The organism is Burkholderia sp. BCC0506, from assembly GCF_902833145.1.
Lineage (GTDB): Bacteria > Pseudomonadota > Gammaproteobacteria > Burkholderiales > Burkholderiaceae > Burkholderia.
Window position 1 is genome coordinate 56,683 of sequence record NZ_CADFEN010000015.1, and the last position, 56,233, is coordinate 112,915.

Below are 56,233 nucleotides of genomic sequence, written 5' to 3' on the forward strand. Positions count from 1 at the left end.
GCGAACCCTTCAGTGGGATGGGCAAACTTCCCTCCGGAAAAAGCGGACGGCCGTGTGGCGGTCCGCTTGATCAAGCGATTAGGGGTAGCGGCGCGAGGTGCGCCGGCTACCGACTTGATTTGGCGCGCGAGGCCGGGTGGTCACGCGCGCCATACCGTATTCATTAGCGTAAGCGCGCGGTATCTGCGTACGCCGATGAATAGCCCGCTTCGAAGCGCACGTCCTGAACAGCGTCCGCGGGAAGCGGGTTTTGACGAAGGGTGTAGTTTGAACTGACTCTCATCTGAACCTGAAGGAGAACAACATGGCTACTGCCAAGAAGAAACCGGCTGCTAAGAAGGTTGCTGCCAAGAAGACCGTTGCGAAGAAGGCTGCTGCTCCGGCGAAGAAGGCTGCAGTGAAGAAGGTTGCTGCGAAGAAGGTCGCGGTGAAGAAGGTTGCCGCGAAGAAGGCAGCACCGGCGAAGAAGGCCGCTGCAAAGAAGGTCGCAGCCAAGAAGGTCGCAACGAAGAAGGTTGCAGCGAAGAAAGTCGCGGTGAAGAAGGTTGCCGCGAAGAAGGCAGCACCGGCTAAGAAGGCCGCCGCGAAGAAGGTTGCAGCCAAGAAAGTCGCAGTGAAGAAGGTTGCTGCGAAGAAGACCGCACCGGCGAAGAAGGCTGCTGCGAAGAAGGCCGCGCCGGCGAAGAAGGCTGCTGCGAAGAAGGCCGCGCCTGCGAAGAAGGCTGCCGCGAAGAAGGCCGCGCCCGCCAAGAAGGCTGCCCCTGCGAAGAAGGCTGCCGCACCGGCGAAGAAGGCTGCTGCGCCGAAGAAGGCCGTCGTGAAGAAGGCTGCACCGGCAACGACCGCGTCGACCGCATCGGTTGCGCCGGCATCGGGCGTGAAGACCGCGCTCAACCCGGCAGCGGCATGGCCGTTCCCGACCGGCAGCCGTCCGTAATCGCGGCTGAGCAGCATCACCCGGACACTCACGTGGTGTCCGTGGGTTGAGTAGCGCTACTCAATCAATCCCGCCATCTGGCTCAGGTGGCGGGATTTTTTTCGTTCGTATGTCTGTCCGTGTGGGGCGTCGACCGGCTGGCCGACGCGAGCGTAAGCGAAAACCGGCGGACGAAAAAAAACGCATGTGCGGCTTCGCACATGCGTTCGACCGCGGCTTGCGCCGCGTGCTGAGGATACCGGTCAGTGCGTGACGCGCGTGACGCCGCCGCTCGACAGCAGGCGTACGCGTTCGCCGGCGCGGAACGCTTCGCCGCTGGCTGCCTGCGTGATCGAGCGCAGATCGCCGTTGTCGAGGCGCACGGTGATCTCGACACCATTCGCGGTGCTGAGGTTTTCACCGACGGCGTTACCCGCGACCGCACCGACGAGGCCGCCGGCGATGGCCGTCAGGATCGAGCCCTTGCCGCCGCCGATCGCGCTGCCCGCGACCGCACCGAGTGCGCCGCCGCCGAGCGTGCCGATCGCGCTGCCGCCGCCGTCGGACTGGATGCGCACCGCACGGACGCTTTCGACCGTGCCCATGCGGACCGTTTGTTCGCGCTGCGCCTGCCCGACGCTATAGACATCCGCCGAACCGGGTGCCGTGAAGCAGCCGGCGAGAGTCAGCGTGGCCGTCAGCATGGCCGCGAGCGTGAGGGTTTTTTTCGTCAACATCTTTGCTCTCCCACAATATTCATTTGAGACTGTAACCGAATGCAGTCTCGAAGCGTGCGTCGATTTCGGCTCGCGTCAGTACGTAAGTCTGGGGCCCTTGATGGGCGATCTTGAGCGAGCCCATCAGGCTCGCGAGGCGACCCGTGGTTGCCCAGTCGAGGCCATGCTCGATGCCGTACAGCAGGCCGCCCCGGAAGGCGTCGCCGCAGCCGGTCGGATCGGCGATGCGCTCGGCCGGCACGACCGGAATCTGCTCCGTGCCCTGCTTGTGGCGGATGATCGCGCCGTGCTCGCCCCGCGTGATGACGAGCGCGTCGACCCGGCTGGCGATTTCATCTTCGGACCATCCCGTCTTGTCGCTCACCAGCTTGGCCTCGTAGTCGTTGACCGCGACATACGTCGCAAGTTCAATGCTGCGGCGCAGCGTCGCACCGTCGAACAGCGGCAGCCCCTGACCCGGATCGAACACGAACGGCACCCCGGCCCTGGCGAGCTCTTCCACGTGCTGCACCATCCCGTCGAAGCCATCCGGGCCGACGATCGCGAGCTTGATGTCCGGCGCGTCGCCCGCGTGGTTCAGGTGCGACTGCATCATCGCGCCCGGGTGGAACGCCGCGATCTGGTTGTTGTCGAGATCGGTCGTGATCATCGCCTGCGCGGTGTACGTATCGGGCAGCACGCGAACGTGGTCGCGGCGCAGGCCGAGCTGGTCGAGCCGGTCGAGATACGGCTGCGCATCCAGCGCGCCCATCGTGCCCATGATGCGCGCATCGCCGCCGAGCAGGTGCAGCGCATACCCGATGTTGCCCGCGCAGCCGCCGAATTCGCGACGCATCGTCGGCACGAGGAAGCTCAGGTTGATGAGGTGCACCTGGTCGGGCAGGATGTGCTCGCGGAACCGCCCTTCGAAGGTCATGATGGAGTCGTAGGCGATCGAGCCGCAAATCAGCGTAGCCAAGGTGTGCGTTCCTGTAGAAATGAGGGGCCCCGCGCGACAACGCCGCGCGAAGGGCGCGGCGCAGCAGGGGAAAGCGGAAGAAAGCTTACTTCAGAGCGGCGAGCGCTGCATCGTAGTTCGGCTCGTCCTTGATTTCGCCGACGAGTTCCGCGTGGATCACCTTGTCCTGCGCGTCGAGCACGACCACCGCGCGGGCCGTCAGGCCGTTCAGCGGGCCGCTCGTCACGTCGACGCCGTATGCGTTCGCGAACGCGCGGCCGGTGCGGAACGTCGATGCCGTCACGACGTTCGCGAGGCCTTCGGTCGTGCAGAAACGCGTGGCGGCGAACGGCAGGTCGGCGGACACGACGATCACGACCGTGTTGTCGAGCGACGACGCGGCTTCGTTGAACTTGCGGGTCGACGTCGCGCAGGTCGGCGTGTCGAGGCTCGGCACGATGTTCAGAACCTTGCGCTTGCCGGCGAAGCTGGCGAGCGTCAGATCGGCGAGATCCTTGCCGACCAGCTTGAAGTCGGCGGCTTGCGAGCCGACGGCCGGGAACGTGCCGGCGAGATCGATCGGGTTGCCACCCAGCGTAACTTTGCTCATGTTCGTGCTCCGAAATAGCGCGCCGCTCGGGCGCGCGGGTTGAGACGGGCGCGCAAGCGCGCCGCGGTGCGTCACGGATAGAAGATCTGGACGCGGAAATTCGACGCCGGCGTGCCGTTCGTTTCGAGGCGGACGATCATCGTCTGCGTCGTGCCGGGCGGCAGCCCGGCGTCGATCGGCGTGCCCGGGCGCACGTAGTCGCGCGGCGCGAGCACGCGGCGCACGGTGACGTGATTGGTGTCGTCGAGCAGCGTGAGTTCGAGCGACGGGTACGCGAGCGCGACGCGGTAGCGGTTCGTCAGCGGCACCTTCAGTTCGAGCTCGCGCGGGCCGTCGAGCTGGCGCAGGTCGGTCGCGTCGAGCCGCAGCCCGTCGATCGCGCGCGGCGGCGTGACCGTGCAGCCGAGCGGCGCGCACGCCTGCCGGAACCAGCCCTGCGTGGCGGGCCAGTAGATCATCAGCGTTTCGCGCTGCCACCACGCCAGTTGCGCGACGAGCAGCCCGACCAGTGCAACGGCGACGAGGCCGCCGAAAAAGCCGCCGAGCATTCCACGTCGCTGCGGCGCGCGCGTCTCGCGCGTGACGGCGAAGTGCGGACGATCGTCGTCGGTCAGTGCGGCGGGGAACGGGGCGACCGGCTGGGCGACCGGCGGGGCGACCGGCTCATCGGCCGCTGCTGTTGTCGGCGTCTCGTCGTGCCGCGCGACGGTGCCGGGTTCCGACGCGATTTCGGTTTCGGTGACGGCCCGTGCGGGCGTGAACGCAAAACGCGGTTCGCGCGGCGCGCGTGCGTCGTCGGGCGCGGTGAAGTGCGCGGGGCCGACGGGTTCGGCGGCATCGGCGGCAGTTTCCGTTTCCGACGGAAAATGGGCGACGAAGCGCGGCTCGTGCGGATCGCGCGCGAACGGCGCGGGCGACGGTGCGGCTTCTTCGGCTTCGTGCGGGTCGTGCCGCGTTGGCGGCGAATGCGGTTCGGCCGGCTGCTCGACGGCGGCCGACGGATCGAGTTCGGCTGGAGAGGACGCGAACGGCGCGGGCGTACCCGACAGATGGACGACGCCGGTTTCCGTGGACGGCAGCGCGAGCGGTATCAGCGGCTCCGTGCGCACGGTTTCGACGCTGTGCTGCAACGACGGATCGACACCGGCGTCGAGCCACGGCGCCCACATGTCCCAGCCTTCCGGCCTGTAATTGGCGCCGGCCGGCAGGCCGGCCGGCGCGTCGGCGGCGAACAGCCGGGCCGGCGCGGCCTGCGGATGCGCATCGCCGCCGTCCGGCGCGGCAGCCGGTTCGGTCAATGCCGGCTCGGGCTGCGGCGCATACTCGGGAACGAGCGATTCGGAAGCGTTGAAGACTTCGTGGCAATGCCCGCAGCGCACGAGCCCCTGATGCAGCGAGAGCTGTTCCTGCTGCAGCCGGAAGACGGTTTCGCAATGAGGGCAGCGCGTCGCAAGAAGCATGTCGAGCCGGGCGGCCTGCTGGCCAGAGTGAAGGACAGCGCTATTCTAATGGCTTTCGCGGCGGGTTCCGGCAAGGCATACCCAACCTTCGTGTTCGCGCCAGACCGAGATGTCGACATAGCGCGCATAGACGGCCGCGACTTCGTCCGCCTGGCGCGCGAGCACGCCCGACAGCGCGATGCGCCCGCCGGGCTTGACCTTCGACGCGAGCATCGACGCCATCAGCTTCAGCGGGTTCGACAGGATGTTCGCGACGACGATGTCGAATTCGCCGTCCGGGCAGGCATCGGGCAGCCCGTACGTGACGTCCGCCCGATTGCGCTCGCTGTTCTGGCGCGCCGATTCGACCGCCTGCGGATCGATGTCGATGCCGATCACGGGGTTGGCCCCGCATTTCTTCGCGAGGATCGCGAGGATGCCCGAGCCGCAGCCGTAGTCGAGCACCGACTGGCCCGGCTTCACCGACTCCTCGAGCCACTCCATGCACAGACGGGTGGTGGGATGGCTGCCGGTGCCGAACGCGAGGCCGGGGTCGAGCTCGAGGACGAGCGCATCGGGATCGGGCGCATCGTGCCACGACGGCACGACCCAGATCCGTTCGCCGATCGGGATCGGCTCGAACTGCGACTGCGTGAGCCGCACCCAGTCCTGCTCCTCGACTTCGCGCACGACGAACTTCGGCGTCTCGGCAATACCGATCTCGTTCGCGGCCGCCGCGAGCAGCACGGCCGGCTCATGATCGGCCGATAGCAGCGCGACCACGCGCGAGTGCTGCCACGCGGTGCGATCGGGCACGAGGCCCGGCTCGCCGAAGAGCGGCTGTTCGTCGGGCGTGTCGGCGTCGGCGTCCTCGACGGACACCGACAGCGCGCCGAGATCGAGCAGCGCGTCGGACAGGGCCTCCGCATGCTCGCGGGCCAGTTCGACGACGAGTTCGCGATAACTCATGCTTACGCTTCTTCCGGTGCGACCTGCTGCTTCTGCGCGAGCCGGTTTTCGAGGTAATGGATGCTGGTGCCGCCTTCGACGAACTTCGAGTCGATCATCAGCTCGCGGTGCAGCGGGATGTTGGTCTGGATGCCTTCGACGACCATTTCCGACAGCGCGATGCGCATCCGGCGGATCGCCTGTTCGCGCGTCGCGCCGTAGGTGATCAGCTTGCCGATCATCGAATCATAGTTCGGCGGCACGAAATAGCCATTGTAGGCGTGCGAATCGACGCGCACGCCGGGGCCGCCCGGCGTATGCCACGACGTGATCCGGCCCGGCGACGGCGTGAACTTGAACGGATCTTCGGCGTTGATCCGGCATTCGATCGCATGTCCGCGGAACTGGATGTCGCGCTGGCGCAGCGCGAGCTTCTCGCCGGCCGCGATGCGGATCTGTTCCTGCACGATGTCGACGCCCGTGATCAGCTCCGATACCGGGTGCTCGACCTGCACGCGCGTGTTCATCTCGATGAAGTAGAACTCGCCGTTTTCGTACAGGAATTCGAACGTGCCCGCACCGAGGTAGCCCATCTTCTTGCACGCGTCCGCGCAGCGGTCGCCGATGCGGTCGATCAGGCGGCGCGGAATGCCCGGCGCCGGCGCTTCCTCGATCACCTTCTGGTGGCGGCGCTGCATCGAGCAGTCGCGTTCGCCGAGCCAGATCGCGTTCTTGTGCGCGTCCGACAGCACCTGGATCTCGATGTGGCGCGGGTTCTCGAGGAACTTCTCCATGTACACCTGCGGGTTGCCGAACGCACGGCCGGCTTCCTCGCGGGTCATGTTGACCGCGTTGACGAGCGCGGCTTCGGTGTGCACGACGCGCATCCCGCGCCCGCCGCCGCCGCCGGCCGCCTTGATGATGACCGGATAGCCGATCGCGCGCGCAATCTTGACGATCTCCTTCGGATCTTCCGGCAACGCGCCTTCCGAGCCCGGCACGCACGGCACGCCGGTCTTGATCATCGTCTGCTTCGCGGTGACCTTGTCGCCCATCAGGCGGATCGTTTCCGGACGCGGGCCGATGAACGTGAAGCCCGACTGCTCGACGCGCTCCGCGAAATCGGCGTTCTCCGACAGGAAGCCGTAGCCGGGGTGGATCGCCTCGGCATCGGTGACTTCCGCGGCGCTGATCAGCGCCGGCATGTTCAGGTAGCTCAGGTTCGACGGGGCCGGGCCGATACAGACGGCTTCGTCCGCGAGGCGCACGTACTTGGCTTCCTTGTCGGCTTCCGAGTAGACGACCACCGTCTTGACGCCGAGTTCGCGGCACGCGCGCTGGATGCGCAGCGCGATTTCACCGCGGTTGGCAATGAGGATTTTTTCAAACATAGCGAGTATTCGTCTCTTCGAGGGGCGCGCGAACGGCGCCTGGCGAGCATCGGCGGCGCGCGGCCGGCAAGGCCGCGCGGCGGGCTTAGCCGATCACGAAAAGCGGCTGGCCGTATTCGACGGCCTGGCCGTTCTCGACGAGGATTTCCTTGATCACGCCGGCCTTGTCCGACTCGATCTCGTTGAGCAGCTTCATCGCTTCGATGATGCAGATCGTCTGGCCTTCCTTGACCGTGTCGCCGGCCTGCACGAACGGGTCGGCGCCCGGCGACGGTGCGCGATAGAGCGTGCCGACCATCGGCGACGTCACGACGTGGCCCTGCGGGGCGGCCGGTGCGGGTGCGGCGCCGGCGGCCGGCGCGGCGGCGCCTTCGGTCGGCAGCGCGACCGACGGAGCGGGCGCGCTGACTTGCGGGGCAAACCCAGCCGTCGGCTGCACGTAGACCGGCGGCGCGTTCTTGACGATACGCACCTTGCCTTCGCCTTCCGTCACTTCCAGCTCGGAGATGCCGGATTCGGAAACGAGGTCGATCAGAGTTTTCAGCTTACGAAGATCCATCGGGAATTCCCCTTTTCAATACGTGAAAGCGCCGGTTAGCGGCCGGCGCTGAATCTAGATCGCGAAATCAGCCGCGCGACGTGCCTTGCAGCTTGTCCAGCGCGTACTCGAGCGCGTACAGATAACCTTTCCAGCCAAGCCCGCAGATCACGCCTTCGGCCTGGTCGGAAAAATAGGAGTGGTGCCTGAACGCTTCGCGGCGATGCACGTTCGACAGGTGAACCTCGACGAACGGGATGCCAACACCGGCGATCGCGTCCCGGATCGCAACGCTCGTATGCGTATACGCGGCCGGATTGATCAGGATGAAATCGGTCTGTTCCTCCCGCGCGGCCTGGATGCGGTCGACCAGCGCGCCCTCATGGTTGCTCTGGAACGACGACAGTTCCGCGCCGGCTTCCCGGGCGCGCGCGGCAAGCGCCTGATCGATCTGCGCGAGCGTGACGCGGCCGTACACCTCCGGTTCCCGGGTGCCGAGAAGGTTCAGGTTGGGGCCGTGCAACACCAGCAATCGTGTCATGGTCGCTTCTATTTCTGCGGAATTGCGCGAACTTTAGCGCTATTTAGAGAAATTTGTCTAGTTTTGCCGAACGGCCAGGCGCGCTGGACCTGCAAGAATTACCGGTGTGGATCGAAAGTACCGGCGAATTCACGCGAAATTGCGGCGATTGACCCGCAAATCGCCGCCAACGCGCAGGTTGCCGTTCGGGCGGATTACAGCGCGTCGAGCGTCTTTTTCAGCTCGGCCGGCTGGATTTGTCCCAATTTTGTCTCGCGGATCTTGCCGGTTGCGTCGATGACGACGGTAAACGGCAGCGCACCGGCGGTATTTCCGAAATTACGGGCCAGATCGGCGCCCGCATAGCCGCTGACGAAGACCGGGTAGTCGACCTTCACCTTCTGCAGGAAGTTCTTCACGTTCTGCTCGGAATCGACGCCGATCCCGACGAAACGGATGCCCTTCTGCTTGTACTGGTGCGACAGCGCGACGAGCTCGGGCATCTCCTCCACGCATGGGCCGCACCACGACGCCCAGAAGTTGACGACAACCTTCTGACCCTTGAAGGCGGCCAGCGTGGCCGGCTTGCCGTCGACGCCGGTGAGCGACGACGCCCACAGCTGGTCGACCGGGTTGCCGTGGGCGGCCGGCGCGGCGACGGCGACGCCGTCGTCGGCCGTGCCGCGGAACCAGTGACCGGCGGCGATCCCGCCGGCGACGGCGGCGGCCGCGACCACCGCAAGCGCCAACATGCGTTTCATCATCAGAATTTGCTCCGAGAAACCCCGCCAATGATGGCGGGAAGGAAAGGAGTGGGGTTGACAGGCAGCTTCTTCCACGGGTTAGGATCACCTTCGCCACACTTTCGATCGGCGAGAAGCTGCCCAATGACCCGTTCGGTCGACGAGCGGCGGAAAAGCTGGCGAAGGCGCAGCGTGCGCACAAGCACAAGCGGCATAGCGCGAAGTTGCACGCCAAAGTGACGAACGCCCGTGCCGATTTCCAACACAAGCTCGCGCTCGACCTGGTGCGGCGTTTCGATTACATCGCGGTTGGCAACGTATCTGCCGTCAAACTTGCCAGAACCAGGATGGCGAAGAGCGTCTACGACGCATCCTGGTCGTCCTTCCGAAACAAGCTCCGCTACAAGGCGATCGCGCACGGGGCCACGTTCGAGGAAGTCGACGAAAGCGGTTCGACCCAGTCCTGTTCGTCGTGCGGGTCGAAAGACAGCACGACGCGGCCGAAAGGTATCGCGGGACTGCGAATAAGAGAGTGGGCCTGCAGTGACTGTGGTGTCGAGCATGATCGAGATACCAACGCTGCGTTGAACATTCTCCGATGCGGACGTGCATCGCCAGGTGTGGGAATCCTCTGCCTTTAGGCGGAGGAGGACGTCAATCCGGTTCGGAAGGGGCCTGGCTCGCCTCGACGAGCGCGCGCAGCGCGGCGGCGTCCGCGCGGGCGACGCGGCCGCGCGCGTCGGCCTTCACCGCGCCGCGCAGGTCGTCGCTCGCATACAGCGCGAGATGGATGCCGATCGCGTCCACGTCGCGCCGCGGGCGCCACAGGAAACTGAGCGTCTCGACGTCGCCGCGGCCCGCGAAATGCCGCGTCTCGGACACGTCGTACTGGACGTTCTGGTTCAGCAGGTAGATCGCGACATCCTTCGGGTTGTCGGTGAATGCCTGCAAATGGATGTCCGAATGCGCGTTCGCGGTGCCGTTCAGCACGGCGCCCGTCACATAAGGATGGAACTCGGCGAGCCGGCGCATCCAGTCGAGCGCGATCTCGCGCAGGCGGCGCAGTTCGTCCGGCTGCGTGTCGCTCTGGAACAGCGCGAGGTACTCGCGCAGTTCTTCCTCGATCTGGTCGTTATCTGGCAGCCATTCGCCGGCAACGCGCGAATCGCCCAGCAACTGGCGCGCGGCCTTGCGTTTCGCGCCGGCGTAGTCCAGGCCGTCCTCCGCGATCAGGCGAGCGGCGGACTGGGCGATTTCCTCGCGGACGCGCCGCGGGTCGACAAGAGGTTTGCGAGACATGATCCGGCAATCATACTCGATCGTCGCGGCGCCCGAGCACGGGGGCGGCGGCCTGCCGCCCGAGGGCGCCGGCACCGCCGGCGCGCATCGTTCGGGGCGCCGGGCATCGCGGGCCGTCAGTTACAATAGTGCTCTTTGTGTCGCGGCAAAGTCGTCGGCCGGGCACCGGCCGCACGGCCCGTCCGGCGCGACACACACGCATCCTTTCCGAATCGACGGCGCCCGGCGGCGCGAAAGCATTCATCTATGCACATCCATATTCTTGGCATCTGCGGCACCTTCATGGGCGGTCTCGCCGTACTCGCGCGCGAGGCGGGCCACACGGTGACGGGGTGCGACGCGGGCGTCTATCCGCCGATGAGCACGCAGCTCGAGGCGCAGGGCATCACGCTGATCGAGGGCTACGGCGCCGAGCAGATCGACCTGAAGCCGGACCTGTTCGTGATCGGCAACGTCGTCACGCGCGGCAACCCGCTGATGGAGGCGATCCTCGATCGCGGCCTGCCTTACGTGTCGGGCCCGCAGTGGCTCGGCGAGCACGTGCTGGCCGGCAAATGGGTGCTCGCGGTCGCGGGCACGCACGGCAAGACGACCACGTCCTCGATGCTCGCGTGGCTGCTGGAGGACGCCGGGCTGAACCCTGGCTTCCTGATCGGCGGCGTGCCGCTGAACTTCGGCGTGTCCGCGCGGCTCACCGATTCGAGCTTCTTCGTGATCGAGGCCGACGAGTACGACACGGCATTCTTCGACAAGCGCTCGAAGTTCGTGCACTACCGGCCGCGCACCGCGGTACTGAACAACCTCGAATTCGATCACGCCGACATCTTCCCCGATCTCGCCGCGATCGAGACGCAATTCCATCATCTGGTACGCACGGTGCCCGGCGTCGGGCGGCTCGTCACGAACGGCCGCTCGGAGGCGCTCGAGCGCGTGCTCGCGCGCGGCTGCTGGAGCGAGGTCGAGCGTTTCGGCGTCGACGGCGGCTGGCAGGCGCTGCCGGCCGAGGACGGCGTGCCGGTCGACGAACGCTTCGCGGTGTATTCGCAGGCTGAGCGTGTCGGCGAAGTCGCCTGGCAGGTGCAGGGCGATCACAACCGGATGAACGCGCTCGCGGCGATCGCCGCCGCGCGCCACGTCGGCGTACCGCCCGCGCAGGCAGCCGTTTCGCTTGCATCGTTCCGCAACGTGAAGCGCCGCATGGAAGTGCGCGGCAGCGTGGACGGCGTGACCGTCTATGACGATTTCGCGCACCATCAGACCGCGATCGACACCACGATCGCCGGCCTTCGTGCGCGCATCGGTCGCCAGAATGCCCGCATTCTCGCCGTGCTCGAGCCGCGCTCGAACACGATGAAGCTCGGCGTGATGAAGTCGCAACTGCCGGCGAGCCTCGCCGATGCCGATCTCGTGTTCGGCTACGGCGCGCCGACCGGGCGCGACGCGCTCGGCTGGAATCTCGCCGAAGCGCTCGCGCCGCTCGGCGAGCGCGCACGCGCATTCGACGATCTGCATCTGCTGGTGAAGGCGGTGGTCGAGGCCGCGCGGCCGGGCGACCACGTGCTCGTGATGAGCAACGGCGGCTTCGGCGGCGTGCACCAGAAGCTGCTCGACGCGCTCGGGAGCCGCACGTGATCCTGTATCTGCACGGCTTCCGGTCGTCGCCGGAATCGCAGAAATCGCGGCTGCTCGCCGCGCGCATGGCCGAACTCGGCCGCACCGGCGACTGGCGGTGCCCGTCGCTGTCGGTGTCGCCGCTCGAGGCGATCGCCGTCGCGGAAGCCGAAGTGGCGGGCGCACGCGAGGTCACCGTGATCGGCAGCTCGCTCGGCGGTTATTACGCGACGTGGCTCGCCGAAAAGCATGGCTGGAAGGCCGTGCTGCTGAATCCGGCGATCGTGCCGCAGCGCGATCTCGAACAGCATCTGGGCGAGCAGCCGCTATGGCACGGCGGCGGGACGATCGTCGTCGAGCGCCGTCACCTGCACGAGCTCGATGCGCTGCACGTGCCGGCGATCACCCGCGCCGACCGCTACTATCTGTTCGCGGCGACCGGCGACGAAGTGCTCGATTATCGCGAGATGCTCGCCCATTACCCGGGCGCGAAAACCCGCGTGATCGAGGGCAGCGATCACGGAATCAGCGAATTTGCCGACTATGTCGACGACGTTCTCGCGTTTTGCGACGGAAAGACGTCATAAACCGGCCGCGGGCCGATCGAATCCCCATCATCATGCGGCGCCGCCGATGCGGCGCCCGGCAGTCTGAACGAGAGTACTGAGTGAACGTTTTCTTCGAGGAATCGGGCAGTTTCAAGGCGGGCAGCGTGCTGTCGCGCCAGGGCGACGCATTTCAGGTCGAGTTGCCCGGCGGGCGGCGCGCGAAGGTGCGCGCGAAAGACGTGCTGATCGAGTTCGACAAGCCGGCCGCGAGCGAACTGATGCAGGCGGCCGACACGGCCGCGCAGCAGATCGATCTGGACTTCCTGTGGGAATGCGCGCCGGCCGACGAGTTCGCGTACACGGCGCTCGCCGCCGAGTACTTCGGCGCGACGTACGGCCCGGTCGAGCGCGCCGCGCTCGTGCTGCGGCTGCACGGCTCGCCCGTCTACTTCCGTCGCAAAGGGCGCGGCCAGTACCAGCGCGCGCCGGAAGAGCAGCTCAAGATGGCGCTCGCGTCGCTCGAGCGCAAGCGCCAGCAGGCGCTCGTGCAGGCGCAGTACGAAGAAGAGCTGAAGGCCGGCAAGCTGCCGGAAGCGTTCGCGGGCAAGGTGCTCGGGTTGCTGACGCGGCCGGACAAGAATTCGATCGAATACAAGGCGATGGAAGCGGCGGCCGGCGCGCGCGGCGTATCGCCGGCGCGACTGATGCTCGATTGCGGCGGCATCGAGTCGCCGCGTGCGCTGCACGAAGCGCGCTTCCTCGCGGAATTCTTCCCGCACGGCACGGGCTTTCCGCCCGTCACGGTCGGCCCGCTGCCGGACGACCTGCCGCGCGCCGACGTCGAGGCGTTCTCGATCGACGACATCACGACGACCGAAATCGACGACGCGTTCTCGGTCGAACACCTGTCCGACGGCCGCGTGCGGGTCGGCGTGCACATCGCGGCGCCGGCGCTCGGCATCGTGCGCGGCGACCCGGTCGACGCGATCGCGCGCGCGCGCCTGTCGACCGTCTACATGCCGGGCGACAAGATCACGATGCTGCCGGACGACGTCGTCGACGTGTTCACGCTGAAGGAGGGCGACTATCGCCCGGCGCTGTCGCTGTACATCATCGTGAACCGCGACACGCAGGAGATCGTCGCGAACGAGACGCGCGCCGAGCTCGTGTTCGTGAAGCACAACCTGCGCCACAACACGCTCGACGAGCTCGTCACCGAAGAGACGCTCGCGGCCGGCACCGGCGACTACCCGCACAAGGACGACATCGCGGTGCTGTGGCCGCTCGCGCAGGCGCTGTTCGAGAAGCGCCAGGTCGCGCGCGCGGGCTACGGCCTGAAGCGCGAGGTGCAGCGCAACACCGACTACAACTTCTACGTCGAGGGCGAGCACGTGAAGATCACGCCGCGCCGCCGCGGCTCGCCGCTCGACCTGATCGTGTCGGAGCTCGCGATCCTCGCGAACTCGACCTGGGGCGCGTTCCTGCACGACCACACGGTGCCGGGCATCTACCGGTCGCAGCGCGGCTTCGGCGCGCCGGGCCCGAAGCGCACGCGGATGCAGACGACGGCTGCGCCGCACGAAGGCCTCGGCGTCGCGCAGTACGCGTGGAGCACGTCGCCGCTGCGCCGCTACGTCGACCTCGTGAACCAGTGGCAACTGCTCGCGTGCGTGCAGCACGGCGTCACCGCGAAGCTCGCCGCGCCGTTCAAGCCGAAGGACGCCGACCTGTACGCGGTCGTGCAGGGCTTCGACGATACGTACACGGCCTACGCCGACTACCAGCGCCGGATGGAGTATTTCTGGTGTCTGCGCTGGCTCGCGCAGGAGCAGAAGAAGCAGGTCGTCGCGAGCGTCGTGAAGGGCGATCTCGTGCGTCTCGAGGAAATCCCGCTGCTGCTCCACGTGCCGGGGCTCGGCGTGCATGCGCGCGGCACGCGCGTGCTGCTCGACGTGATGTCGCTCGACGAACTGACGATCGAGGCGTCGGTGCGCCTCTTGAACGTGCTCGACGCGCCGACCGTGACGAGCGGCGACGCGGCCGACGAAGAGGAGGACGCCGAAGGCGGCGACGACACGCTGGTCGACGCGGAAGACGCGTCGGCGCAAACCGAGGCCGAGGCGCTGGCCGAGGCCGACGATGCATCGGCGCAGGCCGGTGCCGAAGCCGCGAACGGCGACGACGGCGAAGAGGGGCGCGCATCATGAACGCAGCTGCGTCGGCGCGCGGCATCGACCGCTATGTCGTGTTCGGCAACCCGGTGGCGCACAGCAAGTCGCCGTTCATCCACGCGCAGTTCGCCGCGCAGACCGGCGAGCCGATCGAGTACACGCACCGGCTCGCGCCGGTCGACGGGTTCGACGCGGCCGTGCGCGCGTTCGTCGCCGAAGGCGGTCGCGGCGCGAACGTGACGGTGCCGTTCAAGCTCGACGCGCATGCGCTCGCCGACACGCTGTCGCCGCGCGCGGCGGCGGCCGGCGCGGTGAACACGCTGCGGATCGACGCCGACGGCCGCATCCATGGCGACAACACCGACGGCGTCGGCCTCGTGCGCGACATCGAGGCGAATCTCGGCGTGTCGCTCGCGGGGGCGCGCATCCTGCTGCTCGGCGCGGGTGGCGCGGCGCGCGGCGTCGTGCTGCCGCTGCTCGACCGCGCACCGCTGTCGATTGCGATCGTGAACCGCACCGCGAGCAAGGCCGAAGCGCTCGTCGGCCAGTTCATGCAGGCCGCGCACGACGCGGGCTGCACGCTCGCGGGCGGCGGCCCGGGTGTCGTGCGGGCCGAGCCGTACGACGTGGTGATCAATGCGACGGCCGGCAGCCTCGATGCCGCGCTGCCCGAGTGCGACGCGGCGGCGTTCGGCGCGGGCACGCTCGCATACGACATGATGTACGGCGCGCAGCCGACCGTGTTCATGCAGCACGCGGCGTCGCTCGGCGCGCGCACGGCCGACGGCCTCGGGATGCTGGTCGAGCAGGCGGCCGAATCGTTCTTCATCTGGCGCGGCGTGCGGCCCGACGGCGCACCGGTGCTGGCCGCGCTGCGCCAGGCGCTCGCGGCGAGCTGAGCGGAGCGCGGCACGTGGTGGCGGTGAGCGGCACGCAGCGCACGCGCTCGGTGAGCGTCGCTCGCTGGGTCGTCTACGCGGGATCGGTGTTCGCGGGCGCATGGTTCGCGACGCAACTGTTCTATCTCGCGCAGATCGCGCTGTGGTCGTTCGTGAACCCGGGCTCGACCGCGTTCATGCGCACCGACGCGTGGTGGCTGTCGCGCGACACGCCGCCCGCGCAGATCCGGCACCAGTGGGTGCCGTACGACCAGATCTCGCGCAACCTGAAGCGGGCGCTGATCGCTTCCGAAGATGCGACCTTCGCGACCAACAACGGCTACGACGTCGACGCGATCCTGCAGGCGTGGGAGAAGAACAAGGCGCGCGGCCGGATCGTCGCGGGCGGCTCGACGATCACGCAGCAGCTCGCCCGCAACCTGTTCCTGTCGCGCGAGAAGAGCTACATCCGCAAGGGGCAGGAGCTGATCATCACGTGGATGCTCGAAACGGTGCTCGACAAGGAGCGCATCTTCGAGATCTACCTGAATTCGGTCGAATGGGGGCGCGGCGTGTACGGCGCCGAAGCGGCCGCACGCTATTACTACAGGATTCCCGCGAGCCGGCTCGGCGCGTGGCAGTCGGCGCGCCTCGCGGTGATGCTGCCGAAGCCGCGCTGGTTCGATGCGCATCGCGGCTCGGCCTACCAGGCGCAGCGGGCGGCGATCATCGCGCGCCGGATGGGCGCGGCTGAACTGCCGCAATCGGAGTGAGCGGCAGCGCCGCTGTATTGTCCGTTCCGCCGTCGACGCAGGATTGGTGCGCTGCAGCGCATTCATGTCGGGCGCATGGCGGGTCACATCCTTTAGACGAATTCGTCTATTTCGTTTTGCCGAGCAATGCCGGCGTCCGCGCAATTTTGTTGGCCGACATTGCACGAAATTCCGACGTTTTCAGTCATCGCGGCGCAACGCGAAAGTCGATGAAAGCCATGCGAAATGCAACGTTTCGCGAATCGAAGCATTCCTGAAAGGTGTGCACTGCACCGTCTGCGGGCCGAATATTTCAAAATTTTTCAAAGCTGACCGGCTCGCGTATATTGGCCAGCGCCTCGGCTTATCGGCCCCAATCGAGGCGGGGGGTGGCTTATCCGGCTGCTCGACATAAAAAACATCCGAGAGAAGGAACGCAACGATGCCAGCGAGCAAAGCGAAGCTGTTGTTGGGAGTGGTGTGTTCTTCGCTGATTCTGACGGCCTGCAACGACGACGTGACGTCGCCTGTTGCTACTAGCGCCGCGAATTCAGCCGATCCTGCCGGTCAGGTCGACCGCGCGTACAACGATCCGAACAGTTATTCGTCAAGTGCGAACGCGTCGCTCGACGCCTCCGCCGCGGTCGAGAAGGCGGCCGTCACGCATCACCAGATCACGCTGAACGGCAAGACGATCAGGTACACGGCCACCGCCGGCCACCTCGTCGCACGCAATCCGCAGACGGGCGCGCCCGAAGCATCGTTCTTCTATGTCGCCTACACGGCCGACAACCAGCCCGCGGCGAAGCGGCCCGTCACGTTCCTGTACAACGGCGGCCCGGGTTCGGCCTCGGTGTGGCTGCACCTCGGCTCCTTCGGCCCGCGCCGGATCCAGACCGGCGACCCGAACGCGAACACGTCGACGTTCCCGTTCGTCGACAACCAGGAAACCCTGCTCGACACGACCGACCTCGTGTTCGTGGATGCGATCGGCACCGGCTTCTCGGAGGCGATCGCGCCGAATACGAACCAGACGTTCTGGGGCGTCGACCAGGACGCTGGCGCGTTCCGCGATTTCGTCACGCGCTACCTGAGCGTGAACCAGCGCAACGATTCGCCGAAATATCTGTTCGGCGAGTCGTACGGCACGCCGCGCACCGACGTGCTCGCGAACCTGCTCGAGACGGCCGGCGTGAAGCTCGACGGCATCGTGCTGCAGTCGTCGATCCTGAACTACAACACGAACTGCGACATGGCGAGCGACTATGTCGGCAACTCGAACAGGGGCGCGAGCCCGGTGAGCTGCGCGGGCTTCGTGCCGTCGTACGGCACGGTCGGCGCGTACTATCAGCTCGACAACCCGAACCCGTCGAACCTGCCGCAGTATGCGGACCAGATGCGCCTGCTGACGGCCGGCAGCTACGCGCCCGCCGTGAACGCGTACCTCGCGAGCCACACGCCGCCGCCGCCGAATCTCGTCACGACGATGGCGAATTCGACCGGCGTGAAGCAGGCGTTGTGGAATGCGGACTTCAACGTGGTCCCGACCTTCTTCGACAACAGCTTCCAGCTGTCGCTGATTCCGGGCACGCTGATCGGCCGCTACGACGCACGCGTGAACGTGCCCGTGTCGAGCCCGCTCGCGGCCGACGGCGATCCGTCCAGCTCGTTCATCACGAAGCCGTTCACCGATACGATCGGCAGCTACCTGCCGAACGAGCTGAAGTACACCGCGCAGTCGGCCTACTCGGTGAGCAGCAATGCGATCAACACGTGGGACTGGACGCACGACGGCCTCGCGATGCCGGACACGATCCCCGATCTGGCCGCGGCGCTGACACTGAATCCGCAGTTGAAGGTGCTGTCGCTGAACGGGTATCACGACATCGCGACGCCGTTCTACCAGACCGAGCTCGACCTCGCGCGGCTCGGGACGCAACCGAACCTGACGATCAAGGACTATCAGGGCGGGCACATGGTCTACCTCGACGATACGTCGCGTCCGCAGGAGAAAGCCGACCTCGTGACTTTCTACGGCGCGGCCGCGCACTGATGCGATGCGTGCGGCCGGCGACAGGCGCCCCGGGTGGCGCCGCCCGCCGGCCGTCGACGACCTCATTCCAGACTGGAGCCTGATATGAACAATCGTTTCATCGTCGTTGCCGCGGCGCTCGCATGCGTCGGCGCCGCAGCATCCCTCAGCGCGTTCGCGCAGGCGAGCGACGCCGCCGCGCCGGCGCGGGCGCGCCAGGCGCAGCTCGGCGATCCGTACGTGCCGCCGGCCGCGCGCCACGCGACCGCCGGCACGCAGACGACCGGCGCCGCGCTGCATGCGCAGGTGGTGCGCAAGCTCGCGCGGCAGTTCAGCGCGGCCGACACGCAGAACACGGGCTCGATCACCGAGTCGCAGGCGCGCGCGGCCGGCCTCGGCTATGTCGCGAACCACTTCCGGCAGATCGATGCGAGCGGCAACGGCCGCGTGTCGTTCGCGGACGTCCAGCGCTACATGCAGGCGCGCAGCACGAGCCAGCAGTAAGCGCGGGACGCGCCTCAACAGACGGGGGCGGAACCTGCGATACGGCGGGTTCCGCCCCCGTGCGCATGGCGCGGCCGTCGCGTCGCGCCCGCGGCCGGTTCCGGCCGAATTCTCATTATCTGGACAACGCATTCAAATATTGGAGCCGAGTGCGTGCGCTCCTACAATCCGAAGCACATCGACAGCTTCGGACCCACGCATCGCGCGGCGCCCGTCGCACACGGAGACACCTTCCATGAAGTTCGCCGGGCGCTTTACTCGGTGCATCGACCGCCGCCACGCCGCCGTACCGGACGCAGTTCCGGCGCCGCGCGAGCGGCTTCACCGATTCCGTTGAAGAAGCCCGCCCCATGACCAAGATGCCAGACTCCCTTGCCCTCGACGCCCGGCGCGCGATGCCGGCCGATACGTCGCTGACCGACAGCATCGGCGCGACCAGCACGCCGCTCGATCTCGCCGCGCAGCAGGCCGGCACGCAGACGCTGCTGCGCGGCCTCGCGATCCTCGAGGCGATCGCGAACGGCGCGCGCGACATGCGCGCGATCGGCGCCGCGCTCGGCACGACGCGCAGCACGACGCACCGGCTCGTCAGCAGCCTCGTGCAGGCGCGCTACCTGCGCCAGGTGCAGGGCGGTTACCTGCTCGGCCCGAAGCTGATCGAGCTCGGCACGATCGCGCTCGAGCAGATGCCGCTCACGGCGGTCGCGCGGCCGCATCTCGAGGCGCTCGCGGAAGCGACGCTCGACACGATCCATCTCGGCGTGCGCGACGGCGACGACGTGCTGTACATCGACAAGATTCCCGGCACGCGCGGCCTCGAGATGCGCTCGCGCGTCGGCCACCGGATGCCGCTGGCGTCGACCGGCATCGGCAAGGCGATGATGCTCGACCTCGATCCGGACCTGTGGCGCTCGCTGTTCGAGGCCGCGCGGCGCGCGCTGGCCGGCGTCAACTTCAAGCCGGACAACCGGCCCGAGACCAGTGCGTTCCTGCAGCGCATGGCCCATTACGCGGCCGGCGGCTATACGTTCGATCTCGAGGAAAACGAGGCGTCGATCCGTTGCGTGGCCGCGCCGATCCGCGACGCGTCGGGTGCGATCGTCGCGGCGGTGTCGGTCGCGAGCACGATTCCGTACATGCCGCACGACCGCATGGACGAACTGATTCCGCTCGTGCAGCGCGAAGCGCGAGCCATTTCCGCGGAACTGGGCTGGAGCCCGCCGCAGGGTACTCGCAGGATCAAACGATGACGACTTCGACCCGGCCCGTTCCGGATGCCAGTTCCGCTTCCCCGTCGCTGATCGCGCTCGACTGGGGCACGACGTCGCTGCGCGCGTATCTGTTCGACGCGCACGGCGTGCCGATCGACACGCGCAGCCGGGCGGCCGGCGTGATGCACGTGCCGGGCGGCGGCGCGCGCGCGTTCGACGCGGTGTTCGAGCAGGCGTGCGGCGACTGGCTCGACCGTACGCCGGGCCTGCCGGTGCTCGCCGCCGGGATGGTCGGCAGCGCGCAGGGCTGGCGCGAAGCGCCGTACGTCGCGGTGCCGGCCGGCGCCGATGCGCTCGTCGCGGGCCTCATCACCGTGACGACGGCGCGCGGCACGACGGTCTCGATCGTGCCGGGCGTGATCGCGACGGGTGAATTGCCCGACGTGATGCGCGGCGAAGAAACGCAGATCGTCGGCGCGCTCGCGAGCGATCCCACGCTTGGCGCCGATCGTTCAGGGGTACTGATCGGCTTGCCGGGCACGCATGCGAAATGGGCGTGGGTGAAGGACGGGCTGATCGAGCGCTTCCAGACCTTCATGACCGGCGAGCTGTTCGCGGTGCTGCGCGATCACACGATCCTCGGCCGCACGATGCGCACGGGGGCGTCGCCCGACCGTGACGCGTTCGTGCGCGGCGTATCGGTCGCCCGCGGCGCGCACCACACGGGGCTGCTCGCGACGATTTTCAGCACGCGCACGCTGGGGCTGACCGACCGGCTCGCGCCCGATGCGCAGGGCGATTACCTGTCCGGGCTGCTGATCGGCCACGAGCTCAATGCGCTCGACGCGATGCTCGCGGAGCGCGGCATCGCGCTCGCGGACCAGCCGCTGCTGCTGATCGGCGACGACGGCCTGTGTTCGCGCTACGTCGATGCGCTCCAGGTATTCGGCCATGCGCATGCACGTGTTGCCGCGCATGCGACCGAGCTCGGCCTGTGGCGGATCGCGTCGCGCGCCGGGCTCGTGCGCGCGGACGGCGAGCCCGTCTGCGCGCATCAATGAACTGCTTGCGGAGGAATTTTCGATGCCGTCCGACCTGACACTGCCCGCACCGTACACGCCCCACGCCGGGCTGATGCGCGCGTTCGACGCGTGTCCGCTGATCGCGATCATGCGCGGCATCACGCCCGCCGAAGCGGCCGATCATGGCCGCGCGCTCTACGAAGCCGGCTTCCGGATCGTCGAGGTGCCGCTGAACTCGCCGGATCCGTTCGACAGCATCGCGGCGCTGCGCCGCGCGTTGCCCGACGACATGATCGTCGGCGCGGGCACCGTGCTGCGCGCCGAGTACGTCGACCGCGTGCAGGACGCGGGCGGCGCGCTGATCGTGATGCCGCACAGCGACGCGGCCGTGATCCGCCGCGCACGCGAGCGCGGGCTGGCGAGCGCGCCGGGCGTCGCGACGCCGACCGAAGCGTTCGCGGCGCTGACGAACGGCGCCGACGTGCTGAAGATGTTCCCGGCCGAGCAGCTCGGCGTGACCGTCGTGAAGGCCTGGCGCGCGGTGATCGACCGCGCGGTGCCGCTGATTCCGGTCGGCGGGATCGCGCCGGACAACATGCAGCCGTTCCTCGCGGCCGGCGCGAACGGCTTCGGGCTCGGCTCGGCGCTGTACCGTCCCGGGCAGTCGGCCGACACGACCGCGGCGCACGCGCGCGCGTTCCAGGCCGGCTTGCGCGCGGCGCGCGGCGGAGCCGCATGATGGGCCGCCTCGCGGGCAAGGTCGCGATGGTGACGGGCGCGGGCCGCGGCATCGGCGCCGCGATCGCGCGTGCGTTCGTGCGCGAAGGCGCGGCCGTCGCGCTCGTCGATCTCGACTTCCCGCAGGCGCAGCACACGGCCGCCGCGATCGCGCACGAATGCGACGGCGCGCGCGTGCTGCCGCTGCAGGCGGACGTCGCGCGGCAGCAGGCGGTGCGCGATGCGCTCGCGCAGGTCGAAGCGGCATTCGGCCCGCTCGACGTGCTCGTGAACAACGCGGGCATCAACGTGTTCGCCGATCCGCTGACGATGACCGACGACGACTGGCGGCGCTGTTTCGCGGTCGATCTCGACGGCGTATGGCACGGCTGCCGCGCGGCGCTGGAGGGCATGGTCGAACGCGGTCGCGGCAGCATCGTGAACATCGCGTCGACGCATGCATTCAGGATCATCCCGGGCTGCTTTCCGTACCCGGTCGCGAAGCACGGCGTGCTCGGCTTGACGCGCGCGCTCGGCATCGAATACGCGGCGCGCAACGTGCGCGTGAACGCGATCGCGCCGGGCTACATCGAGACGCAGCTGACGCGCGACTGGTGGGACGCGCAGCCCGATCCGGCCGCCGCGCGCGCCGAGACGCTCGCGCTGCAGCCGATGAAGCGGATCGGCCGCCCGGAGGAGGTTGCGATGACGGCCGTGTTCCTCGCGTCCGACGAAGCGCCGTTCATCAATGCCGCGTGCATCACCGTCGACGGCGGGCGCGCGGCGCTGTATCACGACTGACACGATCGACGTAACGATTCGAAAGACCGCACGTGCGACGGCCGCGCGCACGCTGCGTCGACACCAACAAGCGGCTGCATCCTGTTCGATGAAAACAAGGAGACACTGGAGATGAAACGCAGAACGTTCGTAACGCTGGCCGCCGCGGCCGCGGTGGTGATGGGCAGCCCGGTCGCGCATGCGGCCGACCCGGTCAAGATCGGCTTCCTGGTGAAGCAGCCTGAAGAGCCGTGGTTCCAGGACGAGTGGAAATTCGCCGAGATCGCCGCGAAGCAGAAAGGCTTCACGCTCGTGAAGATCGGCGCGCCGTCCGGCGAGAAGGTGATGAGCGCGATCGACAACCTGTCCGCGCAGAAGGCGCAGGGCTTCATCATCTGCACGCCCGACGTGAAGCTCGGGCCGGGCATCGTCGCGAAGGCGAAGTCGCACAGCCTGAAGATGATGACGGTCGACGACCGCCTCGTCGACGGTGCGGGCAAGCCGATCGAGTCGGTGCCGCACATGGGGATCTCCGCGTACAACATCGGCAAGCAGGTCGGCGACGGCATCGCGGCCGAGATCAAGAAGCGCGGCTGGGACATGAAGGACGTCGGCGCGATCGACATCACCTACGAGCAGTTGCCGACCGCGCACGACCGCACGACGGGCGCGACCGACGCGCTGGTCGCCGCCGGCTTCCCGAAGGCGAACGTGATCGCGGCGCCGCAGGCGAAGACCGACACCGAGAACGCGTTCAACGCGGCGAACATCGCGCTCACGAAGAATCCGCAATTCAAGCACTGGGTCGCCTACGGGCTGAACGACGAGGCCGTGCTCGGCGCGGTGCGCGCGGCCGAAGGGCGCGGCTTCAAGGCCGACAACATGATCGGCATCGGCATCGGCGGTTCCGATTCGGCGTTGAACGAGTTCAAGAAGCCGCAGCCAACGGGCTTCTACGGCACCGTGATCATCAGCCCGAAGCGCCACGGCGAGGAAACCTCGGACCTGATGTACGCGTGGATCACGCAGGGCAAGGCGCCGCCGCCGCTGACGCTGACGACGGGCATGCTCGCGACGCGCGAGAACGTGTCGAAGGTGCGCGAGGAGATGGGGCTCGCGTCGAAGTAAGCGGCCCGCCGGCCGTCGCGGCGACGCGGCGGCCGGCGGTCGATCGATTCTGAAGTGGAGAGACGACGTGTCAGCGGCACTGCGTTTTGACAATATCGGCAAGGTATTTCCCGGCGTGCGCGCACTCGACGGCATTTCGTTCGACGTGCATGCGGGCGAGGTACATGGCCTGATGGGCGAGAACGGCGCGGGCAAGTCGACGCTGTTGAAGATTCTCGGCGGCGAATATCAGCCCGATGCGGGCAGCGTGCTGGTCGACGGCCGGCCCGTGCAGTTCGCGAATGCGGCCGCGTCGATCGCGGCCGGCATCGCGGTGATTCACCAGGAATTGCAGTACGTGCCCGACCTGACGGTCGCGGAAAACCTGCTGCTCGGCCGCCTGCCGAACGCGTTCGGCTGGGTGAAGAAGCGCGAGGCGAAGCGTTACGTGCGCGAGCGGCTCGCCGAGATGGGCGTGGACCTCGATCCCGACGCGCGGCTCGGGCGGCTGTCGATCGCGCAGCGGCAGATGGTCGAGATCTGCAAGGCGCTGATGCGCAATGCGCGCGTGATCGCGCTCGACGAACCGACGAGCTCGCTGTCGCATCGCGAGACGGAAGTGCTGTTCAAGCTGGTCGACGACCTGCGTGCGCAGGGCCGCGCGCTGATCTACATCTCGCACCGGATGGACGAGATCTACCGGCTGTGCGACGCATGCACGATCTTTCGCGACGGGCGCAAGATCGCGTCGCACGACGCGCTGGCCGACGTGCCGCGCGAGCGGCTCGTCGCCGAAATGGTCGGGCGGGAGATCGCGGACATCTACCATTACGCGCCGCGCGCGCTCGGCGACGTGCGGTTTTCCGCCGAAGGCATCGACGGCCCGGCGCTGCGCGAACCGGCGAGCTTCTCGGTGCGCGCGGGCGAGATCGTCGGCTTCTTCGGGCTCGTCGGCGCCGGCCGCAGCGAGCTGATGCGGCTCGTGTACGGCGCGGACCGCCGGCGCGCGGGCGTGCTCACGCTCGACGGCGCGCGCATCGACGTGAAGCGCACCGGCGACGCGATCCGCCACGGCATCGTGCTGTGCCCCGAGGATCGCAAGGAAGAAGGGATCATCGCGATCGCGTCGGTCGCGGAGAACATCAACATCAGCTGCCGCCGCCATTCGCTGCGCGCGGGGCTGTTCATCAACGGCAAGACCGAAAGCGCGACGGCCGACCGCTTCATCCAGCGGCTGAAGATCAAGACGCCGAACCGGCGCCAGAAGATCCGCTTCCTGTCGGGCGGCAACCAGCAGAAGGCGATCCTGTCGCGCTGGCTCGCGGAGCCCGACCTGAAGGTCGTGATCCTCGACGAGCCGACGCGCGGGATCGACGTCGGCGCGAAGCACGAGATCTACGACGTGATCTACCGGCTCGCGGAGCGCGGCTGCGCGATCGTGATGGTGTCGTCGGAGCTGCCGGAAGTGCTCGGCGTGTCCGACCGCATCGTCGTGATGCGCGAAGGCCGGATCGCCGGCGAGCTGCCGCGCGAGCAGGCGAACGAGCACGCGGTGCTGAACCTCGCGCTGCCGCAGACGAGCGCGGCCCAGGCGGCCTGACGCGCGGCATACGACATTCGAATCGAACACGCGCGGCGCGGGCCGCGCGATGCAGGAGCAGGAGACACATCATGCAAGCCAACGAAAACCTTGCCAGCGCCGCCGTGAAGCCGTCGGCCGACGCGCTGGTGCCGCAGCAGAGCGACCGCCAGAAGTGGTGGCAGCATCTGACCGAATACAGCCTGATCGCGATCTTCGCGGTGATGTTCATCACGATGTCGCTGACCGTCGATCACTTCTTCTCGATCGACAACATGCTTGGCCTCGCGCTGTCGATCTCGCAGATCGGCATGGTCGCGTGCACGATGATGTTCTGCCTCGCGTCGCGCGACTTCGACCTGTCGATCGGCTCGACCGTCGCGTTCTCGGGCGTGCTGTGCGCGATGGTGCTGAACGCGACCGACAACACGTTCGTCGCGATCGTCGCGGCGGTCGCGGCCGGCGCGGCGATCGGCTTCGTGAACGGCGCGGTGATCGCGTATCTGCGCATCAATGCGCTGATCACGACGCTCGCGACGATGGAGATCGTGCGCGGGCTCGGCTTCATCGTGTCGAAGGGGCAGGCGGTCGGCGTGTCGTCGGATACCTTCATCGCGCTCGGCGGCTTGTCGATGTTCGGCGTGTCGCTGCCGATCTGGGTCACGCTGCTGTGCTTCATCGGGTTCGGCGTGCTGCTGAACCAGACCGTCTATGGCCGCAACACGCTCGCGATCGGTGGCAATCCGGAAGCGTCGCGGCTCGCGGGGATCAACGTCGAACGCACGCGCGTGTACATCTTCCTGATCCAGGGCGCGGTCACGGCGCTCGCGGGCGTGATCCTCGCATCGCGCATCACGTCGGGCCAGCCGAACGCCGCGCAGGGTTTCGAGCTGAACGTGATCTCCGCGTGCGTGCTCGGCGGCGTGTCGCTGATGGGCGGCCGCGCGACGATCTCGGGCGTCGTGATCGGCGTGCTGATCATGGGCACCGTCGAGAACGTGATGAACCTGCTGAACATCGACGCGTTCTACCAGTACCTCGTGCGCGGCGCGATCCTGCTCGCGGCCGTGCTGCTCGACCAGTTGAAGAATCGCGGCGTACGCGACTGACCCGACCTGTTCCCACGGAGACGACCCGCATGACCATCGAAACATCCGTGCAGCGCACACCCGCCGCGGCAGGCGACGCGCGCTATGCGCGCTACCCGAGCCTCGAGGACCGCGCGGTGCTGATCACGGGCGGCGCGACCGGCATCGGTGCGTCGTTCGTCGAGCACTTCGCCGACCAGGGCGCGCGCGTCGCGTTCGTCGACCTCGACGCGGCCGCCGGCGCCGCGCTGGCCGAACGCCTCGCGCACGCGCGCCATGCGCCGCTGTTCCTCCCGTGCGACCTGACCGACATCGATGCGCTGCGCGAGGCGATCGACACGATCCGCGCGCGCATCGGCGCGATCGCGGTGCTCGTGAACAACGCGGCGAACGACACGCGCCACGCGATTGGCGACGTGACGCCCGCGTCGTTCGACGCGGGCATCGCGGTGAACCTGCGTCACCAGTTCTTCGCCGCGCAGGCGGTGATCGACGACATGAAGCGGCAGGGCGGCGGCGCGATCATCAATCTCGGCTCGATCAGCTGGATGCTGAAGAACGGCGGCTATCCCGTCTACGTGATGGCGAAGGCGGCCGTGCAGGGCCTGACGCGCGGCCTCGCGCGCGATCTCGGCCCGTTCGGGATCCGCGTGAATTCGCTGGTGCCCGGCTGGGTGATGACCGACAAGCAGCGCCGGCTGTGGCTGGACGACGCGGGCCGCGCGGCGATCAAGGCCGGCCAGTGCATCGACGCCGAACTGCTGCCGGCCGACCTCGCCCGGATGGCGCTGTTTCTCGCGGCCGACGACAGCCGGATGATCACCGCGCAGGACGTGATCGTCGACGGCGGCTGGGCCTGACCGTTCGCACCGACCTGCATCGTTTCTTCGACGAAGGAAAGGAGCTCACCATGACCGCCACGTCCTCGCGCGCATCGTCGTCCACCAGCCAGTCGCGCCGCGCGCGCCTGGCCGCCGCCGCCCAGCCGGTCAGCCCCGGCCCGCAGACGGCCGCGTTCGCGCAGGGCGTCGGCGCCGCGCATGCGGCGGCCGTCTCGCTGTCGAACGCGTCGCTGCGGCTCGACGTGCTGCCGCACCTCGGCGGCGGCATCGCGCGCTTCGACTGGCGCGGCGACGATGGTGCGCTGATACCGGTGTTCCGCCGTTGCGAGCACCCGGAGACGGCGACGGACCCGAACGAGCTCGCGTGCTATCCGCTGCTGCCGTATTCGAACCGGATCGGCGACGGGCGCTTCGAATGCGACGGGCGCAGGGTCGCGGTGCCGCGCAACCGCCGCGACGAGCCGCTGCCGATCCACGGCGACGGCTGGCTCGCGCGGTGGCAGGTGGACGATGCGACCGATACGTCGCTGCAACTGTCGCTCGACCGTACCGCGGGCGCGCCGTACGCATTCCGCGCGGTCCAGTCGTTCGAGCTCGACGACGCGACGCTGTCGATCGCGCTGACGATCGAGAACGCGGGGCGCGCGCGGCTGCCGTTCGGGCTCGGCGTGCATCCGTTTCTCGTGCGCGATACGGTGACCGAGCTGGCCGCGGCAGCCGGCGGGCTGTGGCTGTCGGGCGCCGATTTCCTGCCGGTGCGGCACGTGAGCGTGCCGCCGGCCTGGCAGTTCGGCGTCGCGTATCCGCTGCCGGCCACGCTCGTCAATCATGCGTTTACCGGCTGGGGCGGCCACGCGACGGTGAGCTGGCCGCGCCGCCGGCTGTCGCTGACCGTCGCGGCCGACGCCGACGCGTACGTGCTCTATACGCCGCCGGGCGAGGATTTCTTCTGCTTCGAGCCGGTCGATCATCCGATCAATGCGGTGAACCTGCCGGGCGGCGCGGCCGCGCACGGGATGACGCTGCTCGCGCCGGGCGAGCGGCTCACGCGGCGTTTCGCGTTCACCGTCGCGCGCGCCGATGCGCGCGGCACTGCGACGACACGCGAGGGGCGCCGGCGACGCGGGTAAAATACGCGGTCTACCAACGGTTAGCCGCGAGTACCCGCCATGTCTTCCCCGCTTACTTTCATCGAATCGCTGCGCGCCGCGTGGCAGCGCACGAATTCGCTGCTGTGCGTCGGCCTCGATCCCGAGCCGTCGCGCTTTCCCGTGCAATTCGACGGCCAGCCCGACGCGATCTTCGAATTCTGCCGGCAGATCGTCGACGCGACCGCGCCGTACGCGAGCGCGTTCAAGCCGCAGATCGCGTACTTCGCCGCGCATCGTGCGGAAGACCAGCTCGAGCGGCTGATCGCGCACATCCATCTGCAGCATCCGGGCCTGCCCGTGATTCTCGACGCGAAGCGCGGCGACATCGGCAGCACGGCCGAGCAGTACGCGCGCGAGGCGTTCGAGCGCTATCGCGCGGACGCCGTCACGGTGAACCCGTACATGGGCTACGACTCGGTCGAGCCGTACTTCGAGCACGAAGGCAAGGGCGTGATCGTGCTGTGCCGCACGTCGAACCCGGGCGGCTCGGACCTGCAGTTCCTCGACACGAACGGCCGGCCGCTGTACCAGGTCGTGGCCGACCTCGCGGCGAACAAGTGGAACGCGAAGAACGGCCAGCTCGGCCTCGTGGTCGGCGCGACGTTCCCGAAGGAAATCGAGATCGTGCGCGGGATCGTCGGCGACATGCCGCTCCTGATCCCCGGCATCGGCGCGCAGGGCGGCGACGTGCAGGCAACCGTCAACGCCGGCCGCACGGCCGACGGCACCGGGATGATGATCAACTCGTCGCGTGCGATCCTGTACGCGAGCAAGGGCGAGGATTTCGCCGAAGCCGCGGCGCTCGCCGCGCAGAAGACGCGCGACACGATCAACGCGCATCGCTGAAATACGGGCCGCCCGATCGGGCGGCCTTCGAGCGCCGCGCCCGCGTTCGCGGGCCGCGCGCCGTCACCGCGTATTCGCCGTCCTGGCGCATGCGAACAACTTCCCGTCGCTTTCGTACCGCATGCCGGCAATTCAGTCGCGCGATGCTGCCGCTTGTCACCCGTTCGTCACAAAAACGTCAAGAAAAGGAGCGACGCCATGCCCAAGCCGTCTCGCCGTCTTCTGAGCGCGTTCGCCGCGTCGCTGTGCATGACGTTCGCCCATGCGGCGGATCTCGCGCACTGGCCGGCCGACAGCGCGAAGGCGCTGAACGCGATGATCGCCGCGCACGCGAACCGCGGCGACTACGCGGTGTTCGATGCCGACAACACGACCTACCGCTACGACCTCGAGGAATCGCTGCTGCCGTATCTCGAGAACCGCGGCGTGCTGACGCGCGATGCGCTCGACCCGTCGCTGAAGCTGATCCCGTTCAAGGATTCCGCCGACTACAAGGAATCGCTGACGAGCTACTACTACCGGCTGTGCGAGATCGACGATCTGGTCTGCTATCCGTGGATCGCGCAGGCGTTCGCCGGGCAGTCGCTCGCCGAGCTGAAGCGCCACGTCGACGCGATGCTCGCCGACGGCAAGCCGATCCCGATCCGCTACTGGCAGGGCGACAAGGTCGTCGACGGCACGGTGAACCCGCCGCGCTTCTTTCGCGGGATGCAGGAGCTGTACAACGCGCTGCGCGAGAACGGCATCGACGTGTACGTGATGACCGCCGCGCACGAGGAGCTCGCGCGGCTCGTGCTGTCCGACCCGAAGTACGGCTACAACGTGAAGCCGCAGAACGTGATCGGCGTGACGACGCTGCTGCGCAATCCGGCGACGGGCGCGCTGACCACGTCGCGGCTGCAGATCAAGGCCGGCAAGTACGACGAGGCCGCGAACCGCGATCTGGTGATCACGCCGTTCCTGATGAACCCGATGACATGGTACGAAGGCAAGCTCGGTTCGATCGTCGGCTGGATCGACCAGTGGAAGAAGCCGGTGCTCGTCGCGGGCGACACGCCGACGTCCGACGGCTACATGCTGCTGAACGCGACCGACGTCGCGCGCGGCGGCGTGCGCGTGTGGGTCGACAAGAAGGACAAGCAGATGGCGCAGATCCGCGCGTGGTCGGACGAATCGGCCGCGAAGCAGAAGGCGCTCGGCCTGCCGGTGACGGCGGACAAGAACTGGATCGTCGTGAAGCCCGACGCGATTCAATGAGCGAGCCGGGCGCGCGGCTCGCGCACCGGGCGCCGATCAGCCTTCGCGCTCGTCGAGCAGCTTCAGCAGCCCGCGCAGCGCATGCGCGGCCGCCTGCGTGCGGATCTGCTCGCGGTCGCCCTTGAACACGAGCGTCTCGACATCGGTATGCAGCCGGTTGCTCCATGCGAACGACACGGTGCCGACCGGCTTCTTCTCGCTGCCGCCGGCCGGGCCCGCGATGCCGGTGACGGACAGCGCGACCTGCGCGCGGCTGTTGCGCAGCGCGCCCTCGGCCATCGCGCGCGCGACGGGCTCGCTGACGGCGCCGTGTTTTTCGATCAGGTCGGGCGGCACGCCGATCATCTCGATCTTGGCCTGGTTCGAGTACGTGACGAAGCCGCGTTCGAACCACTGGCTGCTGCCGGAAATGTCGGTGATCGCCGTGGCGATCATCCCGCCGGTGCAGGATTCGGCGGTGGCGAGCGTGAGGTGCTCGTCCCGCAGCTTGTTGCCTGCGCGGATCGCAAGCTGGTGAACGACGGAATCGGTAGGCATGCGCGTCGGGAAACGGGAGTCGGGAAATCGGTCAGCCGCCGACGGAGCGCCACAGGGCGATCACGAGCAGCGTCATGAACGCGGCGACGAGGTCGTCGACCATGATGCCGAGCCCGCCGGTCAGGCGGCGCTCGAAGTAGCGGATCGGCGGCGGCTTGAGCATGTCGAAGAAGCGGAACGCGACGAACGCCCACAGCTGGCCGACGAAGGTCGCGGGCGTGACGAACAGCATCACGAGCCAGATCGCGACGATCTCGTCCCAGACGACGGCGCCCGGATCGGCCACGCCGGCCTTCTTCGCGGTGAAACCGGTGACCCACGTGCCGGCCGCGAAGCCGACCGCGATCAGCGCCCACCATTCGGGCACCGTCAGGTAGCGGTTGAGCACGACGAACGTGAGCCAGCCGAACAGCGAGCCGAACGTGCCGGGCATGACCGGCGAGAGCCCGCTGCCGAAGCCGAGCGACACGATGTGCGCCGGGTGCGACAGCATGAAGCGGGCCGTCACGCGTGTCGGCGCGGGCTGCGCGGCGCCGGGCTCGGCCGCGGCGTGCGCGGGCGTCGGATCAGTCTGCATGGAAGTGGTCGAAACCGTGCAACGTGAGAGCGAGGGGCGCGCCGGCGGCGTCGCGCCACGCGATGGCGGGTTGCGCCGACGGCGCGGACAACGCGCGTATTGTACCGATTCGCGTGACCGGCACGCCGGCCGTCGCGCCGGCCGCTTCGACCGCCGCGCGGGCCGCCACGGGCGCGGTGAAGCACAGTTCGTAGTCGTCGCCGCCCGCCAGCGTGCAGCGGCGCTGCACGTCGGCCGGCAGCGTCGCGAGCGCGGCCGAGCGCGGCACCGCGTCGGCGTCGATCTCGGCGCGCACGTTCGAGCGCGTCAGGATGTGCTGGAGATCGCCGGCGAGGCCGTCCGACAGGTCGAGCGCCGCATGCGCGACGCCCGCGAGCGCGAGGCCGAGCGCGACGCGCGGTTCGGGCCGCTCGAGCGCGCGCCGGAACGCGGCGGCCTCATCCGCGCCGGCCGTCCATTCGCCGCGGGCGACGCCGAGGCCCGCGCGCGCATCGCCGAGCGTGCCGGACACCCACACGTCGTCGCCGTCGCGCGCGGCATCGCGCCGCAGCGCCGCGTCGGGCGCGACTTCGCCGAACACGGTCACGCACAGGTTCAGCGGCCCGCTCGTCGTGTCGCCGCCGATCAGCTCGCAGCCGTAGCGCTCGGCCAGCGCGAACAACCCGTTGCTGAAGGCCTCGAGCCAGGCCGCGTCGGCGCGCGGCAGCGCGCACGCGAGCGTGAACGCGCGCGGCTCGGCGCCCATCGCCGCAAGATCCGACAGGTTGACCGCGAGCGTCTTGTGGCCGAGCGCGTCGGGCGCGACATCGGGGAAGAAGTGGCGGCCTTCCACCAGCATGTCCGTCGAAATGGCCAGCAATTTCCCGGATCGGGGCGCAATCAGTGCGCAATCGTCGCCAATGCCGAGCGTCGACGCGCGGGCGCCCTGCGCGGCGCGGCGCGTGAAGAAGCGTTCGATCAGCGAAAACTCGGAGAGGGCGGCTGGCACGGCGGGCGATCCGAAACGGTTGAAGGAACGGCATTGTACGAGGCGAGCGGCGGTGCGCCTGCACCATCCAGACCATTTTGGTCGCGGCTGTTGCACCTGAATCGCCGGTCTGGCGGCCGATGATTGGCGCTACAATGCCGTCGAACAGTTATTCTAATCCGCCCGTCACGAGACACATGTCCACCCAAGCCTCCTCCAAAGCCAAGCTCCGCGAAGCCGCGCTCGACTATCACGAATTTCCGACCCCCGGCAAAATCGCGATCGCCCCGACCAAGCAGATGATCAACCAGCGCGACCTCGCGCTCGCGTATTCGCCCGGCGTGGCGTTCGCGTGCGAGGAGATCGTCGAGAACCCGCTGAACGCCGCGCGCTTCACCGCGCGCAGCAACCTCGTCGGCGTCGTGACGAACGGCACGGCGGTGCTCGGTCTCGGCAACATCGGCCCGCTCGCGTCGAAGCCGGTGATGGAAGGCAAGGCCGTGCTGTTCAAGAAGTTCGCGGGCATCGACGTGTTCGACATCGAACTGAACGAATCGGACCCGCACAAGCTGGTCGACGTGATCGCCGCGCTGGAGCCGACCTTCGGCGGGATCAACCTCGAGGACATCAAGGCGCCGGACTGCTTCATCGTCGAGCGCGAAGCGCGCAAGCGGATGAAGATCCCGGTGTTCCACGACGACCAGCACGGCACCGCGATCGTCGTGGCCGCGGCCGTCACGAACGGCCTGAAGGTCGTCGGCAAGGACATCAAGCAGGTCAAGCTCGTCGCGTCCGGCGCGGGCGCGGCCGCGCTCGCGTGTCTGGACCTGCTGGTCGACATCGGCCTGCCGCTCGAGAACATCACCGTGACCGACCTGGCCGGCGTGGTCTACAAGGGCCGCACCGAGCTGATGGATCCGGACAAGGAGCGTTTCGCGCGCGAAACCGACGCCCGCACGCTGGCAGAAGTGATCGACGGCGCGGACATCTTCCTCGGCCTGTCGGCCGCCGGCGTGCTGAAGCAGGAGATGGTGAAGGGCATGGCCGAGCGTCCGCTGATCCTCGCGCTCGCGAACCCGACGCCGGAAATCCTGCCGGAAGCGGCGCTCGAAGTGCGCCCCGACGCGATTCTCGCGACCGGCCGCACCGATTACCCGAACCAGGTCAACAACGTCCTGTGCTTCCCGTTCATCTTCCGCGGCGCGCTCGACGTCGGCGCGACCACGATCACGCGTGAAATGGAGATCGCGGCCGTCAATGCGATCGCCGAGCTCGCGCAGCACGAGCAGAGCGACATCGTCGCGACCGCGTACGGCATCCAGGATCTGTCGTTCGGGCCCGAATACCTGATTCCGAAGCCGTTCGATCCGCGCCTGATCGTGAAGATCGCGCCGGCCGTCGCGCAGGCCGCGATGGACGGCGGCGTCGCGACGCGCCCGATCGAGGACATGGACGCGTACAAGCAGCACCTGCAGCAGTTCGTGTACCACAGCGGCACGACGATGAAGCCCATCTTCCAGATCGCGCGCGCCGCGCCGGAAGAGAAGAAGCGCGTCGTGTTCGCGGAAGGCGAGGAAGAGCGCGTGTTGCGTGCCGTTCAGATCATCGTCGACGAAAAACTCGCGAAACCGATCCTGATCGGCCGCCCGTCGGTGATCGAGCACCGTATCCAGCGCTACGGCCTGCGCCTCACGCCGGGCACCGACTTCACGGTCGTCAACACCGAGCACGACGAGCGCTACCGCGACTTCTGGCAGACGTACTACAAGATGATGGCGCGCAAGGGCATCAGCGAGCAGCTCGCGCGCGTCGAAATGCGCCGCCGCACGACGCTGATCGGCTCGATGCTGGTGAAGAAGGGCGAAGCGGACGGGATGATCTGCGGCACGATCAGCACCACGCACCGCCACCTGCACTTCATCGACCAGGTGATCGGCAAGCGCGCGGGCTGCAGCGTGTATGCGGCGATGAACGGCCTCGTGCTGCCGGGCCGCCAGATTTTCCTGGTGGACACGCACGTGAACGTCGATCCGCCCCCCGAGCAACTGGCCGAGATCACGATCATGGCCGCGGAAGAAGTGCGCCGCTTCGGCATCGAGCCGAAGGTGGCGCTGCTGTCGCACTCGAACTTCGGCACGAGCAACGCACCTTCGGCGCAGAAGATGCGCGATACGCTCGCGATCCTGCAGGAACGTGCGCCGGAGCTGAAGGTCGACGGCGAGATGCACGGCGACGTCGCGCTCGACGCGGCGCTGCGCAAGGAAATCCTGCCGGAATCGACGCTGGAAGGCGAAGCGAACCTGCTGATCCTGCCGAACATCGACGCCGCGAACATCGCGTACAACCTGCTGAAGACGGCCGCCGGCAACAACATCGCGATCGGGCCGATCCTGCTGGGCGCCGCGCAACCGGTGCACGTGCTGACGGAATCGGCGACCGTTCGTCGCATCGTCAACATGGCGGCGCTGCTGGTCGCCGACGTCAACGCCGCTCGCTGAGCCTGAGCCGAAACGCACGCGCGGCGCCGGCCGAACCGGTGCCGCGGGTCGGGCGAAATTGTAAACAAAGGCAAAAAGAGGCGTGCCCGCAATGGGCACGCCGCGGGCAGGGCGCAATCGCGCTTCCCGTAAGCAACAGCAGCATCTCTCCACTCCGGGTAGCGAGTGTGGCAAGGAGGCAGGATCTTGCCAGACGAGCGATGCCGGACGCATTTTATCTCATGTAAGATAAATGTAGTGTAATTTCGGTAAGAAATACGGAATTCCGGGTATCTCGACGCTTTCGATTCCCAAACGGACATTGATTCGCGCGGCCAATAACGCTACGCTAACGCCTTTGTTGGTCGTCAACTACTTGATTTAACAGCGGGAACCCTGGTTCATGGCACGCAAGTGGCTCCGCAACGGCGCGCTCGCGTCCGTCTTCGCGATGTTCGCGATGGGTATCGTCGGCACGCCGACGGGCAGTCTGGTTTCCGCCGCTTACGCACGGGAGGCCGTTCCGGCCGACGTGGCCGCGAGCGGGCTCGATACGATCCCGACCGCCAGTCTTCCGCGCGAGGCCGTGACCACGCTGGGCCTGATCGAGGCCGGCGGCCCCTATCCGTACGAGAAAGACGGCGTCGTGTTCGGCAACCGCGAGCGGATTTTGCCGAAGGCGAAGCGCGGCTACTACCATGAATACACGGTGCCCACCCCGCGTGCGCGCAATCGCGGCGCGCGCCGGATCGTCTGCGGCGGGCCGTTGCGCCGGATCGACAACTGTTATTACACGGGCGACCACTACAACAGTTTTAAACGTATTGTTGAATGACTTCGGGACGAATGGCATGAGCGACTCCATCTACGCGCACGATACGGCGGCGGCGGAACTGTTCGCGGCCGGCGACGGCAATCTGTTTCAGCGTGTGATCCAGCTGCACGCGGCGGCGCAGGCCGGCGGCGCGCCGGAGCAACAGGAAGCCGAGCCCGGGCTTTCATCGAACGAGGAGCCTATGAGCCTTTTCACGACCGTGCGACCCAATCTCGTGCAGTCGATCCGCGCGTTCCGCGTGCAGGATCTCGCCGACGAAGCCGGTCGGCTCGGCCAGCATTTCCTGTATGCGTATTGCGGCGCCGCGCAGTCGAAGCAGGAAGTGATGGAAACGATCGCGACCTCGTTCCTGTTTCCGAAGCACTTCGGGAAGAACTACGACGCGCTGTACGACTGCCTCACCGACCTCGTCGCGAAGGCCGGTGCGCAGCCCGGCTTCGTGATCGTCCTCGAAGGGCTGCCGATCGCGCAGAAATTCGACAAGGAAGGGCGCGAGACGCTGCTCGACGTATTCCGCGAGGCAGCCGAATTCTGGGCCGAGCGCAAGGTCGCGTTCCGCGTGTTCTACTCGTTCGCGTAACGCGCGAATCCCGCCGGCCGCGGCCGAACTGCGAAAAAGCCCGCGTCGAGCGGGCTTTTTTGCGTTCGCGCGACGCGTGTCGCGTCAGGCTCGGGACGTGCCCGGGTCGTGTCGCGGCACGATGTGATCAGCGCCTCACCACCCGCCCCAGCGCGCCGCCAACGCCGCGAGCACGGCCGCGCCGGCCGTCTCGGTGCGCAGCACGCGCGGCCCGAGCGACAGCGCGGTGAACCCGCGTGCGCGCGCCGCATTTTCCTCGTCCGGCGACAGCCCGCCTTCGGGCCCGATCAGCAGCGTGACGGCCGCCGCAGGCGGCGCGTCGGGCAGCGACGCGAACGGTATGCTTGCGCGCGGCGACAGCAGCAGCCGCAGCTCGCCGTCGGCCGGCGCGGCCGGCAGCGCGTCGAGCCACGCGTGGAAGCCGGCGACCGGCGCGACGTCGGGCACGCGGTTGCGCCCGCATTGCTCGCACGACGCGCGCACGACGCCGCGCCAGTGCGCGACGCGCTTGTCCGCCCGTTCGCCGGACAGCTTCACGACGCCGCGCGCGGTCGACAGCGGCACGACCGCCGCGACGCCGAGTTCGACGGCCTTCTCGATCACCCAGTCCATCTTGTCGCCGCCGGCGATCCCCTGCGCGAGCGTCACGCGATACGGCGGCTCGGCTTCGACGGGCTCGAACGTATCGATCTGCGCGAGCGCGCTGCGCTTGTCGAGCTCGACGAGCCGTGCGCGGTACTGCCCGCCCGTGCCGTCGAACAGCGCGAGCACGTCGCCGGGTTGCAGGCGCAGCACCTGCACGTGGCGTGCGACGTCGGCCGGCAGCGCGAGCGTGGCGTCGGCGCGCAGCGCGGCGTCGACGAAAAAGCGCGGCACGGCCGCGGTGGTGGTGGCTTCGTTCATGCTTGCGGCGGTGTCGGTCGGGCGTCGAGACGGCAGCCGAGCGCCCAGCGGTAGCCGTCGAGATCCTCGATCTGCGCGAACCGGTCGCCCCAGAACTGATCCTGCGGCGCGCTCAGCGACTTCGCGCCCGCGTCGAGCGCGCGCTGCCAGGTGGCGTCGACGTCGTCGACATACAGATAGAACGATTGCGGCGCGGTGGCGTTCGCGCGCTTCGGCGTGAGCGCGGGCGAGCCGAACGCGCCTTCGGGCGCGAACATCACGATCAACTGGCCGCGATAGGCCATCTCGACGTGCATGATCGCGCCGTCCTCGTCGTGCACGTCGCGCACCGTGAAGCCGAATGCGGCCTGGAAGAAATCGATGGCCGCGCGCGCATTGCGTACGGCCAGATAGGGCGTCAACCAAGGCACGTTGGCCGGACGTGGATCGGTCATGAAAATCTCCTGTTGCACGGTATCGGCGCCGCGGCGCCTGCGCCGGTCTCATGCTGGAACACCGGAACGGTGCGGCCGTCCGGATGCTCAGCGGCGAACGCCCAGTGTATCGCGCAGCGCGCGCGGCAGGGCAAAGAGGGACGCATGCAGCCGCGCATCGTAGTAGCGCAGGCCGTGCACGCGGCGGGCCGCGAGCCGCTCGTCGACGTCGTGCGCGAACAGCGCGGCCGCATCGAGCGTGTCGCTCGCGATCGCCATCAGCCACTGCGAGCCGTACAGCGGCACGTGCGCGGACAGCGGATCGACGACCGCGAAGCTCGCGCGCAGGTCGTCGAGCAGCGCGGCGATGCGCGCGGCGTGGAACACCGGCGAGCCGAGATGCATCGAGATCGCGCCGCACGGCGTGAGGATCCGCTTGAGTCGTGCGTAGAACGCGCGCGTATAGAGACCGGCCGCCGGCGAATCGGGCGGCGTGAGGTCGAACACGACGAGATCGAAATGTTCGACCGTCGAATCGACGAAATGCGCGGCGTCGCCGATCACGAGCGCGACGCGCGGGTCGTCGAGCGCACCCTGGTGCACGTCGTCGAGATAGCGGCGCGCCATCCCGACCACCTCGTCGTCGAGTTCCGCGATCACGATCCGCTCGATGCACGCATGCTTGAGCAACTGGCGCGCCGCGCCGCCGTCGCCGCCGCCGAGCACGAGCGCCTTCCTCGGCGACGGATGCGCGAGCGCGGCCGGGTGCGTCATGCACTCGTGATACACGTACTCGTCGCCGACCGACGTCATCGGCCGGCCGTCCAGCGTGAACAGTCGGCCGAGCTGCGGGGTGTCCCAGACCTCGATCTGCTGGTGCGCGGACGCGACGTGCGCGAGCCGCCGCGCATTCGGGAAGCCGTAGGTGGCGTCGGGCGTCGGGTGAAAGAGAAGGGTGGTGCTCACGGGTGGGCGGCTGAGGCAGGCAGTTCCGACGCCTGAATTATAGGAGGCGGGCGGTTTGACGGAAAACCGTGCCGGAACACTGCGCGCCGACAGGGGAAATGCCGGCCCATCTGTTAAAATGACGAGCTTTGCAGCCCCGTCCGTAGGCTCCGTCCGCTTCGCGTCCGTCAGGCGCCGCACCGCGCGCCGGGAACGATCGACGCTCGCGCTTCCGGATGCCGCCGTGCCCCCGTTTCCTCGACTCGTTCTCCGGACTCGACATGACGACTTCGTCTCCCGCCTCCACCACCCTGATGGCCAACGCGATCCGTGCGCTCGCGATGGACGCCGTCCAGCAAGCGAACTCCGGCCACCCCGGCATGCCGATGGGCATGGCAGAAATCGGCGTCGCGCTCTGGTCGCGCCATCTGAAGCACAACCCGACGAATCCGCACTGGGTCGACCGCGACCGTTTCGTGCTGTCGAACGGCCATGGCTCGATGCTGCTGTACGCGCTGCTGCACCTGACCGGCTACGACCTGCCGATCGAAGAGCTGAAGAACTTCCGCCAGCTGCACTCGAAGACGCCGGGCCACCCGGAATACGGGATCACGCCGGGCGTCGAGACGACCACCGGCCCGCTCGGCCAGGGCCTCGCGAACGCGGTCGGCATGGCGCTCGGCGAAGCGCTGATGGCCGACGAATTCAACCGTGACGGCGCGAAGATCGTCGATCACCATACGTACGTGTTCCTCGGCGACGGCTGCCTGATGGAAGGCATCTCGCACGAAGCCTGCTCGCTCGCGGGCACGCTGAAGCTGAACAAGCTGATCGCGCTGTACGACGACAACGGCATCTCGATCGACGGCGACGTCGTCAACTGGTTCCACGACGACACGCCGAAGCGCTTCGAGGCATACGGCTGGAACGTGATCCCGAACGTGAACGGCCACGACGTCGACGCGGTCGACGCGGCGATCGCGAAGGCGAAGCTGTCGGACAAGCCGACGCTGATCTGCTGCAAGACGGTGATCGGCAAGGGCGCGGCCACGAAGGCCGGCGGCCACGACGTGCACGGCGCGGCGCTCGGCGCGGAAGAAATCGCGAAGACGCGCGAAGCGCTCGGCTGGAAGTGGGAGCCGTTCGTGATTCCGCAGGAAGTCTACGCGGCGTGGGACGCGAAGGAAGCCGGCAAGCGCGCCGAGTCCGAATGGGACGCGACGTTCGCCGCCTATCGCGCGAAGTTCCCGGCGGAAGCCGCCGAATTCGAGCGCCGGATGGCCAACAAGCTGCCGGCCGACTGGGCCGAGAAGGCTGCGGCGATCATCGCCGGCGCGAACGAGCGCGCCGAGACGGTCGCGACCCGCAAGGCGTCGCAGCAGGCGATCGAGGGCCTCGCCGCCGCGCTGCCCGAGCTGCTCGGCGGCTCGGCCGACCTGACCGGCTCGAACCTGACCAACTGGAAGGCGTCGAAGGCGGTGCGCGCGAATCCGGAAGGCGCGGGCGTCACGCTGGGCAACCACATCAACTACGGCGTGCGCGAGTTCGGCATGAGCGCCGCGATCAACGGTCTCGCATTGCACGGCGGCCACAAGCCGTTCGGCGGCACGTTCCTGACGTTCTCCGACTACAGCCGCAACGCGCTGCGCGTGGCCGCGCTGATGAAGGTGCCGTCGATCTTCGTGTTCACGCACGATTCGATCGGCCTCGGCGAAGACGGCCCGACGCACCAGTCGATCGAGCACGTGTCGAGCCTGCGCCTGATCCCGAACCACGACGTCTGGCGTCCGGCCGACACGGTCGAGACGGCTGTTGCCTGGACGCACGCGGTGGCCGCAGACCGTCCGTCGAGCCTGATCTTCAGCCGCCAGAACCTCGCGTTCAACCCGCGTACCGATGCGCAGATCGCCAACATCGAGAAGGGCGGTTACGTGCTGAAGGACTGGGACGAAGAGATCGTCGCGCGCAAGATCATCCTGGTTGCGACCGGCTCGGAAGTCGAACTCGCGATGAAGGCCGTCGAGCCGCTCGCGCAACAGGGCATCGCGGCCCGCGTCGTGTCGATGCCGTCGACCAACGTGTTCGACCGCCAGGACGCCGAGTACCGCGAACGCGTGCTGCCGCACGGCGTGCGCCGCGTCGCGATCGAAGCGGGCGTGACGAGCTTCTGGCACAAGTACGTCGGCCTCGAAGGCGGCGTCGTCGGGATCGACACGTTCGGCGAATCGGCGCCGGCCGGCGTGCTGTTCAAGCACTTCGGCTTCACCGTCGAGCACGTCGTCGAGACCGCGAAGGCCGTGCTGGCCTGAAAGCATACGCGACGCGCGCGCCCCGTTGCGCGCGTCGCACCGTGAAGCTGCACGAAACGAAATTTTTTCAGCCATCAGGAGATAGACCATGACGATTCGCGTCGCAATCAACGGCTACGGCCGTATCGGCCGCAACACGCTGCGCGCGTTCTATGAAAACGGCAAGAAGCACGATCTCGAGATCGTCGCGATCAACGACCTGGGCGATGCGAAGACCAACGCGCACCTGACCCAGTACGACACCGCGCACGGCAAGTTCCCGGGCGACGTGTCGGTCGACGGCGACTACCTCGTCGTGAACGGCGACAAGATCCGCGTGCTCGCGAACCGCAACCCGGCCGAACTGCCGTGGGGCGAGCTGGGCGTCGACGTCGTGATGGAATGCACGGGCTTCTTCACGACGAAGGAAAAGGCGAGCGCGCACCTGAAGGGCGGCGCGAAGAAGGTGATCATCTCGGCGCCGGGCGGCAAGGATGTCGACGCGACGATCGTCTACGGCGTGAACCACGACGTGCTGAAGGCCGAGCACACGGTCATCTCGAACGCCTCGTGCACGACGAACTGCCTCGCGCCGCTCGTCAAGCCGCTGAACGACAAGATCGGCCTCGAAACCGGCCTGATGACGACGATCCACGCGTACACGAACGACCAGGTGCTGACCGACGTCTACCACGAAGACCTGCGCCGCGCGCGTTCGGCCACGCACAGCCAGATCCCGACGAAGACGGGTGCCGCATCGGCTGTCGGCCTCGTGCTGCCGGAACTGAACGGCAAGCTCGACGGCTACGCGATCCGCGTCCCGACGATCAACGTGTCGATCGTCGACCTGTCGTTCATCGCGAAGCGCGATACGACGGTCGAGGAAGTCAACGCGATCATGAAGGAAGCGTCGGAAGGCGCGCTGAAGGGCATCCTCGGCTACAACGACGCACCGCTGGTGTCGATCGACTTCAACCACAACCCGGCTTCGTCGACGTTCGACGCGACGCTGACCAAGGTGTCGGGCCGCCTCGTGAAGGTGTCGAGCTGGTACGACAACGAGTGGGGTTTCTCGAACCGCATGCTGGATACGGCTGTCGCATTCGCGAACGCGAAGTAATCGCGCACGTCGCGCGGCCGCCGCTAGGCGGCTGGCGTGGCGAACGAGCCCGGCCCGGGTTTCCCGGCCGGGTTTTTTATTGCCCGGCGTTCGCGGTCACCTGCTCGATCGCATCGACGAACGCGCGCTTGAGCGGGCTGTCGAGATCGGTCCACGCGAGACCGACGCCGCTGCGGTGGCCGGCCAGGTCGAGCGGCCGCGCGAGCACGTTCGGCGGCAGCGCGCCGGCCGCCTCCGCCGGGATCAGCCCGATCCCCATCCCCGCCGCGACGAGCGCGAGCATCGTCGTGAATTCGCCGAACTCCTGCGCGATTTCGAGCGTCGTGCCCGCGCGGCTGAGCGCGAGCAGCATGTCGTCGTGAAAGCCGGGCGCGTAGCGGCGCGCGAGCACGAACGCGGGCCGGCCGCGCAGTGCGGCCGGTGAAATCGCATCGTGCGCGGCGAGCGGATGGTCGAGCGGCAGCGCGACGACGAAGCCTTCCTCGAGCACCACGCGCGTGTCGATGCCCGCATACGCGGCCGGCAGCCGGATCATCCCGAAGTCGATCCGGCGCTCGCGCAGCGCGGCGATCTGGTCGGGCGTCGGCATGTCCTTCAGCTCGAGCGCGATCAGCGGATAGCGCTCGCGCATCGTGCGCAGCACGGCGGGCAGCAGCGCCGGCAATACCGACGACACGAACGCGATCCGCAGCGTGCCGATTTCGCCGCGGCTCGACAGCCGCGCCATCTGTTCCGCGCGCGCGGCCTGCTGCAGCGTCGCTCGTGCTTCGGGCAGGAATACGCGCCCTGTGTCGCTCAGTTCGACCTTGTGCCGGTCGCGCTCGAACAGGCGCGCACCGAGTTCCGCCTCGAGCGCCTTGATCTGCATGCTCAGCGCGGGCTGCACGATGAACAGGCGCTGCGCGGCGCGCCCGAAATGCAGCTCTTCGGCGAGCGTGACGAAGGCGCGCAGTTGCTTGAGTTCCATGGGTGGCGGGCACGGGAGGACCGTAATCAGTTTTCATGATAACCGGATCAAAAAAGACCATTGGCGCGGACCCGGCCGGCGGCCGAAGATAGCGTCGACGCGAGACCGGCCGCGACGGGCAGCCGGCTCGACTGGCACGAGGAGACATCCATGACCCATGCGCTTGACCGGTTCCGCCTCGACGGCCGCCGCGCGCTGATTACCGGTTCCGGCCGCGGGATCGGGCTCACGCTCGCCCGCGGGCTCGCGCAAGCCGGTGCGGCGATCGTCATCAACGATCGCAATGAAGAGAAGGCCGCGACGCTCGCGCGCCGTTTCCGCGACGAAGGCTTCACGGCCGACCATGCGGTGTTCGACGTGGCCGAGCACGCGCAGGTGCGCGCGGGGATCGACGATGTCGAGGCGCGCGTCGGCGCGATCGACATCCTCGTGAACAACGCGGGCATCCAGCGCCGCGCGCCGCTCGACGCATTCGACCCGGACGACTGGCATGCGCTGATGCGCGTGAATCTCGACGGCGTGTTCAACGTCGCGCAGGCGGTCGCGCGGCACATGATCGCGCGCGGCCGCGGGAAGATCATCAACATCTGCTCGGTGCAGAGCGAGCTCGCGCGGCCGACGATCGCACCGTATGCGGCGACCAAGGGCGCGGTGCGGATGCTGACCAAGGGGATGTGCGCGGACTGGGCACGCCACGGCATCCAGGCGAACGGCCTCGCGCCCGGCTATTTCGAAACCGAGCTGAATCGCGCGCTGGTCGACGACGCGGCGTTTTCGGACTGGCTGTGCAAGCGCACGCCGGCCGGGCGCTGGGGGCAGGTCGACGAGCTGTGCGGCGCGGCGATCTTCCTCGCGTCGGCGGCGTCCGATTTCGTGAACGGCCAGACGCTGTTCGTCGACGGCGGGCTGACCAGTGCCGTCTAGCAAGGAGCGTGTCATGCGTATGCGGTGCATGTGTGTGGTGATCCACGGGCCGAACGACCTGCGGGTCGAGGAGCAGGACGCGGGCGAGATCGGGCCGGGGCAGGTGCGCGTCGATGTCGCGATGGGCGGCATCTGCGGTTCCGACCTGCATTATTTCCGGCATGGCGGCTTCGGCGCGATCCGGCTGCAGCAGCCGATGGTGCTCGGTCACGAGGTCGCCGGCACGGTCGCGGAAGTGGCGCCGGACGTGAGCGCGGTGAAGGTCGGCGATCGCGTCGCGGTCAATCCGAGCCGCCCGTGCGGCGCGTGCCGCTACTGTCTCGAAGGGCTGCCGAACCAGTGTCTCGACATGCGCTTCTACGGCAGCGCGATGCGGATGCCGCACGTGCAGGGCGCGTTCCGCAACGCGCTCGTGTGCGACGCGGCGCAGTGCGTGAAGGTGGCGGACCACGTGCCGCTGTCGCTCGCGGCGCTCGCCGAGCCGTTCGCGGTCGGCCTGCATGCGGTGTCGCGCGCGGGCCCGCTGATCGGCAAGCGCGTGCTCGTGTCGGGGTGCGGGCCGATCGGCGTGCTGGCGGTCGCGGCGGCGCGCGTGCATGGCGCGGCGGAGATCGTCGCGACCGACGTCGTCGACGCGCCGCTGGAAGTCGCGCGCGCGCTCGGCGCGGATCGCACGATCAATGCGGCGACCGATGCCGGCTGGGTCGAGCGCTACAGCGCCGACAAGGGCACGTTCGACGTGATGATCGAGTGTTCGGGCAATGCGCGCGCGCTGCGCGACGGGCTGGACGTGATGCGTCCGCGCGGCGTCGTCGTGCAGCTCGGGCTCGGCGGCGACGTGAGTCTGCCGCAGAACGTCGTGGTCGCCAAGGAGCTGTCGATCTGCGGGTCGTTTCGCTTCCACGCGGAATTCGCGCTGGCCGTGCAGTTGATCAACGCGGGGCGCGTCGACCTGCGGCCGGCCGTCACGCGCGTGTTCCCGATGCGCGACGCGAACCTCGCATTCGAACTGGCGGGCGACCGCCGGCGGGCGATGAAGGTGTTGATCGATTTCGCGAACGACGCCGCGTGACCGTGTGGTATTGGCGCGTTGCGGCGGCCGCGATGCCCTTGGCAAAAAAGGCATGCCCGCGATGCGCGGCGCATGCCTTTTTCGTCGTGCGGCGCAAACGGATTGCCGGCCTGGCGCATCACTGCGTGACCTGGCGCGTGCCGGTGCGCTGCGATGCGAGCCACAGCGCGATCAGCACGCCCGATAATGCGGCGCCCGCGATGCATACGCCGCGCCAGCCGGCGAGGCCGTACGCGACGCTCGCCGCGAACGAGCCGAGCGCGCCGCCGATGAAGTAGCTCGTCAGGTAGATCGTCGTCACGCGGCTGCGCGCATGGCCGGCGAGCGCATAGATCACGCTCTGGTTCGAGATGTGCATGCCCTGCACGCCGACGTCGAGCAGCAGGATGCCGGCGATCAGCGCCGCGAGCGAATGCGCGCCGGCCGCGATCAGCGCGAACGCGCCGAGCACGGCCGCCGCGAACAGGCCGGTGGCCGCATTGCCGTGGCCGCGATCGACCAGCCGGCCGGCCGACGTCGCCGCGAGCGCCCCGACCGCGCCGACGATGCCGAACAGGCCGATCTGTCCTTCCGAATAGCTGTACGGCGGCTGGCTCAGCAGGAACGTGAGGCCCGTCCACAGCAGGCTGAAGCACGCGAACACGAGTGCGCCGTAGGTCGAGCGCAGCGCGATCGGCGGCTGCGCGCGCACCAGCGCGACGAGCGACTTCATCAGCGCCGCGTAGTCCACGCGCGCGTCGCGGCGATCCTTCGGCAGCTTCACGGCGAGCACGGCGGTCAGCGCGAGCACCATCGCCGCGGCGATGCCGTACACCGCGCGCCAGCCGAACCCGTCGGCGATCGCGCCGGCCGCGACGCGCGCGAGCAGGATGCCGAGCAGCAGCCCGCTCATCACGGTGCCGACCGCGCGGCCGCGCGAGCGCGCGTCGGCGAGCGATGCCGCGAACGGCACGAGCAGTTGCGTCGAACAGGTGACGAAGCCGAGTGCGACGTTCGCGACGACGAACATCGTGAAGTTCGTGCTGAACGTGACCGCGACGAGCGCGACGACGTTGAGCAGCAGCAGCCGCACGATCAGCGTATGGCGATTGACCGCGTCGCCGAGCGGGACGATCAGCAGCAGGCTGGCCGCATAGCCGAGCTGCGTCAGCGTGACGAGATAGCCGAGCTCGGCCGGCGCGTGCCCGAAGCTGTGCGCGATCGCGGCGAGCAGCGGCTGCGCGTAGTAGATGTTGCCGATGACGATGCCGCACGCGCACGCGAACAGCAGCGTCATGCCGCGGGTGAGGGGAGGATGGTTGTCGTGATGCGGTTCCATGGTCGCGAAAAACGGCGGCGCCGGCCGGCGGAACGGGGCTGTCGGCTGCGCGGGGTGACGGAATTCGGGGGGGCGGCGTCGACGGATCGGCGGTGAGCCGATGCGCGCCGGGCGGATCGCCATGCGGCGGGCCCAGGCCCGGGCGTGCCGCTCCGGTGCGCCGGCAGCAGCCGTGCACGGAAGCGGATGTGCGTATGATGCGGGAACCGACTCATAGCGTCCAAGACTGGATCGTTATGGTTTCTATTGGCAAAACCAATACATTGATTGCGATGCTTCTGCGCCACATCCGCTATTTCCTGGCCGTCGCCGAGCAGCGCAGTTTCACGCGCGCGGCCGACGCGCTGCACGTGTCGCAGCCGACGCTGTCGCAGCAGATCCGCCAGCTCGAGGACACGCTCGGCGTGCCGCTGTTCGACCGCTCGGGCCGCACGGTGCGGCTGACCGAATTCGGCGAGGTCTATGCGCGCCATGCACGCGCCGCGCTGCACGCGCTCGATACCGGGCAGCGCGCGCTGCACGACGTCGCCGATCTCGGCAGCGGGTCGCTGCGGCTCGCGATGATGCCGACGTTCGCGGCCTATCTGGGCGGCTCGCTGATCGACGCGTTCCATGCCGGCCATCCGAACGTCGCGCTGACGATCGACGCGATGCCGCAGGCGCGCATCGAGACGCTGCTCGCCGACGACGAACTCGACGCCGGCTTCGGGTTCATGCCGCCGCGCGCGCCGGAGATCGACGCGCTGCCGCTGTGGGACGAGCGGCTCGCGCTGGTGACGGGGCGCATGCACCGTCTCGCGCGCCGCCGCCGCGCGCTGAGCCCGGCCGAACTCGCCGGCGAGCCGCTGGTGCTGCTGAGCCGCGCGTTCGCGACGCGCGAGCGTATCGACCGGTATTTCATCGAACACGGTGCGCGGCCGAAGGTCGCGATCGAGACCAACACGGTCAGCGCGGTGCTGGAGCTCGTGCGGCGCGGCCGGCTCGCGACGGTGCTGCCCGACGCGGTCGCGCGCGAGCGCGGCGACCTGTGCGCGCTGGAGATCGATCCACCGCTGCCGACGCGCACGGCCGCGCTGCTCACGCGCAAGGGCGCGTACCGCAGCGTCGCGGCGCGCGCGTTCATCGAGCGCGTGCTCGCGTATCGCGATCCGTCGGCGCGGTGACGGGGCCGGCCGGACGGCGGTGCGGGGGGATTCGCGGGCGTATTACGCGCCGGGCGTCGGGAAGAAGACGCCCGCGCGCTGCGCGGCGTTCGCGATGTGCGTTTCGATCGCGGTGCCGGCGGCGGCCGCATCGCGCGCGATCAGCGCGTCGACGATCGCGCGGTGCTCGTGCCACGTCGACAGCAGCAGCTCGCGCCGGTAGAACGGCATGCGCTGGCTTTCCTTCATGATGTCCGCGCTGCTGCGCAGGATCGACTCGATCGCCGCGTTGCCGGCCAGATGGATGATCCGCATGTGGAAGTCGAAGTCGAGCCGCGACGCCTCGTCGAGCGCGTTGTCGGTCAGCGCGACGTGCAGGTCGGCGAGGTTGTCCTCGAACCACGCGATGTCCTCGTCGCTGACCGCGTGCGCGGCCATCCGCGCGGCGAACCCTTCGAGCGCGTAGCGCATCTGGTAGGTGTCGGGCGGCGACGACTGCTCGGCGAATTGCCACGGATGCGCGGCCGACGCCTGCGCGCTTTCGACGTACACGCCCTTGCCCGCGCGGATGCGCAGCATCCCGAGCGCCTCGAGCGTCGACAGCGCCTCGCGCAGCGACGCGCGGCTGATCTCCAGCTCCTCCGAGAGCTGGCGCTGGGCCGGCAGCAGGCTGCCGACCGGATACACGCCTGCCTCGATCCGGTCGCGGATCGTCGCGATGGCGGCGTCGGTCACGGTATGCGGAACGTTTTTCATGATGTGAGCGTTGGCCGGTCTGACCGGCATTGTAATCCGCACGCAGGCGGTGCACGACCGCCCTCCGGGAAAGCCACGATCCGCCCCTTTTCGAGGCGCCCCGAGCGGGTGCGCAGGGGCGGGAAATCCCTATTTTGTCCGTCCTTGACGCCACTATATCGGCTTCCTACTATCCACCATAACATCACTGGTCTTACCAGTATGAACAGACGAAACTGCAACCGTTGGATCGGGAGAGCGCCGTGTCGAAATTCCTCAATTCGCTGTTTGGCCGGGTAGTCGTCGCATTGATACTCGGGGTCGCGCTCGGCGCGTTCTTCCCGCACTTCGCCGAGTCGCTGCGTCCGCTCGGCGACGGTTTCCTGAAGCTGATCAAGATGGTCATCGGCCCGATCGTGTTCTGCGTGGTGGTCAGCGGAATGGCCAATGCGGGCGACCTGAAGAAGGTCGGCCGGGTCGGCCTGAAGGCGGTCGTCTACTTCGAGGTGATGACGACGCTCGCGCTCGGTATCGGGCTCGTGCTCGCATGGGTCACGCGCCCGGGCGTCGGGATGAACATCGACCTGCGCTCGCTCGACGCGGCGTCGCTGTCGACGTACGCGAAGAACGCCGAAAGCCTGAAGGACACGGCCGGCTACCTGATGAAGATCATCCCCGACACCGCGATCGACGCATTCGCGAAGGGCGACATCCTGCAGATCCTCGTGTTCGCGGTGCTGTTCGGCTCCGCGCTGTCGCTGCTCGGCGACAAGGCGCAGCGCGTCAACTCGCTGATCGAGGAACTGTCGCACGTGTTCTTCCGCATCATCGGCTTCATCATCAAGCTCGCGCCGCTCGGCGTGCTCGGCGCGATCGCGTTCACGACCGGCAAGTACGGCGTCGCGTCGCTCAAGCAGCTCGGCTACCTGGTCGCGGTGTTCTACCTGAGCTGCTTCGTGTTCGTCACGGTCGTGCTCGGCGTGGTGATGCGGGTCGCCGGCTTCTCGGTGTTCAAGCTGATCCGCTACCTGCGCGAGGAACTGTCGATCGTGCTCGGCACGGCGTCGTCGGACGCGGTGCTGCCGCAGGTGATGAGCAAGCTCGAATACATGGGCATCAAGGATTCGACGGTCGGCCTCGTGATCCCGACCGGCTATTCGTTCAACCTCGACGGCTTCTCGATCTACCTGACGCTCGCGGTGCTGTTCATCGCGCAGGCCACCAACACGCCGCTGTCCACGCACGACCTGATCGTCGTGCTGCTCGTGTCGCTCGTCACGTCGAAGGGCGCGCACGGCATCCCCGGCTCGGCGATCGTGATCCTCGCGGCGACGCTGTCGGCGATTCCCGCGATTCCGGTGCTCGGCCTCGTGCTGATCCTGCCGGTCGACTGGTTCGTCGGCATCGCCCGCGCATTGACCAACCTGATCGGCAACTGCGTCGCGACGGTGGTGGTCGCGGTGTGGGAGAACGACATCGACCGCGCCCGCGCGACGCGCGTGCTGAATCGCGAACTGCGCTACGTGGCCGACGCGCCCGGCGGCGCCGCACCGGTCGCCGGCGACCAGGCTCACGCGCTCTGAACCCGACGCTCGCGCGGCGCGGCTTCCCCGGCTGCGCGGCGCGACCGAACTTCATGCGACCGGTGCGATCGCGTGCCGGCGCTTCTCAAAAATAGTGGAGACGACATGGCAGCCCCCATTCTCGATCCGAACGCGCCGGCTTTCACGCGGCGCTACATGAATCTCGCCGATCCGCGCCTGGGCGCGCAGGCCCTCTTCGCCAGCGACGAATTCTTCGCGCCGAAGGAGCGCATGCTCAATCCCGAGCCGGCCGTGTTCATGCCCGGCAAGTACGACGATCACGGCAAGTGGATGGACGGCTGGGAAACGCGCCGCAAGCGCACGACCGGCCACGACTTCTGCGTGGTCCGGCTCGCGCGGCCGGGCGTGATCCACGGCGTCGATCTCGATACGAGCCACTTCACCGGCAACTTCCCGCCGGCCGCGTCGATCGAGGCGTGCGCGGCGGACGGTGACACGCCGCCCGACGACGCCGCATGGCGCACGATCGTCCCCGCGACGACGCTGCAGGGCAATTCGCATCACTACGTGAGCGTCGACGATGCGCAGCCGGTCACGCACCTGCGCGTGAACCTGTATCCGGACGGCGGGCTCGCGCGGCTGCGCGTGTATGGCCAGCCGCAGCGCGACTGGCGCCGCGTGCCGGCGGGCGAACTCGTCGATCTCGCGGCGATCGAGAACGGCGGTTATCTGGTGGCCGCGAACAACCAGCACTTCGGCCCGGCCTCGCAGATGCTGATGCCGGGGCGCGGCGTGAACATGGGCGACGGCTGGGAAACGCGGCGGCGCCGCGAGCCCGGCAACGACTGGGCGATCGTCGCGCTCGCGCGGCCGGGCATCATCCGGCGCGTCGAGGTCGATACGGCCTTCTTCAAGGGCAATTTCCCCGACCGCTGCTCGCTGCAGGCCGCGCACGTCACGGGTGGCACCGACGATTCGCTCGTCACGCAGGCGATGTTCTGGGCCGAACTGCTCGGCGAGCAGAAGCTGCAGATGGACCACGTGCACACGTTCGACCAGCTCGCGGCGCTCGGCCCCGTCACGCACGTGCGGTTCAACATCTTCCCGGACGGCGGCGTGTCGCGCCTGCGTCTGTGGGGCGAGCCGGCTTGAAGGAGGGCGGCGGCATGAGCGGAACCCCGATCCTGCGCGTCGAGCGCCTGACCCGCGAAGCGTTCGCGCCGTTCGGCGACGTGATCGCGCTCGAAGGCGCGCGGCATTTTCCGATCAACGGCGGCACGACCGAGCGCTTTCACGATCTCGCGACGATCGACGTGTGCGCGGACGGCGGCCGGCCGCTCGTCAGCGTGTTTCGCGCGCAGCCGCGCGCGCTGCCGGTGGCGATCACGCTGATGGAGCGTCATCCGCACGGCAGCCAGGCGTTCATCCCGCTCGCGGCCGTGTCGCGCTACGCGATCGTCGTCGCGCCGGCCGGCGAGTTCCGGCCCGACGCGATGCGCGCGTTCCTGGCCGAGGGCTGGCAGGGCGTCAATTATGCGAAGGGCGTCTGGCACCATCCGCTGCTCGCGCTCGACGCGGTCAGCGATTTCGTGATCGTCGATCGCGGCGGGCCGCAGCCGAATTGCGACGAGATTCCGCTGGAACGCGCGTGGGCGCTCGATTTGGAGCCCGCCTGCGCGGGCGCCGAAGGGATTTCGTAAGTATTCCGGGCGCGCGGCACGCGCCCCGTAAAAAACGGACGGCCCGGGCGGCGGGATGCCGGCCGGGCCGTGCCGCGTGCGCGGGTGGCGCGATTCAGTGCTTGCGGTGCGGGCAGTTCTCGGTCGTGCACGAACCGTACATCGCGAGCGAGTGCTCCTGGAGCCGGAAGCCGCGTTCCTTCGCGATCGCCTGCTGGCGGCTCTCGATCTCGGCGTCGAAGAATTCCTCGACGCGGCCGCAATCGAGGCACACGAGGTGATCGTGGTGCGAACCTTCGTTCAGCTCGAACACCGCCTTGCCGGATTCGAAGTTGCTGCGCGACAGCAGGCCGGCCTGCTCGAACTGCGTGAGCACGCGATAGACGGTGGCGAGCCCGATGTCGAGCTGCTCGTTGAGCAGGTTGCGGTAGACGTCTTCGGCCGTCAGGTGCCGCACGGGGCTCTGCTGGAAGATCTCGAGAATCTTGAGGCGCGGTAGGGTGGCCTTTAGCCCGATATTCTTGAGATCCGTCGGATTGGTCATGGCTAGGCATCCCTAGAGTACAATGCAGGGCTTCAATGTTACCGGCTTTTCGCCGTTCCAGAAACACGCGCGGCCTGCACGCGGGCCAGCACGGTGAAGGAAATGATCCCAGAATCGCTTTCGCACTTTCAGAGGAGTCGCATGCGGAGTGCCATCATCGCTGCCGCCGCCGTTGTCGCGCTGGCGGGTTGTTCGTCGTACGACAGCGTGACGCAGCGCATTGCGCAGAGCATCACGCCGTATCGGATCACCGTCGTGCAAGGCAACTTCGTGTCGCAGGAGAAAGCCGCACAGTTGCAGGTCGGTATGACGCGCGAGCAGGTCCGCGCGCTGCTCGGCACGCCGCTGCTGGCGGACATGTTCCACGCGGATCGCTGGGATTACCTCTTCTACTTCAAGCGCGGCTCGACGTCGGTCGTCCAGCAGCGTGACCTCGTGGTGACCTTCTCGGGCGATCGCGTCGCGAGCTGGACCGGCGCCGACAACCTGCCGTCCGAGCTCGACCTGCTGGCCGACATCGACGGCGATCGCGGCGGCAAGAAGGCGAAGGCCGCGGCCGCGGCGAAGAAGGCGTCCGAAGCGGCCGCCGCGAGCGCCGCGCAGGCTGCCGCTGCCGCGAGCCCGGCCACCGTGCCGGCCTCCGGCGCGGCGGTCGACCAGGATGCGAACGCCCAGGCGGCGCGCGCGGCCAACCGCGCGACCAACCAGGTGTCGGGGCAGGGTGCGGCTTCGCGCCGGTTCACGCCGTCCGCGCAGGCTCAGGGCGGCGCGCCGGTGCCGGGCGGCCAGCCGCCGGGCGCCGCGCCGGCGATCCAGCCGCAGTTCCAGTTCCACCGTCCGCCGCAGCCGAACGTGTCGAACGAGGCGTCGCCGCCGGTCGGCCCGCAAGGCTCGGACAACCTGCAGAACCAGCCGCTCACCGCGCCGGCGCAGTAAGCGGCCGGCGTGCGGAAACGGGGCGGCATGCGCCGCCCGCCTTTAGACTTGTCGTATAGAAAGCCATGAAGATTGCGATTGCCGGCGCATCGGGCCGAATGGGCCGGATGCTGATCGAAGCCGTTCTCAACGATGCCGACGCGCAGCTCGTCGGCGCGCTCGACCGCGCCGGTTCGCCGTTCCTCGGCCAGGACGCCGGTGCGTTCCTCGGCAAGGACACCGGGATCAAGCTGACCGACGATCTCGACGCCGTGTTCGCGCAGGCCGACTACCTGATCGACTTCACGCGTCCGGAAGGCACGATGGCCCACATCGAGGCCGCGCTGCGCCACGACGTGAAGCTCGTGATCGGCACGACCGGCTTCACCGCCGAGCAGAAGGCCGGGCTGCAGGCCGCGGCGGGCCAGATCGGGATCGTGTTCGCGGCGAACATGAGCGTCGGCGTGAACGTCACGCTGAAGCTGCTCGAATTCGCGGCGAAGCATTTCTCGCACGGCTACGACATCGAGATCATCGAAGCGCATCACCGCCACAAGGTCGACGCGCCGTCGGGCACCGCGCTGATGATGGGCGAAGCCGTCGCCGGCGCGCTCGGGCGCTCGCTCGACGATTGCGCGGTGTACGGCCGCCACGGCGTGACGGGCGAGCGCGATCCGTCGTCGATCGGCTTTGCCGCGGTGCGCGGCGGCGACATCGTCGGCGACCACACCGTGCTGTTCGCCGGGATCGGCGAGCGCATCGAGATCACGCACAAGTCGTCGAGCCGCGTGTCGTACGCGCAGGGCGCGTTGCGTGCGGTCCGCTTCCTGTCGGCGCGCGGCGCCGGCCTGTTCGACATGCAGGACGTGCTCGGCCTGCGCTGACCCTCACGGGGAAACTCCGATGGCGATTCCCACCGGCGTTGTCCACTACCTCGAAAGCGGCGATGCGATCACGCACGCCGTCGCCTATGTGCTGCTGGCGATGTCCGTCGCCAGCTGGTGCTTCCTCTTCATGAAAGCCTGGCTGCTGGTCCGCGCGAAGCGGCAGGGGCCGCGCGCGCTCGCCGCGTTCTGGCGCGCGCCGTCGTTCGACGCGGGCATCGCCGCGCTGGCCGGCGCCGATCGCGAACGCGTGTTCGTGCCGCTCGCCGAAGCCGCGCGCGACGCGACCGACGCGCACGACCCGGCCGCGCTCGCCGCGCGCGTCGAGCGCAGCGAACGCGTGCTGCGCGCGCTGCGTCATGCGATGCTGCGTTCGCAGCGGCGCCTCGAATTCGGCCAGGTGCTGCTCGCGTCGATCGGCAGCACCGCGCCGTTCGTCGGGCTGCTCGGCACCGTGTGGGGCATCTACCATGCGCTCGGCAGCATCGCCGCGAGCGGGCAGGCGCAGATCGAGAACGTCGCGGGGCCGGTCGGCGAGGCGCTGATCATGACCGCGTTCGGGCTGGTCGTGGCGATCCCCGCGGTGCTCGCGTACAACATCCTCGGCCGGCTCGTCCGGCAGCTCGCCGAGGAACTCGACGGTTTCGCGCGCGATCTGCACGTCTTCGTGTGCGCGCAGGGCGCCTGACGCGCCGGCTGCGGAGGAACGACCATGGCATTCGGCGGGCTCGAGCACCACAAGACGTCCGCGCCGATGGCGGAGATCAACATGACGCCGCTGATCGACGTGATGCTCGTGCTGCTCGTCATCTTCATCATCACCGCGCCGCTGATGACGCACGCGATCCGGCTCGACCTGCCGAAGGTCGCGGCGAGCGTCGCGCGCGACACGCCGCAATCGGTCACGCTGTCGATCGACGACGCGGGCAAGCTCTACTGGGACGACGCGCCCGTGGCGCTCGACGCGCTGCCTGCGCGCTTCAAGGCCGCCGCCGCGAGCGCCGCGCCGCCCGAGCTGCGGCTGCGCGCGTCGCGCGCGACGCGCTACGACGTGATCGCGCAGGTGATGGGCGCCGCGCAGGCCGCGGGCCTCACGCGGATCGGCTTCGTCACCGACGTGCCGCCGGCCGGCAGCGCCGCGCCGGCCGCCGCCGGCGCGAAACCCTGATACGCCCGTTGTCGGCGTGAACGGGCCCTGGCCCGCGAGACCGGCCGTGCGGGCCCGCACGGGCGGTATAATCGACGTTTTTCCCGGCCCGGAACCGGTCAGCCCGTTCCTGCGCCGGGCCCGCACGATTTTCGATCCAATCCTGCGCGCGAGCCGTCGCGCCGCTTAAAGCCTAGCCCGAACCACACCATGCACGAGAGATACGTACCCGCCGACGTCGAAGCCGCCGCCCAGGGCGACTGGCGCGCAGCCGATGCCTACAAGACGAAGGAAGATTCGCAGAAGCCGAAGTTCTACTGCGTGTCGATGCTGCCGTACCCGTCCGGCAAGCTGCACATGGGTCACGTGCGCAACTACACGATCAACGACGTGATGTACCGCTATCTGCGGATGAACGGCTACAACACGCTGATGCCGATGGGCTGGGATGCGTTCGGGATGCCGGCCGAGAACGCCGCGATGGCGAACGGCGTGCCGCCCGCGAAATGGACCTACGACAACATCGACTACATGAAGGGCCAGATGCAGTCGATGGGCCTCGCGATCGACTGGTCGCGCGAAATCGCGACGTGCAAGCCCGACTACTACAAGTGGAACCAGTGGCTGTTCCTGAAGATGCTCGAGAAGGGCATCGCGTACAAGAAGACGGGCACCGTGAACTGGGATCCGGTCGACCAGACCGTGCTCGCGAACGAGCAGGTGATCGACGGCCGCGGCTGGCGTTCGGGCGCGCTCGTCGAGAAGCGCGAGATCCCGATGTACTACCTGCGCATCACGCAGTACGCGGATGAGCTGCTGAACGATCTCGAGGGTCTCGGCTGGCCCGAGCGCGTGAAGATCATGCAGCAGAACTGGATCGGCAAGAGCTTCGGCGTGAACTTCGGCTTCCCGTACGAGCTCGACGGCGAGCAGAAGCTGCTGCGCGTGTTCACGACGCGCGCCGACACGATCATGGGCGTCACGTTCTGCGCGATCGCGGCCGAGCACCCGCTCGCCACGCGCCTCGCGCAGGACAAGCCGGAACTGCTCGCGTTCATCGACGAGTGCAAGCGCGGCGGCGTCGCCGAGGCCGACGTCGCGACGATGGAGAAAAAGGGCGTCGCGACCGGCTTCTCGGTCAAGCACCCGCTGACCGGCGAACCGGTCGAGGTGTGGATCGGCAACTACGTGCTGATGAGCTATGGCGAAGGCGCGGTGATGGGCGTGCCGGGCCACGACGAGCGCGATTTCGCGTTCGCGAAGAAATACGACCTGCCGATCAAGCAGGTGATCGCGGCCGAAGGCCAGTCCTACTCGCTCGACGCGTGGCAGGAGTGGTACGGCGACAAGGAAGTCGCGGTCTGCGTGAACAGCGGCAAGTACGACGGCCTGCGCTATTCGGAAGCGGTCGACGCGGTCGCGGCCGACCTGAAGGCCGGCGGCTTCGGCGACAAGCAGGTCACGTGGCGCCTGCGCGACTGGGGCGTGTCGCGCCAGCGCTACTGGGGCACGCCGATCCCGATCATCCACTGCCCGTCGTGCGGCG

General features: G+C 68.2%; 56 protein-coding genes and 1 pseudogene (2 of these 57 running past the window's edge). 37 read left to right on the forward strand and 20 right to left on the reverse strand.

What is annotated here, in order from left to right; all coding sequences use genetic code 11:
- Together HWX62_RS28725 and HWX62_RS28730 are read left to right on the forward strand one after the other, a co-directional pair.
- Window positions 1-276 carry the 3' portion of a hypothetical protein gene (locus tag HWX62_RS28725; RefSeq protein WP_084044093.1) on the forward strand. The gene continues 51 nt to the left of window position 1, outside the view, so the window shows 276 of its 327 coding nt (coding positions 52-327); its start codon lies off the left edge, out of view; the stop codon is at window positions 274-276.
- Between the two features lie 28 nt (window positions 277-304).
- Complete coding sequence (locus HWX62_RS28730) at window positions 305-937, forward strand: histone H1-like DNA-binding protein (protein WP_175927587.1); 633 nt, start codon at window positions 305-307, stop codon at window positions 935-937.
- 242 nt (window positions 938-1,179) lie between these two features.
- Here HWX62_RS28730 and HWX62_RS28735 read toward each other — a convergent pair whose 3' ends face one another.
- The 9 genes from HWX62_RS28735 to HWX62_RS28775 form a co-directional block, all read right to left on the reverse strand.
- Complete coding sequence (locus tag HWX62_RS28735; protein ID WP_006476977.1) at window positions 1,180-1,653, reverse strand: glycine zipper 2TM domain-containing protein; 474 nt, start codon at window positions 1,651-1,653, stop codon at window positions 1,180-1,182.
- 19 nt (window positions 1,654-1,672) lie between these two features.
- Window positions 1,673-2,611, reverse strand: a complete 939-nt coding sequence (locus tag HWX62_RS28740) for a carbohydrate kinase family protein (RefSeq protein WP_175927588.1) — start codon at window positions 2,609-2,611, stop codon at window positions 1,673-1,675.
- A gap of 85 nt (window positions 2,612-2,696) precedes the next feature.
- Window positions 2,697-3,200 carry a thiol peroxidase gene (gene tpx, locus HWX62_RS28745; RefSeq protein ID WP_175927589.1) on the reverse strand — a complete coding sequence of 168 codons (504 nt, stop codon included), beginning with the start codon at window positions 3,198-3,200 and terminating at the stop codon, window positions 2,697-2,699.
- Window positions 3,201-3,271: 71 nt separating this feature from the next.
- On the reverse strand, window positions 3,272-4,660 hold the full coding sequence (locus tag HWX62_RS28750; protein WP_175927590.1) for a DUF3426 domain-containing protein: 1,389 nt from the start codon (window positions 4,658-4,660) through the stop codon (window positions 3,272-3,274).
- A gap of 45 nt (window positions 4,661-4,705) precedes the next feature.
- Window positions 4,706-5,608 carry a 50S ribosomal protein L11 methyltransferase gene (gene prmA, locus HWX62_RS28755; protein WP_175927591.1) on the reverse strand — a complete coding sequence of 301 codons (903 nt, stop codon included), beginning with the start codon at window positions 5,606-5,608 and terminating at the stop codon, window positions 4,706-4,708.
- Window positions 5,609-5,610: 2 nt separating this feature from the next.
- The gene (accC, locus tag HWX62_RS28760; RefSeq protein ID WP_175927592.1) at window positions 5,611-6,978 is read right to left on the reverse strand and encodes an acetyl-CoA carboxylase biotin carboxylase subunit; all 1,368 of its coding nucleotides are present in this window, start codon (window positions 6,976-6,978) and stop codon (window positions 5,611-5,613) included.
- Window positions 6,979-7,063: 85 nt separating this feature from the next.
- Window positions 7,064-7,537: an acetyl-CoA carboxylase biotin carboxyl carrier protein gene (gene accB / locus HWX62_RS28765; protein ID WP_175985298.1), complete on the reverse strand. Its 474-nt coding sequence runs from the start codon at window positions 7,535-7,537 to the stop codon at window positions 7,064-7,066.
- A 67-nt stretch (window positions 7,538-7,604) separates the two neighbouring features.
- Window positions 7,605-8,057, reverse strand: coding sequence for a type II 3-dehydroquinate dehydratase (gene aroQ / locus HWX62_RS28770; protein WP_011350880.1), 453 nt, complete (start codon window positions 8,055-8,057; stop codon window positions 7,605-7,607).
- A 194-nt stretch (window positions 8,058-8,251) separates the two neighbouring features.
- Entirely contained in the window at window positions 8,252-8,803 is a 552-nt protein-coding gene (locus HWX62_RS28775) for a TlpA disulfide reductase family protein (RefSeq protein ID WP_175928155.1), read from the reverse strand.
- Window positions 8,804-8,889: 86 nt separating this feature from the next.
- Here HWX62_RS28775 and HWX62_RS28780 point away from each other — a divergent pair.
- Window positions 8,890-9,420: pseudogene (locus tag HWX62_RS28780) on the forward strand (RNA-guided endonuclease TnpB family protein); the annotation flags it as partial.
- Between the two features lie 13 nt (window positions 9,421-9,433).
- Here HWX62_RS28780 and HWX62_RS28785 read toward each other — a convergent pair.
- A complete protein-coding gene (locus HWX62_RS28785; protein ID WP_175927594.1) occupies window positions 9,434-10,078 on the reverse strand; it encodes a UDP-N-acetylmuramate--alanine ligase in 645 nt (214 codons plus the stop codon).
- Window positions 10,079-10,213: 135 nt separating this feature from the next.
- Between HWX62_RS28785 and mpl the strand changes: the two genes are divergently transcribed.
- From mpl to HWX62_RS28875, 18 genes are all read left to right on the forward strand, one after another.
- Window positions 10,214-11,710, forward strand: coding sequence for a UDP-N-acetylmuramate:L-alanyl-gamma-D-glutamyl-meso-diaminopimelate ligase (gene mpl, locus HWX62_RS28790; protein WP_347879945.1), 1,497 nt, complete (start codon window positions 10,214-10,216; stop codon window positions 11,708-11,710).
- Entirely contained in the window at window positions 11,707-12,276 is a 570-nt protein-coding gene (locus HWX62_RS28795; RefSeq protein ID WP_175927596.1) for a YqiA/YcfP family alpha/beta fold hydrolase, read from the forward strand. The genes mpl and HWX62_RS28795 overlap by 4 nt, the downstream gene beginning before the upstream one ends.
- 80 nt (window positions 12,277-12,356) lie before the next feature.
- Window positions 12,357-14,444 (forward strand): RNB domain-containing ribonuclease, encoded by a 2,088-nt coding sequence (locus HWX62_RS28800; RefSeq protein WP_175927597.1) that lies wholly within the window; start codon window positions 12,357-12,359, stop codon window positions 14,442-14,444.
- A complete protein-coding gene (gene aroE, locus HWX62_RS28805; protein ID WP_175927598.1) occupies window positions 14,441-15,307 on the forward strand; it encodes a shikimate dehydrogenase in 867 nt (288 codons plus the stop codon). Before HWX62_RS28800 ends, aroE begins: the two co-directional genes overlap by 4 nt.
- 14 nt (window positions 15,308-15,321) lie before the next feature.
- Complete coding sequence (mtgA, locus tag HWX62_RS28810; protein WP_175927599.1) at window positions 15,322-16,059, forward strand: monofunctional biosynthetic peptidoglycan transglycosylase; 738 nt, start codon at window positions 15,322-15,324, stop codon at window positions 16,057-16,059.
- A gap of 421 nt (window positions 16,060-16,480) precedes the next feature.
- Entirely contained in the window at window positions 16,481-18,091 is a 1,611-nt protein-coding gene (locus tag HWX62_RS28815; protein WP_175927600.1) for a peptidase S10, read from the forward strand.
- Between the two features lie 84 nt (window positions 18,092-18,175).
- On the forward strand, window positions 18,176-18,574 hold the full coding sequence (locus HWX62_RS28820; RefSeq protein ID WP_175927601.1) for an EF-hand domain-containing protein: 399 nt from the start codon (window positions 18,176-18,178) through the stop codon (window positions 18,572-18,574).
- A 350-nt stretch (window positions 18,575-18,924) separates the two neighbouring features.
- On the forward strand, window positions 18,925-19,824 hold the full coding sequence (locus HWX62_RS28825; protein WP_011694140.1) for an IclR family transcriptional regulator: 900 nt from the start codon (window positions 18,925-18,927) through the stop codon (window positions 19,822-19,824).
- Entirely contained in the window at window positions 19,821-20,846 is a 1,026-nt protein-coding gene (locus HWX62_RS28830; protein ID WP_175927602.1) for a 2-dehydro-3-deoxygalactonokinase, read from the forward strand. The genes HWX62_RS28825 and HWX62_RS28830 overlap by 4 nt, the downstream gene beginning before the upstream one ends.
- Before the next feature lie 22 nt (window positions 20,847-20,868).
- Window positions 20,869-21,546, forward strand: coding sequence for a 2-dehydro-3-deoxy-6-phosphogalactonate aldolase (locus HWX62_RS28835; protein ID WP_175927603.1), 678 nt, complete (start codon window positions 20,869-20,871; stop codon window positions 21,544-21,546).
- Entirely contained in the window at window positions 21,546-22,325 is a 780-nt protein-coding gene (locus HWX62_RS28840; RefSeq protein WP_175928156.1) for an SDR family oxidoreductase, read from the forward strand. Before HWX62_RS28835 ends, HWX62_RS28840 begins: the two co-directional genes overlap by 1 nt.
- Window positions 22,326-22,436: 111 nt before the next feature.
- Window positions 22,437-23,432 carry an arabinose ABC transporter substrate-binding protein gene (locus HWX62_RS28845; RefSeq protein ID WP_175927604.1) on the forward strand — a complete coding sequence of 332 codons (996 nt, stop codon included), beginning with the start codon at window positions 22,437-22,439 and terminating at the stop codon, window positions 23,430-23,432.
- 67 nt (window positions 23,433-23,499) lie between these two features.
- Entirely contained in the window at window positions 23,500-25,011 is a 1,512-nt protein-coding gene (gene araG / locus HWX62_RS28850) for an L-arabinose ABC transporter ATP-binding protein AraG (RefSeq protein WP_175927605.1), read from the forward strand.
- Window positions 25,012-25,082: 71 nt separating this feature from the next.
- A complete protein-coding gene (araH, locus tag HWX62_RS28855) occupies window positions 25,083-26,099 on the forward strand; it encodes an L-arabinose ABC transporter permease AraH (protein ID WP_089434525.1) in 1,017 nt (338 codons plus the stop codon).
- A 29-nt stretch (window positions 26,100-26,128) separates the two neighbouring features.
- A complete protein-coding gene (locus HWX62_RS28860; protein WP_175927606.1) occupies window positions 26,129-26,938 on the forward strand; it encodes an SDR family oxidoreductase in 810 nt (269 codons plus the stop codon).
- A gap of 50 nt (window positions 26,939-26,988) precedes the next feature.
- Window positions 26,989-28,050 carry an aldose 1-epimerase gene (locus HWX62_RS28865; RefSeq protein WP_175927607.1) on the forward strand — a complete coding sequence of 354 codons (1,062 nt, stop codon included), beginning with the start codon at window positions 26,989-26,991 and terminating at the stop codon, window positions 28,048-28,050.
- Between the two features lie 39 nt (window positions 28,051-28,089).
- A complete protein-coding gene (pyrF, locus tag HWX62_RS28870) occupies window positions 28,090-28,917 on the forward strand; it encodes an orotidine-5'-phosphate decarboxylase (protein ID WP_006483119.1) in 828 nt (275 codons plus the stop codon).
- A 198-nt stretch (window positions 28,918-29,115) separates the two neighbouring features.
- Window positions 29,116-30,174, forward strand: a complete 1,059-nt coding sequence (locus HWX62_RS28875) for a haloacid dehalogenase-like hydrolase (protein WP_175927608.1) — start codon at window positions 29,116-29,118, stop codon at window positions 30,172-30,174.
- Between the two features lie 36 nt (window positions 30,175-30,210).
- On the opposite strand, the gene HWX62_RS28880 is transcribed toward HWX62_RS28875, so the two are convergent.
- The 3 genes from HWX62_RS28880 to thiL are packed head-to-tail and all read right to left on the reverse strand — an operon-like array spanning window position 30,211 to window position 32,276.
- Complete coding sequence (locus tag HWX62_RS28880; protein ID WP_175927609.1) at window positions 30,211-30,711, reverse strand: CinA family protein; 501 nt, start codon at window positions 30,709-30,711, stop codon at window positions 30,211-30,213.
- A 31-nt stretch (window positions 30,712-30,742) separates the two neighbouring features.
- Window positions 30,743-31,288, reverse strand: a complete 546-nt coding sequence (locus HWX62_RS28885; RefSeq protein ID WP_175927610.1) for a phosphatidylglycerophosphatase A — start codon at window positions 31,286-31,288, stop codon at window positions 30,743-30,745.
- Window positions 31,278-32,276 carry a thiamine-phosphate kinase gene (gene thiL / locus HWX62_RS28890; protein WP_175927611.1) on the reverse strand — a complete coding sequence of 333 codons (999 nt, stop codon included), beginning with the start codon at window positions 32,274-32,276 and terminating at the stop codon, window positions 31,278-31,280. Before thiL ends, HWX62_RS28885 begins: the two co-directional genes overlap by 11 nt.
- A gap of 134 nt (window positions 32,277-32,410) precedes the next feature.
- Here thiL and HWX62_RS28895 point away from each other — a divergent pair, with 134 nt between their 5' ends.
- From HWX62_RS28895 to HWX62_RS28905, 3 genes are all read left to right on the forward strand, one after another.
- A complete protein-coding gene (locus HWX62_RS28895; RefSeq protein WP_279610482.1) occupies window positions 32,411-34,753 on the forward strand; it encodes an NADP-dependent malic enzyme in 2,343 nt (780 codons plus the stop codon).
- 382 nt (window positions 34,754-35,135) lie between these two features.
- Complete coding sequence (locus HWX62_RS28900) at window positions 35,136-35,567, forward strand: ribonuclease (protein WP_175927613.1); 432 nt, start codon at window positions 35,136-35,138, stop codon at window positions 35,565-35,567.
- A 16-nt stretch (window positions 35,568-35,583) separates the two neighbouring features.
- Entirely contained in the window at window positions 35,584-36,147 is a 564-nt protein-coding gene (locus HWX62_RS28905) for a barstar family protein (protein ID WP_089466655.1), read from the forward strand.
- Window positions 36,148-36,282: 135 nt separating this feature from the next.
- Here the strand turns inward: HWX62_RS28905 and HWX62_RS28910 are convergent, their stop codons facing one another.
- The 3 genes from HWX62_RS28910 to speE form a co-directional block, all read right to left on the reverse strand.
- Window positions 36,283-37,050, reverse strand: a complete 768-nt coding sequence (locus tag HWX62_RS28910) for a 16S rRNA (uracil(1498)-N(3))-methyltransferase (protein WP_175927614.1) — start codon at window positions 37,048-37,050, stop codon at window positions 36,283-36,285.
- Window positions 37,047-37,484 (reverse strand): glyoxalase/bleomycin resistance/extradiol dioxygenase family protein, encoded by a 438-nt coding sequence (locus tag HWX62_RS28915; RefSeq protein WP_175927615.1) that lies wholly within the window; start codon window positions 37,482-37,484, stop codon window positions 37,047-37,049. The genes HWX62_RS28910 and HWX62_RS28915 overlap by 4 nt, the downstream gene beginning before the upstream one ends.
- An 87-nt stretch (window positions 37,485-37,571) precedes the next feature.
- Entirely contained in the window at window positions 37,572-38,429 is an 858-nt protein-coding gene (gene speE / locus HWX62_RS28920) for a polyamine aminopropyltransferase (protein WP_175927616.1), read from the reverse strand.
- Between the two features lie 215 nt (window positions 38,430-38,644).
- On the opposite strand from speE, the gene tkt reads away from it, so the two are divergent.
- Window positions 38,645-40,717, forward strand: a complete 2,073-nt coding sequence (gene tkt, locus HWX62_RS28925; RefSeq protein WP_175927617.1) for a transketolase — start codon at window positions 38,645-38,647, stop codon at window positions 40,715-40,717.
- 88 nt (window positions 40,718-40,805) lie between these two features.
- A complete protein-coding gene (gap, locus tag HWX62_RS28930) occupies window positions 40,806-41,816 on the forward strand; it encodes a type I glyceraldehyde-3-phosphate dehydrogenase (RefSeq protein ID WP_059581011.1) in 1,011 nt (336 codons plus the stop codon).
- Window positions 41,817-41,892: 76 nt separating this feature from the next.
- Here gap and HWX62_RS28935 read toward each other — a convergent pair whose 3' ends face one another.
- Window positions 41,893-42,783, reverse strand: a complete 891-nt coding sequence (locus HWX62_RS28935; protein WP_175927618.1) for a LysR family transcriptional regulator — start codon at window positions 42,781-42,783, stop codon at window positions 41,893-41,895.
- Window positions 42,784-42,933: 150 nt separating this feature from the next.
- Here HWX62_RS28935 and HWX62_RS28940 point away from each other — a divergent pair, with 150 nt between their 5' ends.
- Window positions 42,934-43,707 (forward strand): SDR family NAD(P)-dependent oxidoreductase, encoded by a 774-nt coding sequence (locus HWX62_RS28940; protein WP_175927619.1) that lies wholly within the window; start codon window positions 42,934-42,936, stop codon window positions 43,705-43,707.
- Window positions 43,708-43,720: 13 nt separating this feature from the next.
- A complete protein-coding gene (locus HWX62_RS28945) occupies window positions 43,721-44,779 on the forward strand; it encodes an L-idonate 5-dehydrogenase (protein ID WP_175927620.1) in 1,059 nt (352 codons plus the stop codon).
- Between the two features lie 118 nt (window positions 44,780-44,897).
- Here HWX62_RS28945 and HWX62_RS28950 read toward each other — a convergent pair whose 3' ends face one another.
- Entirely contained in the window at window positions 44,898-46,097 is a 1,200-nt protein-coding gene (locus tag HWX62_RS28950) for an MFS transporter (RefSeq protein ID WP_175927621.1), read from the reverse strand.
- A gap of 272 nt (window positions 46,098-46,369) precedes the next feature.
- Between HWX62_RS28950 and cynR the strand changes: the two genes are divergently transcribed.
- A complete protein-coding gene (gene cynR / locus HWX62_RS28955) occupies window positions 46,370-47,260 on the forward strand; it encodes a transcriptional regulator CynR (protein ID WP_175927622.1) in 891 nt (296 codons plus the stop codon).
- A gap of 42 nt (window positions 47,261-47,302) precedes the next feature.
- On the opposite strand, the gene HWX62_RS28960 is transcribed toward cynR, so the two are convergent.
- Entirely contained in the window at window positions 47,303-48,025 is a 723-nt protein-coding gene (locus HWX62_RS28960) for an FCD domain-containing protein (RefSeq protein WP_175927623.1), read from the reverse strand.
- 212 nt (window positions 48,026-48,237) lie between these two features.
- Here HWX62_RS28960 and HWX62_RS28965 point away from each other — a divergent pair, with 212 nt between their 5' ends.
- The 3 genes from HWX62_RS28965 to HWX62_RS28975 all read left to right on the forward strand — a co-directional run bounded on the left by HWX62_RS28965 (window position 48,238) and on the right by HWX62_RS28975 (window position 51,218).
- A complete protein-coding gene (locus HWX62_RS28965) occupies window positions 48,238-49,557 on the forward strand; it encodes a C4-dicarboxylate transporter DctA (protein ID WP_175927624.1) in 1,320 nt (439 codons plus the stop codon).
- A 105-nt stretch (window positions 49,558-49,662) separates the two neighbouring features.
- Entirely contained in the window at window positions 49,663-50,670 is a 1,008-nt protein-coding gene (gene alc / locus HWX62_RS28970) for an allantoicase (protein ID WP_175927625.1), read from the forward strand.
- 14 nt (window positions 50,671-50,684) lie between these two features.
- Window positions 50,685-51,218 (forward strand): ureidoglycolate lyase, encoded by a 534-nt coding sequence (locus tag HWX62_RS28975; protein WP_175927626.1) that lies wholly within the window; start codon window positions 50,685-50,687, stop codon window positions 51,216-51,218.
- Between the two features lie 94 nt (window positions 51,219-51,312).
- On the opposite strand, the gene fur is transcribed toward HWX62_RS28975, so the two are convergent.
- On the reverse strand, window positions 51,313-51,741 hold the full coding sequence (fur, locus tag HWX62_RS28980; RefSeq protein WP_006400349.1) for a ferric iron uptake transcriptional regulator: 429 nt from the start codon (window positions 51,739-51,741) through the stop codon (window positions 51,313-51,315).
- A gap of 141 nt (window positions 51,742-51,882) precedes the next feature.
- Here fur and HWX62_RS28985 point away from each other — a divergent pair, with 141 nt between their 5' ends.
- The 5 genes from HWX62_RS28985 to leuS form a co-directional block, all read left to right on the forward strand.
- Complete coding sequence (locus HWX62_RS28985; protein ID WP_175927627.1) at window positions 51,883-52,677, forward strand: outer membrane protein assembly factor BamE; 795 nt, start codon at window positions 51,883-51,885, stop codon at window positions 52,675-52,677.
- A gap of 65 nt (window positions 52,678-52,742) precedes the next feature.
- On the forward strand, window positions 52,743-53,540 hold the full coding sequence (gene dapB, locus HWX62_RS28990; RefSeq protein ID WP_175927628.1) for a 4-hydroxy-tetrahydrodipicolinate reductase: 798 nt from the start codon (window positions 52,743-52,745) through the stop codon (window positions 53,538-53,540).
- A gap of 19 nt (window positions 53,541-53,559) precedes the next feature.
- A complete protein-coding gene (locus HWX62_RS28995) occupies window positions 53,560-54,228 on the forward strand; it encodes a MotA/TolQ/ExbB proton channel family protein (protein ID WP_175927629.1) in 669 nt (222 codons plus the stop codon).
- 24 nt (window positions 54,229-54,252) lie between these two features.
- The gene (locus HWX62_RS29000) at window positions 54,253-54,708 is read left to right on the forward strand and encodes a biopolymer transporter ExbD (RefSeq protein ID WP_175927630.1); all 456 of its coding nucleotides are present in this window, start codon (window positions 54,253-54,255) and stop codon (window positions 54,706-54,708) included.
- A 189-nt stretch (window positions 54,709-54,897) separates the two neighbouring features.
- A protein-coding gene (leuS, locus tag HWX62_RS29005) for a leucine--tRNA ligase (protein ID WP_175927631.1) crosses the window boundary here: on the forward strand, window positions 54,898-56,233 show its 5' portion. 1,259 nt of this gene lie beyond the right edge of the window; the window shows 1,336 of its 2,595 coding nt (coding positions 1-1,336); it begins with the start codon at window positions 54,898-54,900; the stop codon falls past the right edge of the window.

Coding starts and splice junctions, on each gene's coding strand:
- HWX62_RS28730 (WP_175927587.1), top strand. CDS start 305: ATGGCTACTGCCAAGAAGAAACCGGCTGCTAAGAAGGTTGCTGCCAAG.
- HWX62_RS28735 (WP_006476977.1), bottom strand. CDS start 1,653: ATGTTGACGAAAAAAACCCTCACGCTCGCGGCCATGCTGACGGCCACG.
- tpx (WP_175927589.1), bottom strand. CDS start 3,200: ATGAGCAAAGTTACGCTGGGTGGCAACCCGATCGATCTCGCCGGCACG.
- HWX62_RS28750 (WP_175927590.1), bottom strand. CDS start 4,660: ATGCTTCTTGCGACGCGCTGCCCTCATTGCGAAACCGTCTTCCGGCTG.
- prmA (WP_175927591.1), bottom strand. CDS start 5,608: ATGAGTTATCGCGAACTCGTCGTCGAACTGGCCCGCGAGCATGCGGAG.
- accC (WP_175927592.1), bottom strand. CDS start 6,978: ATGTTTGAAAAAATCCTCATTGCCAACCGCGGTGAAATCGCGCTGCGC.
- accB (WP_175985298.1), bottom strand. CDS start 7,537: ATGGATCTTCGTAAGCTGAAAACTCTGATCGACCTCGTTTCCGAATCC.
- aroQ (WP_011350880.1), bottom strand. CDS start 8,057: ATGACACGATTGCTGGTGTTGCACGGCCCCAACCTGAACCTTCTCGGC.
- HWX62_RS28785 (WP_175927594.1), bottom strand. CDS start 10,078: ATGTCTCGCAAACCTCTTGTCGACCCGCGGCGCGTCCGCGAGGAAATC.
- aroE (WP_175927598.1), top strand. CDS start 14,441: ATGAACGCAGCTGCGTCGGCGCGCGGCATCGACCGCTATGTCGTGTTC.
- HWX62_RS28815 (WP_175927600.1), top strand. CDS start 16,481: ATGCCAGCGAGCAAAGCGAAGCTGTTGTTGGGAGTGGTGTGTTCTTCG.
- HWX62_RS28820 (WP_175927601.1), top strand. CDS start 18,176: ATGAACAATCGTTTCATCGTCGTTGCCGCGGCGCTCGCATGCGTCGGC.
- HWX62_RS28825 (WP_011694140.1), top strand. CDS start 18,925: ATGACCAAGATGCCAGACTCCCTTGCCCTCGACGCCCGGCGCGCGATG.
- HWX62_RS28830 (WP_175927602.1), top strand. CDS start 19,821: ATGACGACTTCGACCCGGCCCGTTCCGGATGCCAGTTCCGCTTCCCCG.
- HWX62_RS28835 (WP_175927603.1), top strand. CDS start 20,869: ATGCCGTCCGACCTGACACTGCCCGCACCGTACACGCCCCACGCCGGG.
- HWX62_RS28840 (WP_175928156.1), top strand. CDS start 21,546: ATGGGCCGCCTCGCGGGCAAGGTCGCGATGGTGACGGGCGCGGGCCGC.
- HWX62_RS28845 (WP_175927604.1), top strand. CDS start 22,437: ATGAAACGCAGAACGTTCGTAACGCTGGCCGCCGCGGCCGCGGTGGTG.
- araH (WP_089434525.1), top strand. CDS start 25,083: ATGCAAGCCAACGAAAACCTTGCCAGCGCCGCCGTGAAGCCGTCGGCC.
- HWX62_RS28860 (WP_175927606.1), top strand. CDS start 26,129: ATGACCATCGAAACATCCGTGCAGCGCACACCCGCCGCGGCAGGCGAC.
- HWX62_RS28865 (WP_175927607.1), top strand. CDS start 26,989: ATGACCGCCACGTCCTCGCGCGCATCGTCGTCCACCAGCCAGTCGCGC.
- pyrF (WP_006483119.1), top strand. CDS start 28,090: ATGTCTTCCCCGCTTACTTTCATCGAATCGCTGCGCGCCGCGTGGCAG.
- HWX62_RS28875 (WP_175927608.1), top strand. CDS start 29,116: ATGCCCAAGCCGTCTCGCCGTCTTCTGAGCGCGTTCGCCGCGTCGCTG.
- HWX62_RS28880 (WP_175927609.1), bottom strand. CDS start 30,711: ATGCCTACCGATTCCGTCGTTCACCAGCTTGCGATCCGCGCAGGCAAC.
- HWX62_RS28885 (WP_175927610.1), bottom strand. CDS start 31,288: ATGCAGACTGATCCGACGCCCGCGCACGCCGCGGCCGAGCCCGGCGCC.
- HWX62_RS28895 (WP_279610482.1), top strand. CDS start 32,411: ATGCCGTCGAACAGTTATTCTAATCCGCCCGTCACGAGACACATGTCC.
- HWX62_RS28900 (WP_175927613.1), top strand. CDS start 35,136: ATGGCACGCAAGTGGCTCCGCAACGGCGCGCTCGCGTCCGTCTTCGCG.
- HWX62_RS28905 (WP_089466655.1), top strand. CDS start 35,584: ATGAGCGACTCCATCTACGCGCACGATACGGCGGCGGCGGAACTGTTC.
- HWX62_RS28910 (WP_175927614.1), bottom strand. CDS start 37,050: ATGAACGAAGCCACCACCACCGCGGCCGTGCCGCGCTTTTTCGTCGAC.
- HWX62_RS28915 (WP_175927615.1), bottom strand. CDS start 37,484: ATGACCGATCCACGTCCGGCCAACGTGCCTTGGTTGACGCCCTATCTG.
- tkt (WP_175927617.1), top strand. CDS start 38,645: ATGCCGCCGTGCCCCCGTTTCCTCGACTCGTTCTCCGGACTCGACATG.
- gap (WP_059581011.1), top strand. CDS start 40,806: ATGACGATTCGCGTCGCAATCAACGGCTACGGCCGTATCGGCCGCAAC.
- HWX62_RS28935 (WP_175927618.1), bottom strand. CDS start 42,783: ATGGAACTCAAGCAACTGCGCGCCTTCGTCACGCTCGCCGAAGAGCTG.
- HWX62_RS28940 (WP_175927619.1), top strand. CDS start 42,934: ATGACCCATGCGCTTGACCGGTTCCGCCTCGACGGCCGCCGCGCGCTG.
- HWX62_RS28945 (WP_175927620.1), top strand. CDS start 43,721: ATGCGTATGCGGTGCATGTGTGTGGTGATCCACGGGCCGAACGACCTG.
- HWX62_RS28950 (WP_175927621.1), bottom strand. CDS start 46,097: ATGGAACCGCATCACGACAACCATCCTCCCCTCACCCGCGGCATGACG.
- cynR (WP_175927622.1), top strand. CDS start 46,370: ATGCTTCTGCGCCACATCCGCTATTTCCTGGCCGTCGCCGAGCAGCGC.
- HWX62_RS28960 (WP_175927623.1), bottom strand. CDS start 48,025: ATGCCGGTCAGACCGGCCAACGCTCACATCATGAAAAACGTTCCGCAT.
- alc (WP_175927625.1), top strand. CDS start 49,663: ATGGCAGCCCCCATTCTCGATCCGAACGCGCCGGCTTTCACGCGGCGC.
- HWX62_RS28975 (WP_175927626.1), top strand. CDS start 50,685: ATGAGCGGAACCCCGATCCTGCGCGTCGAGCGCCTGACCCGCGAAGCG.
- fur (WP_006400349.1), bottom strand. CDS start 51,741: ATGACCAATCCGACGGATCTCAAGAATATCGGGCTAAAGGCCACCCTA.
- HWX62_RS28985 (WP_175927627.1), top strand. CDS start 51,883: ATGCGGAGTGCCATCATCGCTGCCGCCGCCGTTGTCGCGCTGGCGGGT.
- dapB (WP_175927628.1), top strand. CDS start 52,743: ATGAAGATTGCGATTGCCGGCGCATCGGGCCGAATGGGCCGGATGCTG.
- HWX62_RS28995 (WP_175927629.1), top strand. CDS start 53,560: ATGGCGATTCCCACCGGCGTTGTCCACTACCTCGAAAGCGGCGATGCG.
- HWX62_RS29000 (WP_175927630.1), top strand. CDS start 54,253: ATGGCATTCGGCGGGCTCGAGCACCACAAGACGTCCGCGCCGATGGCG.